The organism is Roseicyclus salinarum (assembly GCF_029624655.1).
Lineage (GTDB): Bacteria > Pseudomonadota > Alphaproteobacteria > Rhodobacterales > Rhodobacteraceae > Roseibacterium > Roseibacterium salinarum.
Genome location: NZ_JARRSA010000006.1, coordinates 112462 through 166948, shown reverse-complemented (window position 1 = coordinate 166948; position 54487 = coordinate 112462). Strand labels below are relative to the sequence as shown.

55 protein-coding genes, 1 tRNA gene and 1 riboswitch (2 of these 57 running past the window's edge) are annotated in these 54487 nt (G+C 68.6%); of the genes, 27 read left to right on the top strand and 29 right to left on the bottom strand.

Features of this window, described 5'->3' with window-relative positions; genetic code table 11:
* From pstA to P6F26_RS05935, 4 genes are all read right to left on the bottom strand, one after another.
* Positions 1–785, bottom strand: partial view of a phosphate ABC transporter permease PstA gene (pstA, locus tag P6F26_RS05950; protein WP_278027738.1) — the 5' portion only. It extends 565 nt beyond the left edge of the window; the window shows 785 of its 1350 coding nt (coding positions 1–785); it begins with the start codon at positions 783–785; the stop codon falls past the left edge of the window.
* Positions 782–2242, bottom strand: coding sequence for a phosphate ABC transporter permease subunit PstC (pstC, locus tag P6F26_RS05945; RefSeq protein ID WP_278027737.1), 1461 nt, complete (start codon positions 2240–2242; stop codon positions 782–784). The genes pstA and pstC overlap by 4 nt, the downstream gene beginning before the upstream one ends.
* Before the next feature lie 78 nt (positions 2243–2320).
* Positions 2321–3361 carry a substrate-binding domain-containing protein gene (locus tag P6F26_RS05940; RefSeq protein ID WP_278027736.1) on the bottom strand — a complete coding sequence of 347 codons (1041 nt, stop codon included), beginning with the start codon at positions 3359–3361 and terminating at the stop codon, positions 2321–2323.
* A gap of 298 nt (positions 3362–3659) precedes the next feature.
* The gene (locus P6F26_RS05935; protein ID WP_278027735.1) at positions 3660–3905 is read right to left on the bottom strand and encodes a TFIIB-type zinc ribbon-containing protein; all 246 of its coding nucleotides are present in this window, start codon (positions 3903–3905) and stop codon (positions 3660–3662) included.
* Between the two features lie 147 nt (positions 3906–4052).
* Here P6F26_RS05935 and P6F26_RS05930 point away from each other — a divergent pair, with 147 nt between their 5' ends.
* Entirely contained in the window at positions 4053–5672 is a 1620-nt protein-coding gene (locus P6F26_RS05930) for an ArnT family glycosyltransferase (protein WP_278027734.1), read from the top strand.
* Here the strand turns inward: P6F26_RS05930 and P6F26_RS05925 are convergent.
* From P6F26_RS05925 to P6F26_RS05900, 6 genes are all read right to left on the bottom strand, one after another.
* Positions 5669–6022 (bottom strand): DUF5665 domain-containing protein, encoded by a 354-nt coding sequence (locus tag P6F26_RS05925; protein ID WP_278027733.1) that lies wholly within the window; start codon positions 6020–6022, stop codon positions 5669–5671. The two genes, P6F26_RS05930 and P6F26_RS05925, sit on opposite strands and share 4 nt — an antisense overlap.
* Before the next feature lie 14 nt (positions 6023–6036).
* A complete protein-coding gene (locus P6F26_RS05920) occupies positions 6037–6363 on the bottom strand; it encodes an antibiotic biosynthesis monooxygenase family protein (RefSeq protein WP_278027732.1) in 327 nt (108 codons plus the stop codon).
* Between the two features lie 72 nt (positions 6364–6435).
* Positions 6436–6660, bottom strand: coding sequence for a hypothetical protein (locus tag P6F26_RS05915; protein ID WP_278027731.1), 225 nt, complete (start codon positions 6658–6660; stop codon positions 6436–6438).
* A 91-nt stretch (positions 6661–6751) separates the two neighbouring features.
* On the bottom strand, positions 6752–7210 hold the full coding sequence (locus P6F26_RS05910; protein WP_278027730.1) for a tRNA (cytidine(34)-2'-O)-methyltransferase: 459 nt from the start codon (positions 7208–7210) through the stop codon (positions 6752–6754).
* Positions 7211–7235: 25 nt separating this feature from the next.
* Positions 7236–8078, bottom strand: coding sequence for a DUF6206 family protein (locus tag P6F26_RS05905; RefSeq protein ID WP_278027729.1), 843 nt, complete (start codon positions 8076–8078; stop codon positions 7236–7238).
* On the bottom strand, positions 8075–8671 hold the full coding sequence (locus tag P6F26_RS05900) for a carboxymuconolactone decarboxylase family protein (protein ID WP_278027728.1): 597 nt from the start codon (positions 8669–8671) through the stop codon (positions 8075–8077). Before P6F26_RS05900 ends, P6F26_RS05905 begins: the two co-directional genes overlap by 4 nt.
* Before the next feature lie 121 nt (positions 8672–8792).
* On the opposite strand from P6F26_RS05900, the gene P6F26_RS05895 reads away from it, so the two are divergent.
* Both P6F26_RS05895 and P6F26_RS05890 read left to right on the top strand, forming a co-directional pair.
* Positions 8793–9566 carry a hypothetical protein gene (locus P6F26_RS05895; protein WP_278027727.1) on the top strand — a complete coding sequence of 258 codons (774 nt, stop codon included), beginning with the start codon at positions 8793–8795 and terminating at the stop codon, positions 9564–9566.
* A 33-nt stretch (positions 9567–9599) separates the two neighbouring features.
* Positions 9600–10082, top strand: coding sequence for a HugZ family pyridoxamine 5'-phosphate oxidase (locus tag P6F26_RS05890; RefSeq protein ID WP_278027726.1), 483 nt, complete (start codon positions 9600–9602; stop codon positions 10080–10082).
* A 3-nt stretch (positions 10083–10085) separates the two neighbouring features.
* Here P6F26_RS05890 and P6F26_RS05885 read toward each other — a convergent pair whose 3' ends face one another.
* The 4 genes from P6F26_RS05885 to P6F26_RS05870 form a co-directional block, all read right to left on the bottom strand.
* Complete coding sequence (locus tag P6F26_RS05885) at positions 10086–10562, bottom strand: DUF427 domain-containing protein (protein ID WP_278027725.1); 477 nt, start codon at positions 10560–10562, stop codon at positions 10086–10088.
* A gap of 104 nt (positions 10563–10666) precedes the next feature.
* Complete coding sequence (locus P6F26_RS05880) at positions 10667–12958, bottom strand: glycosyl hydrolase family 28-related protein (protein ID WP_278027724.1); 2292 nt, start codon at positions 12956–12958, stop codon at positions 10667–10669.
* 177 nt (positions 12959–13135) lie between these two features.
* Entirely contained in the window at positions 13136–13552 is a 417-nt protein-coding gene (locus P6F26_RS05875; protein ID WP_278027723.1) for a DUF4864 domain-containing protein, read from the bottom strand.
* Positions 13553–13659: 107 nt separating this feature from the next.
* Positions 13660–15306 (bottom strand): lysine--tRNA ligase, encoded by a 1647-nt coding sequence (locus P6F26_RS05870; RefSeq protein ID WP_278027722.1) that lies wholly within the window; start codon positions 15304–15306, stop codon positions 13660–13662.
* A gap of 117 nt (positions 15307–15423) precedes the next feature.
* Here P6F26_RS05870 and P6F26_RS05865 point away from each other — a divergent pair, with 117 nt between their 5' ends.
* On the top strand, positions 15424–15840 hold the full coding sequence (locus P6F26_RS05865) for a tellurite resistance TerB family protein (RefSeq protein ID WP_278027721.1): 417 nt from the start codon (positions 15424–15426) through the stop codon (positions 15838–15840).
* An 11-nt stretch (positions 15841–15851) separates the two neighbouring features.
* Here P6F26_RS05865 and dacB read toward each other — a convergent pair whose 3' ends face one another.
* Together dacB and P6F26_RS05855 are read right to left on the bottom strand one after the other, a co-directional pair.
* Positions 15852–17318 (bottom strand): D-alanyl-D-alanine carboxypeptidase/D-alanyl-D-alanine endopeptidase, encoded by a 1467-nt coding sequence (gene dacB, locus P6F26_RS05860; protein ID WP_278027720.1) that lies wholly within the window; start codon positions 17316–17318, stop codon positions 15852–15854.
* Positions 17319–17433: 115 nt separating this feature from the next.
* Positions 17434–18030, bottom strand: coding sequence for a nicotinate-nucleotide adenylyltransferase (locus P6F26_RS05855; RefSeq protein WP_278027755.1), 597 nt, complete (start codon positions 18028–18030; stop codon positions 17434–17436).
* Between the two features lie 165 nt (positions 18031–18195).
* Between P6F26_RS05855 and ettA the strand changes: the two genes are divergently transcribed.
* The 4 genes from ettA (at position 18196) to P6F26_RS05835 (ending at position 21573) form a co-directional block, all read left to right on the top strand.
* Complete coding sequence (gene ettA, locus P6F26_RS05850; RefSeq protein ID WP_278027719.1) at positions 18196–19851, top strand: energy-dependent translational throttle protein EttA; 1656 nt, start codon at positions 18196–18198, stop codon at positions 19849–19851.
* 318 nt (positions 19852–20169) lie between these two features.
* Positions 20170–20376 carry a cold-shock protein gene (locus tag P6F26_RS05845; RefSeq protein WP_278027718.1) on the top strand — a complete coding sequence of 69 codons (207 nt, stop codon included), beginning with the start codon at positions 20170–20172 and terminating at the stop codon, positions 20374–20376.
* Positions 20377–20515: 139 nt separating this feature from the next.
* The gene (trxC, locus tag P6F26_RS05840; protein ID WP_278027717.1) at positions 20516–20959 is read left to right on the top strand and encodes a thioredoxin TrxC; all 444 of its coding nucleotides are present in this window, start codon (positions 20516–20518) and stop codon (positions 20957–20959) included.
* A 377-nt stretch (positions 20960–21336) separates the two neighbouring features.
* Entirely contained in the window at positions 21337–21573 is a 237-nt protein-coding gene (locus P6F26_RS05835) for a hypothetical protein (RefSeq protein ID WP_278027716.1), read from the top strand.
* A gap of 200 nt (positions 21574–21773) precedes the next feature.
* Here the strand turns inward: P6F26_RS05835 and P6F26_RS05830 are convergent, their stop codons facing one another.
* The 4 genes from P6F26_RS05830 to gcvT all read right to left on the bottom strand — a co-directional run bounded on the left by P6F26_RS05830 (position 21774) and on the right by gcvT (position 26719).
* A complete protein-coding gene (locus P6F26_RS05830) occupies positions 21774–21932 on the bottom strand; it encodes a hypothetical protein (RefSeq protein ID WP_278027715.1) in 159 nt (52 codons plus the stop codon).
* Positions 21933–22253: 321 nt separating this feature from the next.
* Entirely contained in the window at positions 22254–25091 is a 2838-nt protein-coding gene (gene gcvP / locus P6F26_RS05825; RefSeq protein WP_278027714.1) for an aminomethyl-transferring glycine dehydrogenase, read from the bottom strand.
* A gap of 118 nt (positions 25092–25209) precedes the next feature.
* Entirely contained in the window at positions 25210–25572 is a 363-nt protein-coding gene (gcvH, locus tag P6F26_RS05820; protein ID WP_278027713.1) for a glycine cleavage system protein GcvH, read from the bottom strand.
* A gap of 25 nt (positions 25573–25597) precedes the next feature.
* Positions 25598–26719, bottom strand: a complete 1122-nt coding sequence (gene gcvT, locus P6F26_RS05815) for a glycine cleavage system aminomethyltransferase GcvT (RefSeq protein WP_278027712.1) — start codon at positions 26717–26719, stop codon at positions 25598–25600.
* Between the two features lie 68 nt (positions 26720–26787).
* Positions 26788–26869, bottom strand: a riboswitch (glycine riboswitch).
* Between the two features lie 164 nt (positions 26870–27033).
* Here gcvT and P6F26_RS05810 point away from each other — a divergent pair.
* A complete protein-coding gene (locus P6F26_RS05810; RefSeq protein ID WP_278027711.1) occupies positions 27034–27633 on the top strand; it encodes a gamma-glutamylcyclotransferase family protein in 600 nt (199 codons plus the stop codon).
* A 15-nt stretch (positions 27634–27648) separates the two neighbouring features.
* On the opposite strand, the gene gltX is transcribed toward P6F26_RS05810, so the two are convergent.
* Positions 27649–28971: a glutamate--tRNA ligase gene (gene gltX, locus P6F26_RS05805; protein WP_278027710.1), complete on the bottom strand. Its 1323-nt coding sequence runs from the start codon at positions 28969–28971 to the stop codon at positions 27649–27651.
* A 67-nt stretch (positions 28972–29038) separates the two neighbouring features.
* Between gltX and P6F26_RS05800 the strand changes: the two genes are divergently transcribed.
* Entirely contained in the window at positions 29039–29455 is a 417-nt protein-coding gene (locus P6F26_RS05800) for a metallopeptidase family protein (protein ID WP_278027709.1), read from the top strand.
* A 93-nt stretch (positions 29456–29548) separates the two neighbouring features.
* On the opposite strand, the gene wrbA is transcribed toward P6F26_RS05800, so the two are convergent.
* From wrbA to P6F26_RS05780, 4 genes are all read right to left on the bottom strand, one after another.
* Positions 29549–30139 (bottom strand): NAD(P)H:quinone oxidoreductase, encoded by a 591-nt coding sequence (gene wrbA / locus P6F26_RS05795; RefSeq protein ID WP_278027708.1) that lies wholly within the window; start codon positions 30137–30139, stop codon positions 29549–29551.
* 108 nt (positions 30140–30247) lie between these two features.
* Positions 30248–30799, bottom strand: coding sequence for a 2OG-Fe(II) oxygenase (locus tag P6F26_RS05790; protein WP_278027707.1), 552 nt, complete (start codon positions 30797–30799; stop codon positions 30248–30250).
* Positions 30800–30883: 84 nt separating this feature from the next.
* On the bottom strand, positions 30884–32413 hold the full coding sequence (locus P6F26_RS05785; protein WP_278027706.1) for a cryptochrome/photolyase family protein: 1530 nt from the start codon (positions 32411–32413) through the stop codon (positions 30884–30886).
* Entirely contained in the window at positions 32407–33072 is a 666-nt protein-coding gene (locus P6F26_RS05780) for an SDR family NAD(P)-dependent oxidoreductase (RefSeq protein ID WP_278027705.1), read from the bottom strand. Before P6F26_RS05780 ends, P6F26_RS05785 begins: the two co-directional genes overlap by 7 nt.
* Positions 33073–33149: 77 nt before the next feature.
* On the opposite strand from P6F26_RS05780, the gene P6F26_RS05775 reads away from it, so the two are divergent.
* The gene (locus P6F26_RS05775) at positions 33150–33944 is read left to right on the top strand and encodes a glutathione S-transferase family protein (RefSeq protein ID WP_278027704.1); all 795 of its coding nucleotides are present in this window, start codon (positions 33150–33152) and stop codon (positions 33942–33944) included.
* A gap of 254 nt (positions 33945–34198) precedes the next feature.
* The gene (locus P6F26_RS05770; RefSeq protein ID WP_278027703.1) at positions 34199–35767 is read left to right on the top strand and encodes a 2-isopropylmalate synthase; all 1569 of its coding nucleotides are present in this window, start codon (positions 34199–34201) and stop codon (positions 35765–35767) included.
* A 22-nt stretch (positions 35768–35789) separates the two neighbouring features.
* Here P6F26_RS05770 and P6F26_RS05765 read toward each other — a convergent pair whose 3' ends face one another.
* Positions 35790–36194, bottom strand: coding sequence for a hypothetical protein (locus P6F26_RS05765; protein WP_278027702.1), 405 nt, complete (start codon positions 36192–36194; stop codon positions 35790–35792).
* A gap of 83 nt (positions 36195–36277) precedes the next feature.
* Here P6F26_RS05765 and P6F26_RS05760 point away from each other — a divergent pair, with 83 nt between their 5' ends.
* The 7 genes from P6F26_RS05760 (at position 36278) to P6F26_RS05730 (ending at position 43673) form a co-directional block, all read left to right on the top strand.
* A complete protein-coding gene (locus P6F26_RS05760; protein WP_278027701.1) occupies positions 36278–36838 on the top strand; it encodes a TetR/AcrR family transcriptional regulator in 561 nt (186 codons plus the stop codon).
* A gap of 123 nt (positions 36839–36961) precedes the next feature.
* The gene (locus P6F26_RS05755; RefSeq protein WP_278027700.1) at positions 36962–37996 is read left to right on the top strand and encodes a rod shape-determining protein; all 1035 of its coding nucleotides are present in this window, start codon (positions 36962–36964) and stop codon (positions 37994–37996) included.
* 45 nt (positions 37997–38041) lie between these two features.
* Positions 38042–38992, top strand: a complete 951-nt coding sequence (mreC, locus tag P6F26_RS05750; protein ID WP_278027699.1) for a rod shape-determining protein MreC — start codon at positions 38042–38044, stop codon at positions 38990–38992.
* Positions 38989–39519 carry a rod shape-determining protein MreD gene (locus P6F26_RS05745; protein WP_278027698.1) on the top strand — a complete coding sequence of 177 codons (531 nt, stop codon included), beginning with the start codon at positions 38989–38991 and terminating at the stop codon, positions 39517–39519. Before mreC ends, P6F26_RS05745 begins: the two co-directional genes overlap by 4 nt.
* A 34-nt stretch (positions 39520–39553) precedes the next feature.
* Positions 39554–41521, top strand: a complete 1968-nt coding sequence (mrdA, locus tag P6F26_RS05740; protein WP_278027697.1) for a penicillin-binding protein 2 — start codon at positions 39554–39556, stop codon at positions 41519–41521.
* Positions 41518–42657: a rod shape-determining protein RodA gene (gene rodA, locus P6F26_RS05735; protein WP_278027696.1), complete on the top strand. Its 1140-nt coding sequence runs from the start codon at positions 41518–41520 to the stop codon at positions 42655–42657. The genes mrdA and rodA overlap by 4 nt, the downstream gene beginning before the upstream one ends.
* Before the next feature lie 68 nt (positions 42658–42725).
* On the top strand, positions 42726–43673 hold the full coding sequence (locus P6F26_RS05730; protein ID WP_278027695.1) for a 2-hydroxyacid dehydrogenase: 948 nt from the start codon (positions 42726–42728) through the stop codon (positions 43671–43673).
* A 6-nt stretch (positions 43674–43679) separates the two neighbouring features.
* On the opposite strand, the gene P6F26_RS05725 is transcribed toward P6F26_RS05730, so the two are convergent.
* Both P6F26_RS05725 and P6F26_RS05720 read right to left on the bottom strand, forming a co-directional pair.
* Positions 43680–44474, bottom strand: a complete 795-nt coding sequence (locus P6F26_RS05725) for an SseB family protein (protein WP_278027694.1) — start codon at positions 44472–44474, stop codon at positions 43680–43682.
* Positions 44471–45061, bottom strand: a complete 591-nt coding sequence (locus P6F26_RS05720; RefSeq protein WP_430736722.1) for a uracil-DNA glycosylase family protein — start codon at positions 45059–45061, stop codon at positions 44471–44473. Before P6F26_RS05720 ends, P6F26_RS05725 begins: the two co-directional genes overlap by 4 nt.
* Positions 45062–45158: 97 nt before the next feature.
* On the opposite strand from P6F26_RS05720, the gene P6F26_RS05715 reads away from it, so the two are divergent.
* The 8 genes from P6F26_RS05715 to P6F26_RS05680 all read left to right on the top strand — a co-directional run bounded on the left by P6F26_RS05715 (position 45159) and on the right by P6F26_RS05680 (position 51522).
* Positions 45159–45503, top strand: coding sequence for an ArsR/SmtB family transcription factor (locus P6F26_RS05715; protein ID WP_278027692.1), 345 nt, complete (start codon positions 45159–45161; stop codon positions 45501–45503).
* Positions 45496–46521, top strand: coding sequence for a permease (locus tag P6F26_RS05710; RefSeq protein WP_278027691.1), 1026 nt, complete (start codon positions 45496–45498; stop codon positions 46519–46521). Before P6F26_RS05715 ends, P6F26_RS05710 begins: the two co-directional genes overlap by 8 nt.
* Position 46522: 1 nt before the next feature.
* On the top strand, positions 46523–47431 hold the full coding sequence (locus tag P6F26_RS05705; RefSeq protein ID WP_278027690.1) for a cation diffusion facilitator family transporter: 909 nt from the start codon (positions 46523–46525) through the stop codon (positions 47429–47431).
* 230 nt (positions 47432–47661) lie between these two features.
* Positions 47662–48321: an ABC transporter ATP-binding protein gene (locus P6F26_RS05700; protein ID WP_278027689.1), complete on the top strand. Its 660-nt coding sequence runs from the start codon at positions 47662–47664 to the stop codon at positions 48319–48321.
* A complete protein-coding gene (locus P6F26_RS05695; RefSeq protein WP_278027688.1) occupies positions 48299–50086 on the top strand; it encodes a KpsE/RkpR family capsule polysaccharide export protein in 1788 nt (595 codons plus the stop codon). Before P6F26_RS05700 ends, P6F26_RS05695 begins: the two co-directional genes overlap by 23 nt.
* Positions 50087–50112: 26 nt before the next feature.
* Positions 50113–50961: a 3-deoxy-8-phosphooctulonate synthase gene (gene kdsA, locus P6F26_RS05690; protein ID WP_278027687.1), complete on the top strand. Its 849-nt coding sequence runs from the start codon at positions 50113–50115 to the stop codon at positions 50959–50961.
* Between the two features lie 138 nt (positions 50962–51099).
* Positions 51100–51174: transfer RNA gene (locus tag P6F26_RS05685), tRNA-Gln, on the top strand.
* Positions 51175–51330: 156 nt separating this feature from the next.
* Entirely contained in the window at positions 51331–51522 is a 192-nt protein-coding gene (locus tag P6F26_RS05680) for a hypothetical protein (protein WP_278027686.1), read from the top strand.
* A gap of 747 nt (positions 51523–52269) precedes the next feature.
* Here P6F26_RS05680 and P6F26_RS05675 read toward each other — a convergent pair.
* Positions 52270–54487 carry the 3' portion of a DNA methyltransferase gene (locus P6F26_RS05675; protein WP_278027685.1) on the bottom strand. 77 nt of this gene lie beyond the right edge of the window, so only the last 2218 of its 2295 coding nucleotides appear in the window; its start codon lies off the right edge, out of view; it ends in the stop codon at positions 52270–52272.

Genomic DNA, 54487 nt, shown 5'->3' with positions numbered 1-54487 from the left:
GTGAACCGGTTTCTCGGCGCGAATTCCTCGAGGTAGATCGAGGCCGCGACGCCGATCGGCAGCGCGAGGGCCAGCACCACGAGCATCATGTAGAGCGAGCCGATGATCGCGACGCCGAGGCCGGCCGCCTCGGGCCGCTGGCCCGAAGCGTCAGGCGCGGTGATGAACGACCAGTTGAAGCGGGTGACGATGTCGCCGCGCTCGGCCAGCGCCTGCGCCAGCAGCAGCTGCTCGGGGGTCACGTTGCTGTCGCGCTCGGCCGAGGCCATGGTGACGCGGCCCTTGAAGAAGCCGTCGATCCGTCCGCCGGCAAGGATCTCCACCTCGATGGTCTGCCCGACGAGGTCGGGGTTGGCGAGGACCTGCGCGCGAAGCCGCGCCGGGGCCTCCTCCGAGATCATGCCGGCGATGTCGCGCAGCGGCACGTCATGCTCGATGCCCTGCGCCTCGACATGATCGGCGAAGGCCTGCGCCAGCACCGGCAGGTAGCCGAACGTCGTCACGCGCGCCATTTCGGCGGGGTCGCGGTTGCCCTCGGGGTCCAGCCGGTCGGCCTCGAGCGCGACGGGAAACGAGATGAAGGTCTGCCGGAACGCGCTTGCCCCGTTCGACAGGATCGAGATCAGAAGCAGGATCAGCGCCAGCACGCCCACCGTCACGGCCGCCATGCCGTAGGCGCGGAAACGCGCCTCGGACTTGTTGCGGCGGCGCGTGCGCTCGTCCTGCGCCAGCAGCGATCCCGCCTTCTTCGGACGAGGCGCGTCCGGGACGGTGGCGTCGGTCATTCGTACTGCTCCCGGTACTTGCGGACGATGTAGAGGGCGAGGACGTTCAGCCCGAGCGTGATGACGAAAAGCGTGAGGCCGAGCGCGAAGGCCACCAGCGCCTCGGGGCTCTCGAAGTTCGTGTCGCCCGTAAGCTGGCCCACGATCTTCACCGTCACCGTCGTCATCGCCTCGAACGGGTTGAGGCTGAGCCGGGCGGCCGCGCCCGCTCCGAGCACGACGATCATGGTCTCGCCGATGGCGCGCGAGGCCGCCAGAAGGATCGCGCCGACGATGCCAGGAAGGGCGGCGGGCAGGATCACCTGCTTGATCGTCTCGGACTGCGTGGCGCCTAGCCCGTAGGAGCCGTCGCGCAGGGACTGCGGCACGGCGTTGATGATGTCATCGGACAGCGAGGAGACGAAGGGGATCAGCATGACCCCCATGACGATGCCGGCCGTCATCACGCTCGACGAGGAATTGCCGAGGCCCAGCGGCTCGGCGAAGTAGTCGCGCAGGAGCGGGCCGACCGTGATCAGCGCGAAGAGGCCGTAGACGATGGTGGGGATGCCCGCGAGGATCTCGATCATCGGCTTGGCGAAGGAGCGGACCCTGCTTGAGGCGTATTCCGCCATGTAGATCGCCGCAAAGAGGCCGACCGGCACCGAGACCAGAAGCGCGATCACCGAAATGTAGAGCGTGCCCCACAGAAGCGGGATAAGCCCAAGGTCGGACCCGCCCTCGAAGCTCGGGCGCCACTCGAGGCCGAAGAAGAACTGCTGCCAGGGGTAGAGCTCGAAGAAATTGAACGTCTCGAACAGCATCGACAGCACGATGCCCACCGTCGTCAGGATCGCGATGGTGGACGCCAGAAGCAGGATCGCGAGGATCGCGTATTCGACGGAGTTGCGCGCGCGGAATTCCTCGTGCGTGCGCGAGTAGGCATAGCCGAGGCCGATCGCAGACAGAAGCAGGACGACGCCCGTCATCGCCGCAGTGCCCGTCGCGGTCATCGCCCGGTATTCCTGGGCGGCGCGCAGGACGGGGGCGGACACCTCGGTGCCAAGCGCCACGCCCGCTTCGCCGAGGCGGCCACGGATGTCGGTGGCCTCGCTGCTGAGGTTGCGTGCCTCGTCCTGGGTCAGGGCACCGCGCTGGATGGCGGTGTCGATCCCTTCGGCAAGGCGCCGCACCTCGGTCATGACGAGGCCGCGCGTCCCGGTCTCGGAGATCGCGCTGTCGGGGATGAGGGAGGTCACGGACCGCTCGATCACGAGGGGCTGGATGATCAGCCAGACGGCCAGAACCAGAAGCGCGGGCACGGTCGCGAGGATGAAGGCGTTGGCCCCGTAATACCCCGGAAGCGAATGCAGCCGCCGCGCATCGCCGCCTGCGCTTGCGATCGCCTTGCGGCGGCCGAGCACGTAGCCGGCGGCGCCGAGCGCGAGAACGATGGAGACGATCCAGAGAAGCGGCATGGGGAAAGCCCGGTCTAGTGCGAAAGGCGGGGCCGCGTCGCGCGGCCCCGCCGGTGTTGGGGTGACCTCAGGCCGAGATCACATCTGATCCATCGTGACGCGCTCGGACACCACGCGCTGCGTTTCCGCAAGCTCGGGGTCGGCGACGAGGCCATAGGCCGCCAGCGGGCCGAAGGGGCCTGCGATGTCGTCGGACACGAAGAACTCGGCATATTCCTGAAGGCCGGGGATCACGTCGAGATGCGCCGCCTTGATGTAGAAGAACAGTGGGCGCGAGACGGGATATTCGCCCGAAGCGATGGTGTCCACCGTCGGCTCGATGCCGGACATCGTGGCGACCTGAAGGCGGTCGGTGTTGTTCTCGTAGAACGCAAGGCCGAACACGCCGATGCCCTCGGGGTTCGCGTTGATGCGCGCGAGCGTCTCGGTGTAGTCGCCGTCGATGTCGGTCGACACGCCGTCGGCGCGGATCTCGAGGCAGGCCTCCTCGGCGGCGTCCTCGTCCATGCCCATGTCGAGCATCGCCTGAAGCGAGCCGGTGTCCTCGCAGCCGACGAGGATCACGTTCTCCTCGAAGACCTCACGGGTGCCGTGGCGCGTGCCGGGGATGTAGGCGGCGATTTCCTGGTCGGCCAGGTCCGCGTTCACGTCCGACCACGAGGTGTTCGGGTTCGCGACCATCGCACCGTCGACGGGCAGGTTCGCGGCCAGCGCGAGGTACCAGTCCGACGGGGTGAAGGCGAAGGACGGGCCGTCGATGTCGGAGGCGAAGACGATGCCGTCATAGCCGAAGCGCACTTCGATGATGTCGGTCACGCCGTTCTCGGCGCAGGTCGCGATCTCGGACTCGCGGATCGAGCGCGACGCGTTGGCGATGTCGGTCGTGTTCTCGCCGACGCCTTCGCAGAACCGGCGCAGGCCGGTGGACGAGCCGCCCGATTCGACGACGGGGGTCGGGAAGTCGAAGTTCTCGCCGAACGCCTCGGCGACGATCGTGGCGTAGGGCAGCACGGTCGAGGAACCGGCGATCTGCACCGTGTCGCGCGACTGTGCGGAGGCGGCGACCGCCGAGACCGCCAGGATGGCGGCTGCAGCCGTGGAAAGCTTCAGATGGGACATGTCTACTCCATGGATTTTGTCCAGGGCGCGAGGCACCCTCGCCGCGCTGCCTACCGAGGCTCCGTGACGGTTCTTGAACAGTTTTGTAACAGTCTCATGACAGTCGCGCAGAAACCGTGAATGTGCCTGATTTCAAGGGATTTTAACGCACGAAAGACGTGGCGGAAGTTCCGGCGTCACAGTCTTGAAGGCGGCTTGAGTCGCGCTTTCGGCCCGCTTCGCCGCACGGGACGGCGCCCGCACTGGCGATCGGGCGACTCGCCGAGGCCCGCGTCACATCGAACGACGCGCGCCCGGCTCAGAAATCGAAGATGTCGTCCAGGAACGAGCCGCGCCGCTTCTTGCGCGGCGCGCGGTCGCCGTCGTCGTATCCGCGCGACGGGGCCATGGGCGGTGGCGCGGCGTGGGCGGGCGCGGACCGCTCGATGATCTTGTCCAGCTCGCCCCGATCCAGCCAGACGCCCCGGCATTGCGGGCAATAGTCGATCTCGACGCCCTGGCGGTCCGTCATGACGAGGGTCGTTCCATCCACGGGGCATTTCACGATCGTTACTCCACCTGTTGCGTGGCAAGATGGTAACCACGGCACGGAAGGGGCGGCAAGACATCGCGCGCGCCCTTGAACCGGAGCGCGGGGCGCGTAGACCGGCCTGCGAACCCCGAATGCCGGCAGCAAAGAGCACGCTTCGCCATGCCCGATCCCCGGACCTCGAGACTGCCCATCGGAGCGGGCGCCGCCGGCCTCTACGCGCTTGCGGTCGCGGCCTACACCCTGCCCTTCATTGCCGCGCGCGAGCTCTTCTACCGCGACGAAGTCCGCTACGGCGGCATCGTGAACGAGATGATGGCGCGCGGCGCATGGCTGACGCAGACCATCGCGGGCGAGCCCTACCTCGACAAGGGCCCGGTCTATTTCATGGGCCTGCGCGCGGGCGCCGAGCTGGCCGGCGGCCCGTCGCCCGCCGCCTTCCTCGCCGTCAACGCGGTGACGGTCCTTCTGTTCGCCATCGCGGCCCATGTCGCGCTTCGCTGGCTCGGCACGGCCGAGCGTGTGGCGGAACGGGCCGGCCTGATCCTCCTGTCGCTGCCGTTCGTGGCGTTCTACGCGCTGACGCTGCGCATGGATCCGCTGTTCGCGGGCGCGATCGTGCTGTCCTTTGCGGCCTATGCCCGCGCGCTCGAGGACGAGCGGCCGCTGCGCTGGTTCGTCGCCGGTGGCGCGCTTGCGGGGCTGGCCGTGCTGATCAAGGGGCCGTTCGGCATCGTCTTTCCCATCGGCGGCGCGGTCGCGGCGGCGCTCCTCACGGGGCGCGCGCGGCGGCTGCGGTCCGGCGGCTTCGCGCTGTCGCTGCTTGTGGCCGCGGCGCTTGTCGGGGTGTGGTTCCTGGCGCTTCTGGCCGAGTTCGGCTGGCCTGCCCTCGTCAACATCGCCGAGGTGCAGCTGGTCGAACGCGCGCTGAATTCCGTCGACGGGCGCAAGCCGTGGACGACCTACATCTACGCGCTGCCGCTGGTGCTGCTGCCGTGGCTGGTGCTCGCCCCGGCGCTTCGCGGTGCGGGCGCGGGGCGTGATCGGGGCGTCGTCCTCTGGGCGATCTACACGATCGTGGCGCTGGTGGTGATGCAGTCGGTCGCACAGAAGAGCGCCAAGTATCTCTTTCCCGTCCTGCCGCCCCTGACGCTCTGCCTCGCCATCGCGCTGGACCGGGCCGAGGCGCGCGCGCCCTGGGCGCCACGCGCGGCGATGGCCGTGGCGGCCATGGCCCTGGCCGGTCTTTTCGGCGCACTGCTGTGGGGGGCGTCGAACGACGCGCCATGGCTGGCCGACGCGCTGCAGCACGCCAGCGCCGGCAGCCTGCGGGGTTTCGCCATCTGGGGCCTTGCGGCGGCGGCGGTCCTCGCGCTTGCCGTGGCGGTCAAGGGCCGGTTGCGCGTCCTCGCCGTGATCGCGGCAACGGCCGTCATGTTCACCGGCCTCAAGGCCACGCTGAGCGATGATCTCGACCGCTGGCTCGACCCCGGCCCGGCGGTCGCGATGCTGGAGGCCGCGCTGCCCCCGGACGCGCCGGTCGTCGTCGTGGACATCTACCGCGGCACGTTCTCGTGGGCGCTCGACCGGCCGCACGCCTACGTCTTCGGGCAGGACGCCGCCGCCGAGGCCGTCGCCCGCGCCGCGAGGCCCGTCGGGATCCTCGTCGATGCGGAGGTCTCGGCCCGTGCGCCCGCGTGGCTCGACGGGGCCGAGCGGGTCGGCACGCACCCGGTCGAATCCCTCCTCGTTGAGGCCTACGTCCTGCCTGCTGCGCCCTAGTTCCCGTTGCCGAGCGCCGCCTCGATCTCGTCCGAGATGCGGACCGCCCAGTCGCCGATGATCGGCACGAACTCCACCTGACTCAGCGCCCAGACGATCACGGACAGCAGAAGCGTCGCGCCGACGACCGTGCCGAAGCCCGCCGCCATCCCGGTCGCGAACCGCAGGAGCAGGACGCGCGGCACCGATTGGTAGATGACGAACATGCGATGGCGGCGCAGGTGTGCCAGCTCCTCGCGGAGCGCGCGCACCTCGGCGTCGAGGCCGGCGGGACGGTCCGCGGCGGTCCCGTCCCGTCCCCGGACTTGCGCGGCGTCGCCATCAGGCTTGGCGTCGGTCTTTTTCTTCATGAGGGGCAACTGGCTCAGGGGCGGTCGTGCGTGGCGAAGACGTCGTACATCACGGGCTCGAAACTGCGGCAGAGCGCGTTGATCCGGCGGTTGCGCGCGCGCATCTCGTCGCTTCTGAGCATGGTCTTGAAATCCTCGCGGCTGGCCCACTGGCTGTAGTTTGCGACCCGCGTCTGCGCGTCGTTCACATGCAGCGCGGCCGAGATGAAACCCGGCTGCCGCGAGATGAATTCCGCGTAGGCCGCGCTCAGCTCGTCCATGAGGTCGGCGCAATTGCCGGGCGCTGTGTCGAAGGTCGTGATCACGGTCTGAAGGCTGGCGTCCTGCGATATTTGGGGCATGTTTCGGGTTCCTCCCGCATCGAGCCTAGCGCCGCGCGGGGGCCGCGGCCAGCCGGGCGTGAACCGGGCGGGTCAATCGACCGCCTCCGCGGGCGCGTCGGCCCCCGTCCCTGCCGCATCCTCGAACTGGCCTTCGGTGACATGGCTCGACACCGCCGCGCCCGTCCGCTGCGCGCCCCGGTCCGAGGTGAGGAAGGACGCGGCCAGCGACATCCCGATCAGCCCCGCGCTGACGGCGATCCAGTTGATCCTGACTGCGCCGCCCTCGGCGGCAGCGAATGCGAAGACAGGTTGCATCGAACGTCCCCCGGCCGATGATGACCTAGCCCAGTTTAGCGCGCCGCGGCGCAATGGCCAGACGCCGAAGCCTGCGCGGGCCGGTTCCGGGTCATTCCAGCCAGGGCCGCATCGCCTGATAGGCGACGGCCGTGACCGCGTTGGCGAGGTTGAGCGACCGGATGTGCGGGCTGCGCATCGGCAAGCGGAACGTGCGGCCGGCATGTTCGGCGAGGATGTCATCGGGCAGGCCGACAGTCTCGCGCCCGAAGACGAGGTAGGCGCCCAAAGGGTAGTCGGGGTCGTAGACCGTGCCGGCCGCGCCGTCGTCCTCGAACAGGAAGAGCCTGTCCGCGGTCGGCGCGCGGTCCGCGACGAACGCCTCCCAGCTGTCGTATTCGCTCAACCGGACGTGCTTCCAGTAGTCGAGACCGGCGCGCCGCACCGTCTTGTCCGAAAGCTCGAATCCGTAGGGCCTGATCAGGATCAGCTCCATGTCGAGCGCGACGCAGGTGCGGCCGATGGTGCCGGTGTTGCCGGGGATCTCGGGGGCCACCAGCACGATCTTCATGTCCGGGCCCGGCCCGGACGCCGCCTCAGACATTCGGGCGGAGACCGATGCCGAACCGCCGCGACGCGCGCTCGGCGCCGACGCGCGGCCGGGGCCGGGACAGCGCCGTCAGAAGCGCGGAGCGGTCCGAGGCCTGCAGCTTCTGCGCCGCGAAGCCCTCGGCCCACCCGAGGATCGCGGGAAGGTCCTGCGGCCGCAGCTTCAACGCTCCCTCGATCAGAAGCCCCAGATTGCCCGGAAGCGTATACCAAGGATCCTGGATCTCGCGCACGCGGCCGGGCAGAAGCGCGCCGATCCCGCGGATCAGCCCCGATTCCGAGAAGCGCATCAGAAGGCGGCCCATGTCCTCGCGGTCGTAGCCGATGAGGGGCGGAAAGGTGTCGAGGAAAACGGGTCCGGCCTCGGCGTCCAGCGCGAAGTTGTGCACCGTCGCGTGAAGTCCGACCCGCTCGGGCCGCTGCGCGACGCCCGACCAGAAGCCACAGATCGCGTTCGCCACGGCCTCCAGCATGGCCATCGCATCCTCCTGGGCCGCGCCGGGCAGAAGGTGGGACAGAAGCGCATGGTCGGGGACGGCGTCCTGCACGACGACGGGGCGCAGGACGCCGTTTTCGTGCAGCAGCAGAAGCCGCGTCTCGGGCAGGGTCAGCCCGGCCCGGGACAGGCAGTCGAGATAGGTTTCGTGCCGCCGCGCCAGCTGTTCGAGCAGTTCGGGGTCGCGCCCGGTGCGGAAAGGCTTGAGAACCTTTCCCGACAGCGGGCCCGAGGCCGGCCGGAACGGCGCGCAGAAATAGCCCATCCTGTCGGGCCGCCCCGCCAGCCGCTCGGCCAGCGCCGCGCGCACATGTCCGGTCAGCTCGCCGCTCATCGGTGCTTTCCCACGCTCCAGCCCGTGGCCTCGGCCAGGCGCGCCTCGCCCTTCTCGGTGGGCAGGTCCTCGAGCGCGGAGCCCATCGAATCGTTCCAGCGGTTGAGGTAGCCGAACAGCGCCACGACGCCCATGATCTCGACGATGGCCTCGGGCGGCCAATGCGCCTTCAGGCGCGCGCCCACCTCCTCGGTCACGGCGTTGGGCACGGCGGTCGCGGCCTGCGCGAAGGCGAGCGCGGCCTTCTCGGCGTCGGTGAAATGGGCGCTGCCCTCGAAATCGAAGACATCGGCCAGCCGTTCCTCGGACGCGCCGAACCGCTCGGAGGCGAGGATCATGTGCGCCTGGCAATACATGCAGCCCGACGCGAAGCTCGAGACGTAGCCGATGAGCCGCTTGAACTCGGGCGTGACGGACCCGTAGTCGGTCATCACGGCGATGTTGAGATCGGTGAAGGCGCGCGCGATCGGCGCGCGGTGGGCCATGGTCCGCACGGAATTCGGGATCACGCCCAGCGGCCCCTTGAAGAACCGGACGTGTTCGTAAAGCGCAGGCTCCATGTCCGCTTCGTCGAGCGGATCCACGAGGGCCATGTCATCTCCTCCCCAGGCAGAGCTATGGCAGGGAACAACGCTGCCCGAGGCGGGGTCCATGCGCAAGATATTGCCGATCGCATTAGGGTTTCCTTAACCACGCCACCGGCATTCTTTGGCGATGCGTTGCCCTGCCGCCACGATTCCCGACATCCGCACCCGATGCAGGCGCCGCCGAAGGGCCGCGCGGACCGCCGCCGCCTGCGCGGCCCTCCTGCTTGCCGGGACTGGCGCCACGGCCGGGCCATGGGCGCGGGAGGCGGGCGAGGGGTTCCTGTCCTTCGGCATAAGCGGGGAAGAGACGCGCACGGCTCTGATGCTCGGCGTCCTGGAACCCGAACGAACGCTCTCGGCCTATGGCGAACTCGGCCTCGGCTACCGCCTGACGGCGGGCGTGGACATCACCGGGGGCGAGGTCTCGCGGATGGTCGTGGTGTTTCTGCGCCGCACCCTGACCGCGCCCGACAGCGCGTGGCAGGTCGCGCTCGACACGGGGCTTGGCACCCGGGCCGTGGAGGGGCAGGAGCGGCGCAACCTCGCCCGGATCGGCGCGTCGCTCGGGCTGGGCTTCGGCCCGTGGGAGGCGCGGCCGGGGGGCACCTTCGGCCATCGCGGCGGCTGGATCGCGGTGGACGCGATGATGCTTGCCGACACAAGCGGACAGGACCCGATCTGGCAGTCGGAGGTCACGCTGGGGCTGAACCTGACCGAACGTGCGCGCGGCATCCTCGCCATGAAGGCCGAGGAATGGCCGGGCGCCGAGATGGTCGTCACCGCGCGGCCCTCGGTCGTCTTCGCCCTGCGCGAGGGGACGTCCGTGCAGGCCGGAATGCACGCGGGCGTCAGCGGAAGCGACACCGTGGGCCTGTCGCTGTCGCTCTGGCAGGAGTTCTAGGCGCAGGTGCGCGGGCCGTGCTAGCCTCCGGCGATGACCAAGACCCCCGCCGACCCGATCCGCCCCACCGACGACGAGGCGCGCGCGCTTGCCCGCCGGCTGATCGCCGAAGCGCGGCACGGCGCGCTTGGCGTGATCGACCCCGCGACGGGCGCGCCGATGGTCACGCGCATCGCCGTCGTGCCGGGGGCAGACGGCGTCCCGCTGACGCTGGTCTCCACGCTGTCGAGCCATACCGCTGCGCTGGACGCCGAGCCCGCCTGTTCGCTGCTGCTGGGCGAGCCGGGCGGCAAGGGCGACCCGCTCACGCATCCGCGCCTGACGCTTCAGTGCCGCGCCGAAGCGGCCGACAAGACGGCGTTGCGGGCGCATTACCTGCGCCACTATCCAAAGGCGGAGCTGTATTACGACTTCGGCGATTTCCGGCTTCTGCGCCTCGACCCCGTCACCGCGTTCCTGAACGGCGGGTTCGGCAAGGCATACCGGATGCAGGCGGGCGACCTCGCGCCCGACTGACCCCTACCAGTGCAGCGTTCCAGCCGCGCCCTTGATCCGGCCGGTCAGGTTCGGCGTCACCCAGCCGCCGTAGAAGTCGCCCGGCTGGGGGGCGACCTTCATGTCCCCGACCCACGCCTCGTCGACCGATCCCGCGTAGAACGACAGGTGGTCCTTCAACGCCGCATAGGCCGCCACCGGCGCGGGATAGCACCAGGCTGCGTTGCGCGAGCGACGCGTGTCGAGGACGATGTCGAAATAGGCCGCCCTGCCCTTCCACTCGCAGAACGTCTCGCGCGTCGAGGGCACGAGGGCGACGGGCAGCACGTCCTCCGGGGGGAGGTAGTAGGTCGGCGCGTGGTGCGTCTCGAGGACGCGGAAGGCGCGCGTGGTGTCGGCGATCGTGACGCCGCCGAACACGACGCGCAGGCGTTCGGTCACGCGCTCGAGCGCTGGCGGGCGGGGGTAGTCCTGCACGTTTTCAACCGGAAGGGCGGTCATGTCTGGCCTCGTCGTGTCGTCGGGTGACGAGCTAGCCTGCCGGCCGGCCGGGGGAAACCCCCGGCGGCGGTGCCAGGGGCCGGACCGGACGGGGACGGCCCGCGTCAGCTGTCGCAGCGCGCCGAAAGATGCACCGCGCCGCGCACCGGTTCGGACCATGTCAGCTGGACCGACCGGCCGCCCGAGCCCGCGCGCGCCGTGGCGTAGGGCATCGTGAAGACGGACGCGTTCGCCGCGTTGCGCACCGCGCCGTCGGGTATCACCGAAAGTGCGGCCTGCGCCTCGCAACCGAAGGGCAGCGCGTCGCTCAGATCCACCGACCAGACCTGCGAGGCCGTATTCTCGACCACGCGGCGGACGACGGGGTTCTCCGTCCGCTTCGTCACGCCGTGGAACGTGTTTCCGGCGAAAAGCACGTCGTTGGCCCGCGTCAGGTCGAGCGGCGCAACCGAGGCGTCCACCCCCTCCACAGCCTCGAGCGCGGGGCCGTTCGTCTCCTTGAAGAGGTTGTCGCAGATCGAGATGCCGTTGAGGTAGTGATCCGGGCCGTAGGGCTTGATGAGGATGAACTTCATGAAGGGCGTCGCGTTCGAGGCGAAGAAGATGTTGGCGTTCGCCGTCAGCCCGTGAAAGCTGAACTCGCCCTGCATCGCGGGCTCGGGGTCGTGCTCGTTGCCCCATTCGACGAAGCAGTTGTCGACATAGTTCCCGGTGAACGTCGTCTTGGCGTTGGTCCGCGTGAGGATCAGGCCGGCCGAGCGCAGGCCGTCCGTCTCGTCGTCGCCCTGGAAGAAATGGTTTCCGGTCAGTATGTTGCCCGCGCCGCCGAGGATGCCGAAGTGCAGGAACTTGACCGCGCGGTTGTCGCGCACCTTCACGTCGGACGCATTGGCGTTGAAGGCGATCGAGGCGCGGTCCTGCACGCGCAGCGTCTGCTCGTTCGACAGGAACTGGCAGCGGTCGATCTGCATTCCCTGGCAGCCCTCTCCGGGGGAGGTGATGCCGCGGTCCTTCGGCGCCGTGAAGAAGCAGTCGCGGACCTGGAACACCAGCCCGTCGACCGGCAGCATCAGGCCCGAACAGCGGCCGGCGCACAGGAACTCGATGTCGGACACGACGAAGCGCTGAAGGTTCAGGAAACCCGAGAAGTCGAGCAGGTACCTGAACCGCGTGAAGCCGTAATCCTGCTGCGCGGGCGCCCCCCAGAGCGGCGCGGACAGCGTCACGCGCCCCTGCGCCGCGTTCACCGCCGAGACGTAGACCTCGCGACCCACGCCCTGCGCCCCGGTGACGAGCGCGCCGACCGGGATCGAGGCGGCGTTGGCGACGTTCGACAACTCCAGCGGCGCCCCCGAGGACCAGCTTGCCGTGCGCGTGTGCACCTCGTCGGCCCAGCCCGCGCTTTCGTCCGCCGACAGCTGCCCGTTCCGGATCACGCGGCGGTTGGCGTAGGTGTTCTTGTTGCCGACGACGGCCTGCACGTCGATCGGCGCGTCCAGCATGACACGGCGGCCGCACAGGTCGAACGCCTCGAAGTCCCAGCTGTTGAACAGGATCTGGAGCCCCTTCCTCAGCCCCTCGACATCGTCGCCGAAGGCCTCGGAATAGCCGTCGAGGTCGTAGTTGCGCTGCAGCGCGAGGCGCGCGTGCGGCGGCATGACCAGCGACCCCTCGAAGCGCACGGGTGCGCTCATGGTGAGGTGGTCGCCGATCAGGTAGGTGCCCGCGGGCACGAGGACCTCGCGCCCTGCTGCGGCGGCGTCGGCGGCGATGAAGGCCGCACGGTCGTCCGTGACACCGTCGCCCACGGCGCCGAAATCCAGCACGTCGACCCAATCCATCATCTTTCGGTGGAAGACGTGGGTTACGTCCTCGATCCGGACGCTCTCGATGCGCACCTGGCCCGAATTCGGGCCGGTCAGGTCGATGCCGAGGTGGCCGTAGACCGGCACCTCGCCCCAGACCATGTCCACGCCGCCCCGCGCGCCCGAACCGAGGATGGCGGACACGGTGACGACCTCGCCGTAGCCCGCGGGCGTGACCGTGGGCCCGCTTGCCGTCACGCCGGCGACCTGCGCGCCGCCCGCGTCCCCGGCCCAGCCCGCGATGCGCGCCTCTGGCAGGCTGCCCGACAGGACCTTGAGGCGGGCCGAGACGCGCAGATACATCCCCGGACGCATCGGCGTCTGGCCCATGTGGCGGATCTGCGTGACGCTGTCGGTCTTCACCACCTCGAGGCAGGCGCCGAAATCTGCGTCGGCAGCCACCAGTGTCGCGTTCGCCGCCGTGGCCCAGGTGTCGCTGCCGGGCGTGCCGTCCTGCCGGGACCAGGCCGCAAGGCCTTCGGAGAATGCGGGCGGCATCAGCGCCAGACCGTCGGTGATCACCTGGTTCATGTCTTACCCCTTTGCGGCGCGGCCGAAGGGGCGGGAAAGGCGCGCCCCCTGGAAAAGGCCACCTCGATTTTTGCGAGCGATGTCGTTTGAGACGCCCGGCGCTGCCACGCCGGACCGAGGGCCCTTTCTAGGCCGGATGCCTTAACGCGGGGTTAAGGCCATGCGGGCGGACATGGGTCAGACCCCGATCTGCGGCGCGTCGAGGACCTGCACCCCGTTGATCCGCCAACCATCCGCGGTCTCTACCATCTGATAGCCGAGGTAATGCGCCGTGCCCGCGCCGTCGATCACCTCGACCCGCTGCACGAGGACGCCGCCGAACGAAAGCAGGTCGATGAACTCGACCGCGCCGGGCGTCCAGACCATGGGATAGCCGCTTTCGACCATCCGCCCGAAGGTCTCGGGGCTGCCGAAGAGACCCTGGATGTTGGGGCTGGCGTATTGCCACGCCGCGCCCACGTCGCGCGCACGGAAGGCGTCGAACTGGTTGGCGATCGTGGCCTCGATATCCGGGTTCGGCGCCAGGCGGTCCTGGGCGAGCGCGGCGGGCGCGGCGAGAATGAGGCTGAGGCAGGCGATGAGGACGCGCAGCATGGCATGGTCTCCTTGGACGCTCGGACTTCCAGCGATGGAAGATAGCGCCCCGCGCCGCGGTTTCACGCGACGGCGCGCAGAGGAAGCCATCCGGAGGGAGGAAGGTCCTAGGCCGAGACCTCGCCCTTCAGGCCGCGGTCGATCAGCGCGCGCGTCTCCTCGATGCCGTAAAGCGCGATGAACCCGCCGAAGCGCGGTCCCTGGCTTGCGCCCATCAGCACCTCGTAGAGCGCCGAGAACCACGCGCGGAGCGGCTCGAAGCCATGCGTCTTTCCGATGGCGAAGACGATGGACTGCAGGAATTCGTCGTCGTGCCAATCGACCTCGGGCAGGTCGGCCTCCTTGCCTTCCTGCGCGTTCTTCCGCGCAATCACGTCGAGCGCGCGCGCCGCGTCGCCAAGGCAGTCGCGAAGTTCCTCCATCGCCGCCCGCTCCTGGTCGGTGGGGGCGCGGAAGACCTTCGTGGGCTTCACGAAATCGTTGTAGTAGCGCACCGCGAAGCCGGCGGCCTGGTCGAGATCGGGATGCGTCTCGGGGCTGGCGTCGGGGGCGTAGCGGCGGATGAAGCCCCACAGAGCCTCGCGGTCCTCGGCATGGGCGACGGAGGCGAGGTTCAGGAGCATCGCGAAGCTGACGATCATCGTCGAAGGCGGCACCTGCCCGCGATGGATGTGGTAGACGGGGTTGGCGAGCTGCTGCTCGGTCGTCTGGTCCGGGTAGGCCTTCAGTTGCTGGTGGTATTCGTCCACCGCCTTCGGGATCACGTCGAAATGCAGCCGCTTGGCCGTCTTCGGCTTGAGATACATGAAGTAGGACAGGCTTTCGGTCGAGGCATAGGCGAGCCATTCGTCGATCGAGATGCCGTTGCCCGACGACTTCGAGATCTTCTGCCCGTTCTCGTCGAGGAAGAGCTCGTAGGTGAAATGCTCGGGCGCGCGCTCGCCCAGGATCTCGCAGATCGCGTCGTAGATCGGCGTGTTGGTCGAGTGGTCCTTGCCGTACATCTCGAAATCGACGCCGAGCGCGGCCCAGCGCGCGCCGAAATCGGGCTTCCACTGCAACTTGCACTGGCCGCCGGTGACGGGAACGGTCCATTCGCGGCCGGTCTCGTCGTCGAAGGTCACGGTGCCCTCCTTCGCGTCCACATGCTTGATCGGGACATAAAGGACGCGCCCCGTCTCGGGGTGCAGCGGCAGGAAGATCGAATAGGTCTGCTGGCGCTCTTCGCGCAGCGAATTCAGCATCACTTCCATCAGCGCGTCGTAGCGTTCCGCGGCACGCAGGAGAATGTCGTCGAACTGGCCGGACCTGTAGAAGTCGGTGGCCGAGTAGAACTCGTATTCGAAGCCGAACGTGTCGAGGAAGCGCCGCAGCATCGCGTTGTTGTGATGCCCGAAGCTCTCGTGCGTGCCGAAGGGGTCGGGCACCGAGGTCAGCGGCTTCTGCAGATGCTCGCGCAGCGCCTCCTGGTTCGGCACGTTGCCCGGCACCTTCCGCATCCCGTCCATGTCGTCGGAAAAGCAGATCAGGCGCGTCGGAATGTCCGAGATCACCTCGAAGGCGCGACGGATCATCGTCGTGCGCAGAACTTCGCCGAAGGTGCCGATATGCGGCAGGCCCGACGGGCCGTAGCCCGTCTCGAACAGGACATGACCCTTCGCGGGCGGCCCCGCCTCGTAACGTTTGAGCAGGCGGCGCGCCTCTTCGAAAGGCCAGGCCTTCGAGGTCATCGCGGCATCGCGCAGCTCGGTCATCGTCACGGTCTCCAGGCTTGTCGCGGGCCACCCTCGGCCCGGCGCGAACCCGCACCTATTGCTCCGGCCGCGCGGCGTCAATAAATACCGCCGCAGCCGAGAAGAAGGACCCGCGCGATGACCGACCTAGCCCTGAGCCCCGAAGACGCGCTGGTGGCCGTCATGGTCGCCGTGTCCGTCTCGGACGAGGCGATCCGCACCTCCGAGCTTCTCAAGATCGAGCAGATCGTGAACCACCTTCCCGTCTTCGGCGCCTACGATGCCGACCGAACGCAGGCCGTGGCCGAGACGGTGTTCACCCTTTTCGAGGAGGAGGACGGCCTTGACGCGCTGTTCGGTCTGATGCGCGCGACGCTTCCCGAACGCCTGTTCGAGACTGCATACGCCATCGCCTGCGACGTCGCCGCCGCGGACGGGGCGATCGAGCAGACCGAGCTGCGCTTCCTCGAGGAGTTGCGCGACGCGCTGGAGATCGACCGCCTGCACGCCGCCGCCATCGAACGCGGCGCGCGGGCGCGGCACATGACGCTCTAGGCCGCGCCTCCTCAGCCGAACATCGCCGCCCAGCGCTCGACGAGGCCCTGTTGCAGCCTGCGCGCGCGGCCGAGGTAGCTGCGCCCGCCCGGCGGCCGCTCCATCTGGTCGCGGGTCAGTGACGCGCGGCGCTCGAGGTCGGCGCAGAAGATCGAGAACGCCAGCACCCGGCCCGAAGGCGGCTCGACGTAGCCCGCAAGCGTCGAGACGAAGTTCAGCGTCCCGGTCTTGGCCACAACGTCCAGCGGATGGTTCGGCACCGGAACGCCGTTGCCGTCGAGCATGGGGATGTCCTTCATCAACCCGCGCAGCATCCCGTTCGGGCCGGCCGTCACGAGGGCGCGGGTCATGTCGTTGGGCCTGATCCGGCTGTCGGCGCCGAGGCCGGAATGGTCGATAAAGGTGACGTTCCGCGCCCCGAGGCGGTCGTGCATCCATGCGCTCATCTCTGCGCCGCTTTCCTGCAGCGTGGCGGGCCGCACCCCGCCCGCCTGCGTCGCCATCAGGCCCACGATCTCGGCGGTGAGGTTGGTGGACCAGCGCATCATGCTGCGCAGGATGTCCTCGAGCGCTTCGCTGACATGCTCCACCAGAACGCCCGCGCCCTCCGGCGCGGCGTCGGACATGACCGGAGCGCCCAGCGCGATGCCGCGCTCTCGCGCCACCATCTGGAACACCTCGGCGGCGTAGGCCGAGGGCCGCCGCACCGGCAGCCAGCGCCCGCCATTGTCGCCGAGCGCGCCGCGCGCCACCGTCCATTCGTCGCGCGCCGCGCCGCGCTCGAAGGTATAGACGGGATAATCGCGGTCCTCGATGGTCATGCGCGACACGGTCACCGAGGGGGACACGCCCGTGCCCCGCGCGTCCATCCGCACCCGGTAGTCACCCTCCGCGCGCTCCCACTCGAAGAACACGCGGTTGAAGTTGAGGTTCAGCGCCGAGACCGAGGGATTGTATCCCGCGTGGGGCAATTGCGAGGGATCGATCTGGTCGATGAAGGGCAGCGCGCCGGTGGCGACGCGGAACGCGCCCGTCACCTCCCTCAGGCCGATCTCGCCCAGCGCGCGCGCCATCGCGTCCAGCGCGTCGGTGTCGAGCACAGGATCGCCGCCGCCCACCAGCCACAGGTCGCCCTCGAGCCGTCCGTCCGCCAGCGTCCCGTCGGTGACGAGCGCGGTGCGGAACCGGAAGCCGGGGCCAAGCCGGTCAAGCCCGTAGGCCGTGGTCATCGCCTTGGCGACGCTGGCCGGCGGCATCGGCACGAGCGCATCGAGAACCTCGAGCATCTCGCCGGTCTGCGCGTCGGCGACCGCGCAGGCCACCCGGCCCGGCAGCCCGGCGACGGCCTCGGCCAGCGGCGGGACCGACCGGCGGAACAGGTCGTCCGAGCGCCGGAGCGGGATGATCGAGGTTTCGGGCGCGCTGGACCACGCCTTGCGCGCCGCCGTGGACAGCACGATCGCGGGTGCGCCTGACAAGAAGAATCGTCTGGAAACCATCTGCCTGCATTTCGGTCGCGTCCGCCTCACTATGCAGACGGGGCGGCGCGTCTCAACCCCTCAGGCGGGACCTTGCGCGGGACGGGAAGTCGCGTCACCAGCCGCCGCGCGCCCGGATCTCGGTCGAGGACACGTCCACCATCGGCATGTCGAGAAAGACCCATGCCGGGGCCTCGGCGCGCGCCACCAGCGGCGCGGCGGCGGCCGGCCAGCGCGCGTCGCGGAAGATCCGCGCGGCCTTGGCCGTGCGCGCCGACACGCGGCGTCCGGGACGGGCGAAGACCGCGATGGGAATGGCGCACATGATCCAGTCCCAACGCTGCCAGCGGTGGAACTGTGCAAGGTTGTCGGACCCCATGAGCCAGACGAACCGCACGCCGGGATAAAGCGCGCCGAGCCGCTCGATCGTCTCGGCGGTGTAGCGCGTCCCCAGCCTGTCCTCGACGTCGGTGACGGTGATGCGCGGGTCGCGCACCAGCGCGCGCGCGGCGTCCATGCGGCGCGCGATCGGCGCGGGACCGTTCGCCTTGAGGGGATTGCCCGGACTGACGAGCCACCACACCCGGTCGAGCCCGAGCCGCTTCAGCGCCTCGCGGCTGACATGGACATGACCCGCGTGCGGCGGGTCGAACGAGCCGCCGAACAGGCCGACGGTCTGTCCGGGAAGGGCGAGGGGCAGGTCGGAGCGCAGCAAGACGAGGGGGTTCCTTCGGATGGCGTGCGCCGGTGGCGTCGGCGCGTCTTGATGGGTCGGAGAGCCCCCGGAAGTCAACGCCGGGCCGAGACAGGCCGCGCCCGCGCATTGCCCCTGCCCCGGCGCGTCGTTATCTATCCCGCGAAACCTCGTGAGGGAACCATGGCCAGCTACCAGTACGTCTACCACATGGATGGCGTCTCAAAGACCTATCCGGGCGGCAAGAAATGCTTCGAGAACGTCCGCCTCAGCTTCCTGCCCGGCGTGAAGATCGGCGTCGTCGGCCCCAACGGCGCCGGCAAGTCGACGCTGCTGCGCATCATGGCCGGCTGGGACAAGGACTTCACGGGCGAGGCTTGGGCCGCGCAGGGCGCGCGCGTGGGCTACCTGCCGCAGGAACCCCAGCTCGACGAGGCGATCAACGTGCGCGCCAACGTCATGGAGGGCGTCGCGGCCAAGAAGGCCAAGCTCGACCGGTTCAACGAACTGGCGATGAACTACTCCGACGACACCGCCGAGGAGATGGCGCAGCTTCAGGACGAGATCGACAGCGAGAACCTGTGGGATCTCGACAGCCAGATCGACGTCGCGATGGAGGCGCTGCGCTGCCCCCCCGACGAGGCCATGCCCGAGCATCTCTCGGGCGGAGAGCGGCGCCGCGTCGCGCTGTGCAAGCTGCTGCTTGAAGCGCCCGACATGCTGCTTCTGGACGAGCCCACGAACCACCTCGACGCCGAAACCATCGCCTGGCTGCAGCAGCACCTGATCGACTACAAGGGCACCTGCCTGATCGTCACGCACGACCGCTACTTCCTCGACGACATCACCGGATGGATCCTCGAACTCGACCGCGGCCGGGGAATTCCCTACGAGGGCAACTATTCCTCGTGGCTGGAGCAGAAGGCCAAGCGGCTGGCGCAGGAGGCGCGCGAGGACAAGTCCCGCCAGAAGACACTGGAGCGCGAACTGGAATGGATCCGCGCCGGCGCCAAGGCGCGTCAGGCCAAGCAGAAGGCCCGGATCAACGCCTACGAGCAGATGGCCGGCCAGTCCGAGCGCGAGAAGGTCGGCAAGGCCCAGATCGTCATCCCCAACGGACCCCGCCTCGGCCAGAAGGTCATCGAGGTGGAGAACCTCAAGAAGGGCTACGGCGACCGCCTGCTGATCGAGAACCTGACCTTCTCGCTGCCGCCCGGCGGCATCGTGGGCGTGATCGGGCCCAACGGCGCGGGCAAGTCGACGCTGTTCAGGATGCTGACCGGACAGGAAAAGCCCGACGAGGGGACGCTCGACTACGGCGACACCGTCAAGCTGTCCTACGTCGATCAGTCGCGCGACGCGCTCGACGCCGACAAGACGGTGTGGGAGGAAATCTCGGGCGGGGCCGAGATCATCGAACTGGGCGACGCCTCGATGAACTCGCGCGCCTATTGCGGCGCGTTCAACTTCAAGGGCGGCGACCAGCAGAAGAAGGTGGGCCTGCTGTCGGGAGGCGAGCGCAACCGCGTGCACATGGCCAAGCTCCTGAAGTCGGGCGGCAACGTCCTGCTGCTCGACGAGCCGACGAACGACCTCGACGTCGAGACGCTGCGGGCGCTCGAGGACGCGCTCGAGGATTTCGCGGGCTGCGCCGTGATCATCAGCCACGACCGCTTCTTCCTCGACCGGCTCTGCACCCACATCCTCGCCTTCGAGGGCGAGGCGCATGTCGAATGGTTCGAAGGCAACTTCGAGGATTACGAGGAAGACAAGAAGCGCCGCCTCGGCCCCGACGCGCTGGAACCCAAGCGGGTGAAATACAAGAAATTCGCGAGATAGGTCTCCGCACGGGGCCGCGGGAACGCGGCTCCGTCCCAGACGTGCCGCGCCGGCCCCGCGTCGGCGCGCCATCGCACCCCAATCGGACGCCGCGACGAAGACCGTGGCGCGGCCTCTCCAGGCCGCCTCACGAAGATTGGGGCCGGACCCCGGCGAAGAATCCTTGCGATATCGACCGTTTTCCCCCATATAGCCCCTGCGACCGTTATCGCATCGACCAACTGTCTCCTCTACCAAGGCTTCAGTCTCGATTTGCTTACGACTGACGCCACACCGCCGCACTTCCGCGGGCGGGACTACGCTACAGGAGACATCACGATGGCCACTGGCACCGTGAAATGGTTCAACAGCACCAAAGGCTTCGGCTTCATTCAGCCCGAAAGCGGCGGCAAGGACGTGTTCGTCCACATCTCGGCCGTCGAGCGTTCGGGCCTGACCGGCCTCGCCGACAACCAGAAGGTCAGCTATGACCTCGAGTCCGGCCGTGACGGCCGCGAAAGCGCCGTGAACCTGCAGCCCCTCTGAGGGCGCTTCACCGACGCGACCGAAGGGGGCGTGCCCGCGAGGGCGGCGCCCCTTTTTTCTTGCGCGGCCCGCGAAGGGCTTGGCGGCATCGGCGCATGCACCCATATTGACATCGTCAATCAAGCGGAGCCCGACCGCCATGCCCGATCACCGCGTCACCTGCCTGTCCTGTGCAAGCGTGAACCGCGTGCCCTCCGACAGGCTCTCCGCCCATCCCAAATGCGGCACCTGCGGCGCGAAGCTGACCGAGGGCCGCGTCCACGACCTCGACAGCGAGACCCTGCGCCGCGCCGAGCGGAACGACACGCTTCCCCTCGTCGCCGATTTCTGGGCGCCGTGGTGCGGACCGTGCCGCATGATGGCGCCGGAATTCGAGAAGGCCGCCCGCGCGCTCGCCCCGCAGGCCCGCTTCGCCAAGCTCAACACGCAGGTCCACGGCGACGCCTCGCAGCGCTACGGCATCAGGGGAATTCCGCTTCTGATCCTGTTCCGCGATGGCCAGGAGGTCGCCCGACTCACCGGCGCGCGACCTGCCGCCGAGATCGAGGCCTTCGTCCGCAGCCACGCGCGAACGCCCGCCTGAGCGGGATCGCGCGGCCGCGAATCGACTGGGGCGCGGCGGGACCGCCATTGTCCCCGGGCCTTTCCGGCGCTTCGACACGAAGCTTCGACATGCGCGCGATGTTGCAGAACTGTCGCACGTTGCAGGAGCGTCGTTTCGAAAACCGCAGCGCGCCGCATGGGCCGGATGCAGCGCAAGTCACTCAATATGTGTGAAAACTGGCGTCGGCATCCACGACATATCGGCCAGGATCATCGAAATGCCCGCTCCGCCAGTTTCGGCGGCAATTCGCCACTGTTTCCATTCAGGACACAGAAAGCTTCCCACGCCCAAGTTTTACCGCATTCTTCATGCATCACCCCGCAAGAAGGGTCGGACCATACCGGAGGGAGGATTCGATGGCATTGGGACTGGTATTGCTGGCTGGCATGATCGCCATGCCCCTCGCGCTTGGCGCATGGGCCCTCGGGTTCGCGACCTTCGGCGAAGCCATCCTGATCTACATCGGCTCGGGATTCTCGGTGATCATCGCGGGTGTCCTGTCGGCGGCCCTCGCCCATGCCGTGTCGAGGCTTCAGCCACGCTCGCGCGCCCCGCTCAGGGTCCGGATCGACGTGACGCTGTCCGACCGCTGAGACCGACCGCCCACATCTCCTGACGCACATGCAGGCGACCGCGTCCGACCGTTCCCGTTCGGTCTTGCGGCCGGCGATACCTCACAACAACAAAGGCCCGCGCACCCTGCACGGGCCTCATCGGTTCACGACCCTGTCGTGAAAGGACATCCCCTGCAGCCAGCCGTGAACGGCGCCGCACGAGGACCCGCCCGAGGCTTCTACCTGACCGAGATCACCAGCAGGACCGGGATCGCCATTGCGCTCCAGATGCAGAAGAACATCGCCGCGCGGCCCATCCGGTTCCAGAGCGCGATGTCAGCGTCTTCCTCGGCCTCGTTGACGACGCTTCCGCTTTCGATCTGCTCCATCCGCGACATGTCTTCGGTCTCCGTGATGCTGTTCCGCGCACATCCACGCGTCTTGAGGAAGCATAGCGCCCCCGCCTGCAACGTAAAGTCGCAGATCCGGAAGATTGCGCAGAGTTGCGGATCTTCGCCTTCGCGGGCGCGCCGTCCTTGCGCCATCGCCCTTGCGCCGCCCCCTTCGGATGCGCACTGCGCCCCGGGCGCAGGCCGCAGGCCCCCGCCCGTAAACCGCTTCATCCTTGCCGAAAAACTCCCGCCGGAGGCAATCGGCGCCGAGAGGCGTCCCGCCTCGAGACGCCGCTCCATGCCCAGAAGGGCCGCGGCGGTCACGCCTCACTCGGCCGCGTCGAGATAGTCCTCCAACGGCGGGCAGGTGCACACGAGGTGGCGGTCGCCATAGGTGTTGTCGACGCGGTTGACAGGCGGCCAGTACTTGTCGACCCGGAAGGCCCCGAGAGGGAAACAGCCCTCCTCGCGGCTGTAGGCCCGCGTCCAGTCCCGCACGAGGTCTTCCATCGTGTGCGGCGCGAACCTCAGCGGGCTTTCCTCCACGGCGACCGCGCCGCTTTCGACCGCCGCGATCTCGTCGCGGATCGCCAGCATGGCGGCGATGAACCGATCGAGCTCGGACTTCGCCTCGCTCTCGGTCGGCTCGATCATCAGGGTGCCCGCGACCGGCCAGCTCATCGTCGGCGCGTGAAAGCCGTGGTCCATGAGCCGCTTCGCGATGTCGTCCACGGTCACGCCCGCCTCGGCGAAGGGGCGCGTGTCGAGGATGCATTCATGCGCCACGCGGCCGTTCCGGCCCGCGAAGAGCACGTCGTAGGCCCCCTTGAGCCGCGCCGCGACGTAGTTGGCGTTCAGGATCGCGACCCGCGTCGCCTGCGTCAGGCCCGCACCCCCCATCAGCCGCACGTAGGCGTAGGAGATCGGCAGGATCGAGGCCGAACCGTAGGGCGCCCCCGACACCGGCCCCTCGCGGCCGCCCGTCTCGGGATGCCCCGGCAGGTAGGGTGCGAGGTGCGCCTTCACGCCGATCGGCCCCATTCCCGGCCCGCCCCCGCCATGCGGGATGCAGAACGTCTTGTGGAGGTTCAGGTGGCTCACGTCCGCGCCGATCTCGCCAGGCTTCGACAGGCCGACCATCGCGTTGAGGTTCGCCCCGTCGAGATAGACCTGGCCGCCATGCGCGTGCGTGATCCGGCAGACCTCGCTCACCGTCTCCTCGAAGACGCCGTGCGTCGACGGATAGGTGATCATGCAGGCCGCGAGCCGCTCGCCCGCGGCCTCGGCCTTGGCGCGGAAATCGTCGAGGTCGATGTCGCCGTTCTCCGCCGCCTTCACCACGACGACCTCCATCCCCGCCATGTGCGCGGACGCCGGGTTGGTGCCATGCGCCGAGACCGGGATCAGGCAGACGCGCCGGTGCGCCTCGCCCCGCGCCGCATGGTAGGCCGCGATCGTCAGAAGCCCGGCGTATTCGCCCTGCGCGCCTGAATTGGGCTGCATCGACATCGCGTCGTAGCCCGTGATCTCGCACAGCCGCGCGTTCAGGTCCTCGATCATCGCGGCGTAGCCTTCGGCCTGGTCGGCGGGCGCGAAGGGATGCAGACCCGCGAATTCCGGCCACGTCACCGGCATCATCTCGACGGCCGCGTTCAGCTTCATCGTGCACGACCCCAGCGGGATCATCGCACGGTCGAGCGCAAGGTCGCGGTCCGACAGCCTGCGCATGTAGCGCATCATCTCGCTCTCGGCGCGGTTCATGTGGAAGATCGGATGCGTGAGATACGCGCTCGTCCGCATCAGCGCGTCGGGGATCGCGGGCAGCACCTGCGCTGGGGGCTTCAAGACGCCGAAGGCGCGGCACACGGCCTCGAGATGCGCCTCGGTGGTGGTCTCGTCCACCGAGATGCCGATGCGGTCGCTGCCTACGTCGCGAAGGTTGATGCCCCGCGCCACGGCGGCCGCCATGATCCGCGACTGCCGATCGCCCACATGCACGGTGATCGTGTCGAAAAAGACGCGGGCCTCGGGCGCGAACCCGCCCGCGTCGAGGGCCGCGGCGAGCCGCGCGGCCTTGCGGTGCACCCGTTCGGCGATCGCGCGCAGCCCGACGGGACCGTGAAACACCGCGTAGAAGCTCGCCATCACGGCCAGCAGCGCCTGCGCCGTGCACACGTTCGAGGTCGCCTTCTCGCGCCGGATGTGCTGCTCGCGCGTCTGCAGCGCGAGGCGATAGGCCTTTTGCCCGTGGCTGTCCACCGAGACGCCGACGATGCGGCCGGGCATCGCGCGCTTGTGCGCGTCGTGGCAGGCGATGAAGGCCGCGTGCGGACCGCCATACCCCAGCGGCACGCCGAACCTCTGCGCGGAGCCCACGGCGATATCGGCCCCCATCGCCCCCGGCTCCTTCACCAGCGTCAGCGCCAGGAGATCCGTCGCAACGATGCCGATGGCCTTGTGCGCCTGCAGCGCGGCGATGGCCTCGGACGGGTCGGACAGATGCCCGAAGGTGCCCGGATACTGGAAGATCGCGCCGAAGACCGCGGCCGGATCGAGATCCTCGGCCGCGCCCACGATCAGCTCGATGCCAAGCGGCTCGGCCCGCGTGCGCATCACCGCGATGTTCTGCGGATGGCAGTTCTCGTCGACGAAGAAGGCCCGCGCCTTGGACTTCGCCACGCGCTCGGCCATCACCATCGCCTCGGCGCAGGCCGTCGCCTCGTCAAGCAGCGACGCGTTCGCGATCTCCAGCCCGGTAAGATCGGCCACCATCGTCTGGAAGTTCAGAAGCGCCTCGAGCCGCCCCTGCGCGATCTCCGGCTGGTAGGGGGTGTAGGCGGTGTACCAGGCCGGGTTCTCCAGCACGTTGCGCTGGATCGCGGGCGGCGTATGGGTCCCGTAGTAGCCCTGCCCGATCATCTGGACCATCGGCTTGTTCCGCGCCGCGATGTCGCGCATGTGGGCCAGAAGCTCCGCCTCCGACATCGGCGCCCAGTCCAGCGCGTCGGCCTGCCGGATCGTCGACGGCACCGTCTCCTCGATCAGCTGATCGAGGCTTTCGGCGCCCACCGCCTGCAGCATCTCGGCCATCTCGGCCGGCGAAGGCCCGATATGGCGGCGGTTCGCGAAATCGGTCGGGTCGTAGTCGGTCGTCATCCAGGGCATGGTATCGCCTCTCGCAGCGGGTGCCGGAGCCTCCCGGCCCCGCCCCTTCATCTTTCCTGAAATACGCCGGGGGGTCCGGGGGGCTGGCCCCCCGGCAGACCGGCGCGCCCGGGGCGCGTCACTCCCCGATGTGGTCCTTGTACTCGTCCTCGGTCATCAGCGCGTCGAGGGCCGTCTCGTCCTCGACCCTGATCTTGAAGAACCAGGCGTCTCCCATCGGGTCCTCGTTGACGAGGCCGGGATTGGCGGCCAGCGCCTCGTTGACCTCGACGATCTCGCCCTCCAGCGGGGCGACGATGTCCGAGGCCGCCTTGACGCTCTCGATCACGACGACCTCGTCGCCCTTGGCGACCTGCGTCTCGATCTCGGGCAGTTCGACATAGACGACGTCGCCAAGCTGGGTGGCGGCGTATTCGGTGATGCCCACGACGATCAGGTCGCCCTCGGGCCGGAGCCATTCATGGTCTTCGGTGAACTTCATGTGTCGCACTCGCATTCTTCCGGTGTCAGCGTTTGTATCCTGGCGGCACGAAGGGCGTCGCCGCCTGTCGCGCGGGAAGCCGCCGTCCCCGCACCTCCCCGTGGAGGGTCACATCGGATGGCACCTCCGCGTCAAGAAGCGCGATCGCCACGGGCGCCCCGACCGAGGGACCGAACCCGCCCGACGTCACCTCGCCCACCTGCGCGCCGCCCTCGAGCGCGTCGAACAGCGGCGTGCCCGCGCGCATCGGCGCCCGCCCCTCGGGCAGAAGGCCCGCACGGCGGCGCGGCGCGCCTGTCTCGATCTGCCGCAGTATGACGTCCGCGCCGGGAAAGCCCCCCTCGCGCGCGCCGCCCCTGCGCCGCACCTTCTGGATCGCCCAGCCCAGTCCCGCCTCGACCGGCGTGATGTCGGGCCCGAGGTCCTGGCCGTAAAGCGGAAGGCCCGCCTCGAGCCGGAGCGAATCGCGCGCCCCGAGGCCGATCGGCGCGACGCGCCCGTCCGACAGAAGCGCCCGCGCGAAGGCCTCGACCATGCCCGCCGGCACCGAGATCTCGAAGCCGTCCTCGCCGGTATAGCCCGACCGTGAGACGCGAAGCACTGCGCCCTCCCACGTCAGGCGGCGCACGTCCATGAAGCGCATCGCCGCGACCTCGGGCAGCAGGCCGGCCAGAGCGGCCTCGGCCATCGGCCCCTGCAGCGCCAGAAGCGCGAGCCCCTCCAGGACCTCGACCCCCGGCGCATGCGCGCGCAGATGCGCGATGTCGGCCTCGGCGCAGGCCGCGTTCACGACAAGGTGCAGCCCGTCGTCGTGCCGCGCGATCATCAGGTCGTCCAGAAGCCCGCCCGCCGCGTTGGTGAAATACGCATAGCGCTGGCGGCCCTCCTTCAGGCCGACGACGTCCATCGGCACCAGCGCCTCCAGCGCCTCGTCCGCGCCGTGGGGCAGCATCACCTGCCCCATGTGCGAGACATCGAACAGGCCCGCCTTCTCGCGGCACCAGAGGTGCTCGGCCATGACGCCGGCGGCATAGCGCACCGGCATCTCCCAGCCCGCGAAGGGCACGAAGGTGGCGCCGTGTTCCTCGTGCAACGCACGAAGCGGCAGCGTCTTGAGGTCGTCAGTCGCGTGAGAGGTCCCGGCCATGCATCCCCGTTCCCCGGGACCCCGTCAGGGGTTGGCCCGGCATCGTCTGGGCGCTGTCCGCGCCGTTCGATGCCCCCTCTGTCCTTTCGCCTGAGATCGTTATCCCTTCGGCGGATGCGTCGGCGCGCACCTCTCTCCAGAGTCCATTACCCGCAGCGGTCCGTTGTGCCTGAGAGTTTACCGGGGCGGTTGCTCCTTCGGCCCTGGCCCTGCCGGACCAGCGTCTCCCACGTGCGGGCAGGCGTACAATAGCAAAGCCGCCTGCCCCCGCAAGAGGCCTTGAACACCCCCCGCGCATTCTTCATGGGAGGGGCATGACCGGCGATCCCTTCTTCTTCGGCTATGGCAGCCTCGTGAACCGCGACACCCACGACTTTCCCCGCGTGGCCCGCGCCGCCGTGCGCGGCTGGGGCCGGACGTGGAAGCGGACGCGGCTGAGGAAGGTCGCGTTCCTGACGGCCTTCGAGGCGCCGGGAACCCGGATCGAGGGGCTGATCGCCGCCGTCCCCGGCGCGGACTGGAGCGCGCTCGACGCACGCGAATACGCCTATGACCGCCATCCGGTCCTCGAGATCGACCACGACCACGAGCGGAGCCACGACGGACCGGCGACCGCCGCGCGGCCGCTCGACATCCAGATCTACCGCACCAGGCCCGAGCACGACACCGACGCCACCGAGGCGCATCCGATCCTTCTGAGCTATCTCGACACGGTCGTGCAGGGCTACCTGCGCGAGTTCGGCGAGGACGGCGCGCGGCGGTTCTTCGACACGACGCAGGGCTGGGAGGCGCCGGTCTTCGACGACCGGGCCGAGCCCGTCTATCCCCGCGCCACCCCCACCAGCGGCGCGGAGCGCAACTTCGTCGATGTCGAGCTGCGGCTGCGGGACGTGCGCCGAATCACCAGCCTCTGACGCGGCCGCAAGTCCTCAGAGCGAGGGTTTCCTTTGCAGGAGGCGCATCACGTCGGCCATCTCGGGCCCCCGCTCGAGACCCGTCACCGCCTTGCGCAGCGGCATGAACAGCGCCTTGCCCTTGCGCCCGGTCGCGTCCTTCACGGCGGAGGTCCATGTGCCCCAGGTCCCGGCGTCGTAGGGCGGCTCGGGCAGGAGCGCGAAGGCCTCGGCCACGAAGTCGCGGTCGTCGGGATCGACCGCCGGCTTGCCACCGTCGCGGAACAGCTCCCACCAGCCCGCAAGCTCGGCGCGCGTCATGATGTTCGCGCGCGCCACGTCCCAGAAGTCGGGTGCAAGCGCGGGCGGCACCCCAAGCGCCGCAATCTCTTCGGCCACAGCCTCGTAGGGCGTCTCGTGCAGGACGCGGGCGGTCAGCGGATAGAGGTCGTTCACGTCGAACTTCGTCGGCGCCGAGCCGAAGTGCCCGAGGTCGAATGTCTCGGCCAGCTCGTCCAGCGACCCCGCCAGCTCCACCGGCTGGGACGAGCCGATCCGCGCCATGAAGCTCAGCAGCGCCATCGGCTCCACGCCCGCCGCGCGCAGGTCGCGCAGCGACAGCGTGCCGAGGCGCTTCGACAGCGCCTCGCCCTGCGGCCCCGTCAGGAGCGAGTGGTGCGCGAAGGAGGGCGGCGTGCCGCCCAGCGCCTCGATGATCTGGATCTGCGTCGCGGTGTTGGTCACGTGATCCGAGCCGCGCACGACATGGGTGATCCCCATCTCCGTGTCGTCCACGACCGAGGCCAGCGTATAGAGCACCTGCCCGTCCGCGCGGATCAGCACCGGGTCCGATACCGACGCCGCGTCGATCGAGATCTGCCCGAGGATGCCGTCGTCCCACGCGATGCGCTCGTGGTCGAGCTTGAAGCGCCAGACACCCGGACCGCGCTCGGCCAGAAGGCGCGCGCGCTCCTCGTCCGACAGGGCCAGCGCGGCGCGGTCATAGACCGGCGGAAGCCCCATGTTGAGCTGCTTCTTGCGCTTCAGGTCCAGTTCGGTGGGCGTCTCGAAGGCTTCGTAGAAACGGCCCTTCGCCCGCAGCGTGTCGGCGGCGGCGGCATAGCGCTCGAGGCGCAGCGACTGCCGCTCCAGCCGGTCCCATGTCAGGCCGAGCCATTCCAGGTCCTCCTGGATCGCATCGGCGAATTCGGGCTTCGACCTCTCGGGATCGGTGTCGTCGAGGCGAAGGATGAAGGTCCCGCCGGCCTTACGCGCGATCAGGTGGTTGAACAGCGCCGTGCGCAGGTTGCCGACATGCAGGTAGCCCGTGGGCGAGGGCGCGAAGCGTGTGACGGTCATGGAAAAGGCTCCCGGGCTGTGCGTCGCGTCCTCTTTCACAGACGCCCGCCAAAGTCCATAAGAAGGCATGGAACGACGCAGTGATTGCACGGACTGGACGGCGCCGGGCCTCGGCGAGATCGAGGCCCTCGCCGACGGCGCACTGGCCATGCTGCCGCCACCATACCAGGCGGCGGCGCGGCAGGTCGTGATCCGCGTGGAGGACTTCGCCCCCCGGCGCATCCTGCTCGACATGGGGGTGGAGGATCCGTTCGAGCTCACGGGGCTCTATGACGGGATCCCGCTGACCGAGAAGTCCGTCATGGACCAGCCGGGCCAGCCCGACACGATCTGGCTGTTCCGCAGGCCGATGCTGGACGAATGGGCCGATCGGGGAAACGTCAGCCTCGGCGAGTTGGTGACGCATGTCCTCGTCCACGAGCTTGCGCACCATTTCGGCTGGAGCGACGACGACATCGCGCAGATAGACCCCTGGTGGGAATGAGGGCGCCGCGGGCCTGACGGCGCGCGGCGGACGCGCAAGCGCGCCGCGCCGGGGAACATCACCCCCGGCGCGGGATCGCCCGGCCCGGACGCCTTAAGCGAGCTTCGCGGTCAGCTCGACCTGGCGCTTCGCCTGGTGGCGGATCGCGGCCTCGATCTTCTCGTTGACATCGCCGGCCTGCGTGGAGACGCCGTAGGGGTTGCCGCCCGCCTCGAACAGGACCGGGTCGGTGTAACCCGGCGCGACGATGACCGCGCCCCAGTGCATCATGGTGGTATAGAGCGACACAAGCGTCGTCTCCTGTCCGCCATGAACGTTCTGCGCCGACGTCATGGCGCTGACGGTCTTGTTGGCCAGCTTGCCCTCGAACCACAGGCCGCCGAGCGTGTCGATGAAGGCGCGGAGCTGGCTCGACACGACGCCGTAGCGCGTCGGAGCCGAGAACAGGTAGCCGTCGGCCCATTCCATGTCGGCATGCGTCACCTCGGGGATGTCGGCGGTCTTGTCGGCCTGCGCCTTCCACGCATCCTGGCCTTCGACGACCTCCCTAGGCGCGGTCTCGGGCACGCGCAGAAGGCGCACCTCGGCACCGGCTTCGCGCGCGGCTTCGGCCGCGATTTCGGCCATGCGATGGTTCGTGCCGTAGGTCGAATAGTAGATGACTGCGAGTTTGACGTCGGACATTTGCAAGCTCCTGCTGCGTTCGTCTGTGTTCGTGACAGGAGGTGGCGCTTGTTGCGTTGCGTCTCAATTCCGCAACGCCGCATGGGCGCTGTGCGCGCGCTCACAGGATCAGCGGAAGGGCGCCCCGTGACACCAGACGGTGAGGGAATGACGCTCGCCGCGCGTCACCGGCGTGACGCGGTGCAGGACGAAGGAGGGGAACAGCGTCGCCGCGCCCTGCGCCCTGTCGGCCGTGACGATGCCCGCCCCCGGCATCAGGTCGAGTTCGCCCCCGTCGTAGGCGGCGGGTTCCGAAAGCTGCACCACGATGGTCAGCTTGCGCCGCTCGGCCAGCCGCCCCTCGCCGACGTCGGAATGCCAGTCGAAATGCCCCTCGCGCTCGGCGCCGTAGCGGGCGACCTGCGGGCTTTCGGCGAAATCGGTCACGTCGAAGTCGAAGACGTCGCGGTTGGCCGCCCGCACGAGGTCGATCATCCGCTCCATCACCCAGTCCGTGCCCGGCACCTCGTCGAGCCAGATCAGGTCGGCGCGGCGCAGGTTGTGGTCGCGGCCCTGCCGGACGAGGCCCGCATCGCGCGGCGCGGTTTCGGACAGGGCGTCGAGCAGGCGGGCGCAGTCGGCGCTGGAGAAGGCGTCGCTCACGGAATGAACGGCGATCATCGGCAGGTCTCCGGGAGACGCCCGGCGGGGTGCCAGGGCGCATTTCGTGCAGATGGCGAGACAGGCGCGCCGGGTCAAGTCGCCTCAGACGCGCGCGCCGCCGTCGAGCTTCCCGAGAAAGGCGTCCGCGCTCTCGAGCGTGGCCTGCCGCTTGTCGTCGGACATGCGCGCCCAGGTCCGGTACATCTGCGCCATGCGCGGGTTCTTCCCGAAGCGGTCACGATGCCGGTGCAGGAACGCCCAGTAGAGGTAGTTGTACGGACACGCCTTTTCCCCAGACTTCTCCCCAACGTCATAGCTGCATTTATTGCAGTAATCCGACATCTTGCGGATGTAGTTGCCTCCCGAGACATAGGGTTTCGACCCCACCACGCCGCCGTCGGCGAACTGGCTCATGCCGATCACGTTGGGCGCCTCGACCCATTCGTAGGCATCGGCGTAGACCGCGAGATACCATTCGTGGACGGCGTGCGGATCGATGCCCGCAAGCAGGGCGAAATTGCCCGTCACCATCAGCCGCTGGATGTGGTGGGCGTAGGCCTCGTCGCGCGTCTGCGCCACCGCCTTCGCCACGCAGCGCATGTCGGTGTCGGCGGTCCAGTAGAAGTCGGGCAGCGGCCGGTCGTGGCCCAGCTCGTTGCGCCGCGTGTAGCCGGGGCCCTCGTGGAAGTAGATGCCACGCATGAATTCGCGCCAGCCGATGATCTGGCGGATGAAGCCCTCGACCGCGTTCAGGGGCGCGTGGCCGTCCCGCCACGCGTCCTCGGCCGCCTCGCAGACCTCGCGCCAGTCCAGAAGGCCCGCGTTCAGGTACATCGACACGACGGCATGGTAGAGGAAGCGGTTGCCGTCGAGCATCGCGTCCTGAAAATCGCCGAAGCGGGGCAGCGCGTAGCGAATGAAATGCGCGAGCGCGCGCCGCGCCTCCCCCTGGTCGGTGGCGAAATGGAACGGCCGCAGGGTGCCGAAATTCCCGCCGAAGCGCGTCTCCACGAGGTCCAGGACCTCCTCCACCGTCGCGTCGGGAGTGAACTGCATCGGCCCGCCATAGGCCACCTCGTCGGGCGCGGGCTTGCGGTTGTCATGGTCGTAGTTCCACTTGCCCCCGGCGGGCTTGTCGCCCTCCATCAACAGGCCGGTGCGCCGCCGCATCTCGCGGTAGAACCACTCCATCCGAAGTTCCTTGCGGCCCTCGGCCCAACCCTCGAACTCCTCGTGGGAGCACAGGAAGCGGTCGTCGGGAAGCACATGCACCGGCACCGGGCAGTCCTGAAGCGCCGAGATCAGGCGAAACTCGCCGGGTTCCGTCGCCAGCACTTCCGACGCGCCGGTCGCATCGGCGGCGCGCAGAAGCTCGCCGGGGATCGAGCCCGCGTTTTCGGGATCGTCGAGGCGAGTGTAGCGCACCCGCCAGCCCGCCGCCTCGAGCCGCGCCGCAAACTTGCGCATCGCCGCGAAGACGAAGGCGATCTTCTTGGGATGGTGCGGCACATAGGACGCCTCGTCCGCCACCTCGGCCATGACCACGATGTCGCTGTCGCGGTCTGCCTCGCGCAGGGCCGTGATCCCGTCGCTCAACTGGTCGCCCAGAACCAGAACGAGGCGGCTCACCACGCGATCTCCTTGCCGGCGTAGTCGAAGAAGCCGCCCGATTGCTCATGCACCAGCCCTTCCATCACGTCGCAAAGGCTTGCCGCCGCCTCCCCGGGCGAGGACTTGCCGTGGCGCGGGTCGTAACCCTCGGTGAAGGGCGTGGCGACGGTGCCGGGATGAAGCGCCGCGACGATGGCCTCGCGGTGCGAGCGCTTCAGCTCGATCGCGGCGCCATGGACGATCTGGTTCAGCGCGGCCTTGGAGGCGCGGTAGGAATACCAGCCGCCGATGCGGTTGTCGCCGATCGAGGCCACGCGGGCCGTCAGCACGCCCGTGACCGAGCGGCCGGATTTGGGCAGGAGGCGCGGCAGGTGCGACAGGATCTGCGCGACGCCGATCGTGTTGACGGCGAAGACACGGGCCATCGCCTCGGGGTCGATCGCGGAAAGCTGCTTTTCCGGTGCGCCACCCTCGGGCGCGAGGATGCCGACCGAGACGAAGACCGTCTGGAACGGACCCTCGAGCGCGCCCATGACCCGCTCGACCGAGGCCGGGTCCGTCACGTCGAGACCGTCCCGGGATCGCGACAGCGTCGTCACGTTCCCGCCCCGCGCCGTCATCTCCGCGACCATCGCGCGGCCGATGCCGCCCGAGGCGCCTATCACCAATGCATCTATCATGACGGCCGAGCTAAGGCGCGCCGGCCTCTGGTCAATCCGCCGGCGCCGTCGCATCCTCGTAGCGAAGGAGAGCCGACATGCCCAAGCCGATCATCTACCACATTCCCGTCTGCCCGTTCTCGCAGCGGGTCGAGATCCTTCTGGAGCTGAAGGGTTTGCGCGACGCGGTCGAATTCCGTGTCGTCGACATCACGAAGCCCCGCGATCCGCACATCCTCGAACTGTCGCGCGGGACGACGGCGCTTCCGATCATGGACCTCGGCGGCGGGCGCGTCCTGAAGGAAAGCCTCGTGATCCTGCGCTACGTCGAGGAAGCCTTCGCCGAGCCCCGGATCGCCCGCGCCGACCCCTACGAGCGCGGCGTCGAGCGGCTGATGATCGACCGGGCGGGCGACTTCACGATGGCGGGCTACCTGATGGTGATGAACCGCGACCGCGCGAGGACGGCCGAGAAGCGGGACACGCTCCTTTCGCATTATCGCTGGCTGGACGATTTCCTGCGCCACTACAATCCCGACGGGACTTTCCTGTTCGAGGACTTCGGCCTCGCCGACCTCGTCTACACGCCGATGTTCATGCGGTTCTGGTTCCTCGAATACTACGAGGGCTTCGACCTGCCACCGGACGCGGCCTTCGACAGGGTCCGGCGCTGGCGCGACGCGTGCATGGCGCATCCCGCCGCGCAGCAGGTCAGTCACGACGAGATCGTGAAGCTTTACTACGACTACGCGGTCGGCCTCGGGAACGGCGCGCTGGCCGAGGGCCGCGCGCGGTCGAGCTTCGTGTTCGAACCGGACTGGCGCGGGCGCCCGATGCCGCCGAAGGACAAGTACGACAGGATCGCATCGGACGAGGAACTGGGCCTGCTCTGAGGCGCGTCCGCCCCCGCCGGACTGGGCGACGGGTCAGCCGGCCTGACCTTCATTTGGGCTTTTCAACCGTGCGGGGATTCGTATTCTGCGGTGCATGACCTCGCAGGCACATATCACCGCATTCGCCGTTCCGCGCGCACGGGTCGCCCTGCTTGGCCTTCTGCTCCTTAGCCGCCTCTGAGCGTGCCATCCGGCGCGACCGCTCAGAGGAGGGCCAGCGCCGAAGACACGCAACACGCTAAGGAACCAGCACCATGACCACCGCATCCGCGAACCGCGTCCTCATCTTCGACACGACGCTGCGCGACGGCGAGCAATCGCCCGGCGCCACCATGAGCCACGACGAGAAGATGGAAATCGCCACGCTTCTCGACGAAATGGGCGTGGACATCATCGAGGCGGGCTTTCCCATCGCCTCCGAAGGCGATTTCGCCGCCGTGTCCGAGATCGCCAAGCTGGCGGGGAACGCCACGATCTGCGGCCTCGCCCGCGCAAACTTCAAGGACATCGACCGCTGCTGGGAGGCCGTGAAGCACGCGCGCTCCCCGCGCATCCACACCTTCATCGGCACCTCGCCGCAGCACCGCGCCATCCCCAACCTGACCATGGACGAGATGGCCGACCGCATCCACGAGACGGTCACGCACGCCCGCAACCTCTGCGACAACGTGCAATGGTCGCCGATGGACGCGACCCGGACCGAGTGGGACTACCTCAAGCGCGTCGTGGAGATCGCGATCCGCGCGGGCGCCACGACGATCAACATCCCCGACACCGTGGGCTACACAGCGCCCGCGGAAAGCGCGGAGCTGATCCGGCGGCTGATCGCGGAATGCGAGGGCGGCGAGGACGTGGTCTTCGCCACGCATTGCCACAACGACCTTGGCATGGCGACGGCCAATGCGCTCGCGGCCGTCGCGGGCGGCGCGCGGCAGATCGAGTGCACGATCAACGGGCTCGGCGAGCGGGCGGGCAACACCGCGCTCGAGGAGGTCGTGATGGCCATGCGCGTGCGGCACGACATCATGCCGTTCGATACCGGCATCGACACGACGAAGATCATGCACATCTCGCGGCGCGTCTCGACCGTCTCGGGCTTCGGCGTGCAGCCCAATAAGGCCATCGTCGGCAAGAACGCCTTCGCCCACGAAAGCGGAATCCACCAAGACGGGATGCTGAAATCGGCCGACACCTTCGAGATCATGCGTCCCGAGGACGTGGGGCTCGCCGGGACGTCGCTGCCCCTCGGCAAGCATTCGGGGCGCGCGGCGCTCCGGGCGAAGCTGAAGGACCTCGGCTTCGACATGATCGACAACCAGCTGAACGACCTGTTCGTGCGGTTCAAGGCGCTGGCCGACCGCAAGAAGGAGGTCTTCGACGACGACCTGATCGCGCTGGTGACGGACGCCGCCGCCGCCGATCAGGACGACCACCTCGAGCTGAAGTTCCTGCGCGTCATCTGCGGAACCGAGGCGCCGCAGTCGGCCGACATAACCCTGCGCGTTGGCGAGAAGGATCTTCAGGCGACCGCGCAGGGCGACGGCCCGGTCGATGCCGCCTTCAACGCGGTAAACGCGCTCTATCCCAACGGGGCGGTCCTGCAGCTTTACCAGGTGAGCGCCGTGACCGAAGGCATGGACGCCCAGGCGACGGTCAGCGTCCGCATCGAGGAGGCGGGCCGCATCTCGACCGGGCAGTCGGCGGACACCGACACGGTCGTGGCCAGCGTCAAGGCCTACGTCAACGCCCTCAACCGGCTGATCGTGCGGCGCGAGAAGCTGGGCTCGGACACGCGGGAAGTCTCCTACAAGGATGTGGGCTGACAAGGGCGGGCTTTTCCGGGCCTCACGCCGCCCGCCGCTCCTCGAGCCAGAGCAGGCGGGCGAGCATCGGCAGAAGCATGACGCTCGCCAGAAGCACGGTGCCGATGGCCCAGGGCAAGGGGCGCATGCCCGCCTTCCGAGCCCTGGGCAGGATGAGGACGAAGGCCATGGCGGTGGCGAAGAGAAGGTCGAACCACACCTGGTTGCCCGCCCAGGTGGTGACGTGGTTGGCCCAGAACTGGGCCGGTCCCTCCACGACGAGCGTCACCGCCGTGACGAGCACGAGGAAGACCGCGGCGAGGGCCGGAACCCGCCAGAGCCCACGCCGGCCTTCTGCCCTGTCCGGTCCCGCCCCGGCGACGGCACCGAGAACCGTGACAACAGTCGCGACATAGAGAACGATCGGAAGGATCTGGAGCAGCGTCATCGGGGGTCCTCCCATTGGCGCATGGAGTAATGTAGCGGTCGCTACACTAACGAATTCATGTAGCGGTCGCTACGAAAAATCCGATGGCACGTCCCAAACCCGACCTGACCGCACTACTCGACGCCATGGCCGACCATGTCCTGACGCACGGGCTCAACACGGCGAGCCTGCGCCCCTTGGCGCGCACCGCGGGCACCTCGGACCGGATGCTGGTCTATCACTTCGGGTCGAAGGAGGGCCTCGTCGCGGCGCTTCTGCAGCATCTCGCCTCACGCATGGCGAACGGCCTGACCGCCGCGTTGCCGCCGGGCCGGGCGGAGAGTGTCGCGGGGGCGGTCGCGGAGATCGTCGCCCTGATGCGGACCGAAGCGTTCCGCCCCTATGCCCGTGTCTGGCTCGATATCGTCTCGGCCTCGGGACAGGGCGGAACGGCCCATCGCGCGGCCGGGCACGCGGTGATCGACGGCTTCCTTTCGTGGATCGCCGGGCGACTGCCCGAACGGGACGGTGGCGGGGCGGAGGACGCGCGCCTTGCGCTCACCCTGATCGAGGGCACGCTCGTCATGGACGCCGTCGGACAATCGGATACGGCCGACCGCGCCGTGGCACGCATGGCGGAGCAGGAGCGCGCGGCGCGCCCCTGACGGCGGCGCTTCGCCGAAGACGCGGCCGCTGCCCCTTTACGCGGGCGAACCGCCGCGCCTATAAGCGGACCGGTTCGCGCCCGAGTCCCGGGCGCGCACGCATTTTCGGACGACGAGACGCAAATGGCCTTCGGCAACCTCTTTTCCTCGGACATGGCGATCGACCTCGGCACGGCGAACACGCTCGTCTACGTCAAGGGGCGCGGCATCATCCTCAACGAGCCCTCGGTCGTCGCCTACCAGGTCAAGGACGGCGTCAAGAAGGCGCTTGCCTTCGGCGAGGACGCGAAGCTGATGCTCGGCCGGACGCCCGGCTCGATCCAGGCGATCCGTCCCATGCGCGACGGCGTCATCGCCGACTTCGACGTCGCCGAGGAGATGATCAAGCACTTCATCCGCAAGGTCCACAAGCGCACGACCTTCACCAAGCCCAAGATCATCGTCTGCGTCCCGCACGGCGCGACCCCGGTCGAGAAACGCGCGATCCGCCAGTCCGTCCTGTCGGCGGGTGCCCGCAAGGCGGGCCTGATCGCCGAGCCGATCGCGGCCGCCATCGGCGCGGGAATGCCGATCACCGATCCCACGGGCTCGATGGTCGTCGACATCGGCGGCGGGACCACCGAGGTCGCCGTCCTGAGCCTCGCCGACATCGTCTACGCCCGTTCGGTCCGGGTCGGCGGCGACCGGATGGACGAGGCGATCATCTCCTACCTGCGGCGCCAGCATAACCTGCTGATCGGGGAATCGACCGCCGAGCGGATCAAGACGTCCATCGGCACGGCACGGATGCCCGACGACGGGCGCGGCGCGTCGATGCGCATCCGCGGGCGCGACCTTCTGAACGGCGTTCCAAAGGAGACCGAGATTTCTCAGGCGCAGGTCGCCGAGGCGCTGGCCGAGCCGGTGCAGACGATCTGCGAGGCCGTGATGGGCGCGCTCGAGGCGACACCGCCCGACCTTGCGGCGGACATCGTCGACCGGGGCGTCATGCTGACCGGCGGCGGCGCGCTTCTGGGGGAACTGGACCTCGCCTTGCGCGAGCAGACCGGCCTTGCCATCTCGGTCGCGGACGAAAGCCTGAACTGCGTGGCGCTCGGGACCGGCAAGGCGCTGGAGTACGAGAACCTCCTGCGCCACGCGATCGACTACGACAGCTGAGCCTTCGCAACGGGGCGCGCGGATCGTGCCCGAGCAAGGAGCGCCATGGCACGGGACAGTTACGACAGCGTCTATGCCCGCCCGGTCCGGCGTCTGCTGGCCACGGTCGTCGTCTTGTGCCTCGTCGCGCTGGTGGTGGTCTGGCGCATCGACAACCCGCGCGTAGAACGGATGCGCGCGGCCATCGTCGACCGGGTCGTGCCCAACGTCGAGTGGGCGATGGCGCCCGTCACCGGCATCGCCCGCATCTTCGAGGACTTCCAGAGCTACGCGCGCCTCTTCGAGCAGAACCAGGAGCTGCGCCGCGAATTGCAGCAGATGCGCGCATGGCGCGAGGCCGCCCTGCAGCTCGAACAGGAAAACGCGCGCCTCCTCGACCTGAACCGGGTGCAGCTCAACCCCGAGCTCACCTTCGTCACTGGCCTCGTGCTTGCGGATTCGGGCTCGCCGTTCCGGCGCTCGGTCCTGATCAACGTGGGCGCGCGGGACGGCATCCTCGATGGCTGGGCGACGATGGACGGTCTTGGCGTCGTGGGCCGCGTGTCGGGGGTCGGCGACCGCACCAGCCGGGTGCTTCTGCTGACCGACGTCAACAGCCGCATCCCGGTGACGATCCAGCCATCGGGGCAGCAGGCGCTCCTGATGGGCGACAACTCGCAGACGCCGGTCCTCGAGTTTCTCGACGCGCCCGAGGACGTCAGCGCGGGCGACCGCATCGTGACATCGGGTGACGGCGGGCTGTTTCCGCCGGGGCTCCTCGTGGGGCAGGTGATCGAGACGACGGACGGGCTGTTGCGCGCGCGCCTCGCCGCGGACCTCGTCCGGCTCCGGTTCCTGCGGGTGATGCGGAGCCATCCGGGCAGCTCCCTCGACGATCCCGGCAGCCTGATCGGGCCGCCATGGCCGCTGCCCGAGGCAGGGGCCGAGACGGAGGACGCCGGGCCGGCGCCCGATCTGGAGGAAGCGCGCCTCGGACAGGAGGCGGCCAGCCAATGAGCCCGGCCACCTCGTCCCGGCACGTCTGGACCTACCGCATCGTGTTCCTCGCGCTTTGCGCCGTATTGATCACGATGCGGCTCCTGCCGCTCGGCCTTGGGGAAACCGGGCTTCCGGGGCCGGACCTGCTGCTTGCGCTGACCTTCGCATGGCTGCTGCGCCAGCCCGCCGTCGTGCCGCTGGTGTCCATCGTCGCGGTGTTCCTTCTGGCGGACTTCCTGTTCCAGCGCCCGCCCGGCCTGTGGACCGCGCTGGCCGTCCTCGCCTCGGAAAGCCTCCGGCGGCGGCGGCTGCAGATGACCGAGTTTCCCTTCCTCGTGGAATGGGGCGCCATCGCGGGTGCGGTTGCGGGCATGGTTCTGGCCGAGCGCGTGATCCTCTGGGTCCTGTTCATCGATCCGCCCTCGCTGGGGCTCAGCCTGACGCACGGAATTGTCACCGTCGCGATCTACCCTGTGGTCGTCGCGGTCTCGAAATTCGTCTTCGGACTGCGTAAGCTCGGCCCGGCGGAGCTGGAACCGCTGTGAGCCCCCATCCCTCCTCTCGCCGAGGCGACACCCGTTGAAACGCAACCAGAGAGACATCGAGGAAAGCACCCGAATCGTCGGCCGGCGCGCGGTCGTCATGGGTGGCGTCTTCGTCGCGACCGCGGGCGTCCTTGCCGCGCGGATGCGCTATCTCCAGATCGACCGCGCCGCCGATTTCCGCCTGCTGGCCGAAGAGAACCGTATCAACATCCGCCTCCTGCCGCCCGCGCGCGGCCTGATCTTCGACCGCAACGGCGTGCTTCTGGCAGGCAACGAGCAGAACTACCGGATCACGCTGGTGCGCGAGGATGCCGGCGACGTCGATGCCGTCCTCGAGGAGCTGGGGCGGATCGTGAACCTCGATCTCGTCGCGCTGGAGCGCGCGCGCGAGGAAATCAGCCGCCGCCCGCCCTTCGTGCCGGTGACGCTGGCCGACCGGCTGAGCTGGCAGGAGCTGTCCTCCGTCGCCGTGAACGCGCCGGCCCTTCCCGGCGTGAACCCCGAGGTCGGCCTCAGCCGCGTCTACCCGTTCGGCCCGGACTTCGCCCATGTCGTGGGATATGTCGGCCCCGTGTCGGACTACTACATCGAGCAGACGGGCGACAGCGACCCCGTTCTGCAGATCCCCGACTTCCAGGTCGGACGCTACAACGTCGAGGCGCGGATGGAGGCGGACCTCCGCGGGCGCGCCGGCACCAAGCAGATCGAGGTGAACGCCGCAGGCCGCGAGATGCGCGAGCTGGAACGCGACCCCGCCATGGCGGGCGCAGACGTGCAGCTGACGATCGACGCGGGCCTCCAGAACTACGTCGACGCGCGGCTTGCCGGCGAAAGCGCGGGCGCGGTCGTGATGGAGTGCCAGACCGGCGAGATCCTCGCCCTGGCCTCGGCGCCGACCTTCGACCCCAACCACTTCGTGCGCGGCATCAGCCAGGTGCAGTGGCGCGCGCTGAACGAGGACCGCTACCGGCCGCTGGCCAACAAGGCGACGCAGGGCCTTTATCCGCCGGGATCGACCTACAAGATGATCGTGGCTCTTGCGGGCCTGGAGGCCGGCGTGATCGAGCCCGGCGAACTGGTCAATTGCCCCGGCCATGTCGAGCTCGGCAACCGGCGTTTCCATTGCTGGCGGCGCGCGGGGCACGGCCGGGTCGACCTCGTCGAGGCCATTTCGCAAAGCTGCGACGTCTATTTCTACGAGCTTGCCCAGCGCGTCGGGATCGAGGCGATCTCGGAGATGGCGGTGCGGCTCGGGTGCGGGACGCGGCACGACCTGCCGCTGTCGGGCATCGCCGAAGGGCTTGCGCCCACGATGCAGTGGAAGCGGCAGAACCGGGGCGCGGAGTGGGTGGTGGGCGACACGCTGAACGCCTCCATCGGGCAGGGCTTCGTCCTGGCCTCGCCGCTCCAGCTTGCCGTCATGACCGCGCGGCTGGCCAGTGGCCGGGCGGTCGCGCCGCGCCTCGTGCGGTCCATCGACGGCGTGCGGCAGGGCGGCGGCGACGCCCCCGACCTCGGCATCGCGCCTGAGCACATCGCCCTCGTGCATCGCGGAATGGAGCAGGTGAACAACGACCGGCGCGGCACGGCCTATTCCAGCCGGGTGGCCGACGCGGCCTTCGGCGTCGCGGGCAAGACCGGCACCAGCCAGGTGCGCAACATCACCGCCGCCGAGCGCGCCGCCGGCGTGATCTCGAACGAGGACCTGCCGTGGGAGCGGCGCGACCACGCGCTCTATGTCGGCTACGCGCCCTACGACGCGCCGCGCTACGCGGTCTCGGTCGTGGTCGAACATGGCGGCGGCGGATCCGCGGTCGCCGCCCCGATCGCGCGCGACATCCTGCTGCGCGCCCAGGTCGGCGACGTGCCCCCGCCAGAGCTCTACCCGGTGAGCCAGCGCCGCGACATCGAGGAGATGCACCGCCGGATGCCGCTTCTGGCCGAGCCGCCGCGCCCCTCGGGCCGCGCGGCCGCGCGCGATGACGGGCGCGACCGCACATGAGCTTTCTGGAGTATTACGCGAAGTCCTCGCCCACGGGCTGGCGCAAGATCCTGCACCTGAACTGGGCGCTGGTGCTGCTGCTGACCTCGGTGGCCTGCGTCGGCTTCCTGATGCTCTATTCCGTGGCGGGCGGGTCCATCCGCCCGTGGGTCGAGCCGCAGGTGCAGCGCTTCGCCGTCGGCCTGGTGCTGATGGTGATCGTCGCGATGGTGCCGATCTGGTTCTGGCGCAACATGTCGGGCATCGCCTTCGGCATGTCGATCATGCTGCTGCTCTACGTCGAGTTCTTCGGCACGGTCGGCATGGGCGCGCAGCGGTGGATCGACCTCGGCTTCATGCGGCTTCAGCCCTCGGAGCTGACCAAGATCACGCTCGTGATGATGCTGGCGGCCTATTACGACTGGCTCGACCTCGGCAAGGTCTCGCGGCCCGTCTACGTCCTGATCCCGCTCGCGGTCATCGCGGTGCCGACCTTCCTCACGCTGCGCCAGCCGGACCTCGGCACCGCGCTTCTGCTGCTGATGGGGGGCGGCGCAGTGATGTTCCTCGCCGGCGTGCACTGGGCCTATTTCGCGGGTGTGATCGCCGCCGGAGCGGGCGCGGTCAGCGCGGTCTTCGCCTCGCGCGGGACAGGCTGGCAGCTTCTGCAGGATTACCAGTACAGGCGCATCGACACCTTCCTCGACCCCTCGCAGGACCCCCTCGGCGCGGGCTACCACATCACCCAGAGCCAGATCGCGCTTGGATCCGGCGGCTGGACCGGGCGCGGCTTCATGGAAGGAACCCAGTCGCGGTTGAACTTCCTGCCCGAGAAGCACACCGACTTCATCTTCACGACGCTGGCCGAGGAATTCGGCTTCGTCGGGGCGGCCTCGCTTCTGGTGCTCTACACGCTGATCCTCGCCTTCTGCATCCATACCGCGATGGCCGCGCGGGACCGTTTCGCCTCGCTTCTGGTGATGGGCGTCGCGGTGGCCTTCTTCCTCTACTTTGCGGTGAACATGGCGATGGTCATGGGCCTTGCGCCCGTGGTCGGCGTGCCACTGCCACTGGTCAGCTACGGCGGTTCGGCCATGCTGGTCCTGATGGTCGCCTTCGGCCTCGTGCAGTCGGCGCATGTCCACCGGCCGCGCTAGGCGCCGGCTGGACGCCGCCTGCCCGTGCTGCTAGCCGGAAGGCACGCCAGCCAGCCGAAGGACCCGCCATGACCCGCGACGCGCCCGTCATCCTTTTCGCCGCAAAATCCGAGCGGTGGACGCAATACGAGACCCCCCTGCGCGAGGCGCTGTCCGAGGTCGGGCTGGACGACGCGACCCTCACCACCGAAGCTCCGGCGGAGGAGGTCGACTACGTCGTCTATGCGCCCAACAGCGGGCTGTCGGACTTCACGCCCTTCACGCGGCTGAAGGCGGTGCTGAACCTCTGGGCGGGGGTCGAGGACGTCACCGGCAACACCACGCTCAAGGTGCCGCTCGCGCGGATGGTCGACCACGGGCTGACCGAGGGGATGGTGGAATGGGTCACGGGCCACGTCCTGCGCCACCACCTCGGGATCGACACCCATATCCACGGGCAGGACGGGGTCTGGCGCAACGGCAGCGCCCCGCCCCTCGCGCGGGATCGCACCGTGGCGATGCTGGGGCTCGGCGTGCTCGGGACGGCCTGCGCCCGGACGCTGGCCGGCCTCAACTTCCGCGTCCTCGGCTGGTCGCGCACGCGCAAGGAGATCGACGGCGTGGAGACGGCGCACGGGGACGAGGGGCTGGACGCCGTGCTGTCCCGCGCCGAGATCGTCGTGCTCCTGCTTCCCGACACGCCCGCGACCGGGAACGTTCTGAACGCGAGGACGCTCGCGCTTCTGCCGCGGGGGGCCGTCGTGATCAATCCGGGCCGCGGGCCACTGATCGACGACGACGCGCTTCTGGCGGCGCTCGGGACGGGTCAGGTCGCGCACGCCACGCTCGACGTCTTCCGCACCGAGCCGCTGCCGCCTGGCCATCCCTACTGGGCGCATCCGAACGTGACGGTGACGCCGCATATCGCGTCCGAGACGCGGCCGAAATCGGCGGCGCGCGTCATCGCCGAGAACATCCGCCGCGGCGAGGCGGGCGAGCCGTTCCTGCACCTGGTGGACCGCGACGCGGGCTACTGACGCGCCTCAGCGCAGGCGCGGCGGGCGGTCGGGGTCGCTGCCCGGCGCGCGGCGCTCGCCGGGCGCGCCGGGTTCGGGCAGGTCGAACCTGAGGCCCGCGCGCACGAGGCGCATGACGACGGGATCCGTGCCGCGGAAGAAGCCCACGTCGAGCGTGCCCGCCTCCAGCCCGGAAAAGCTCAGCGCCTCGCCGACCAGCCGCGCAAGCGACGGCTCCGCCCCCGGCATGGCCTCGACGAAGGCCAGAAGATGCCCGCGCCGGCCGCCCGAGTAGGTGACGCCTACGAGGAAGGCCTTCGCGGCAAGACCGACCGCCGAGGCGAGGCGCGCGTCGAGCGCGGTCAACAGACGCTCGGGCAATCCTTTGGGCGGCGCTATTTCCTCGGGCGCCTCCTCGACCTCGTCGGGGCGGCGTTCGAGCATTCCGGCAAGCCAGCCGATCGCCTCGGCGTCGAGCAGCATTTCCGAGCCGGCGCCGAGATTGACGGCCATCCCCAGCCCCTGCCCCGCCAGCATCCCGGCCAGCGCGCGCCCCGAGAGAGAGGCATAGGGCGCCGCCCCGCCGGCGAAGGCCGAAAGGCGTTCCTCGCGGTCGAAGACGCAGACGAACGCGCCCCCCTCGACCGGAAAGACGCGGGGGCGGACGCGCTCGCCTTCCGCCTCCGCCTCCAGAAGCAGGAACAGTTCGCTTCCGGCCAGCCGGTCATACCATTGCAGACGCGCGACGCCGTCCTCGTCGCCAGCTGCCAGCATCGCGGCGTGGGCCGCGTCGAGCGGGGTTTGCGCGTCGGTCGTCGTCATCGGCCAAGGGCCTCCTTCACACGGGTCCTGAGCACGGGGAGAAGCTCCGCCTCGAACCAGGGGTTGCGCTTCAGCCATGCGGTATTGCGCCACGACGGATGAGGCAACGGGAAGACGGCGGGCGCATGGTCGCGCCATGCCGCGACACGGGCGGTGACAGGCATCCGCCCGCCAAGATGCCAGCCCTGCGCATAGGCGCCGATCAGCAGCGTCAGCTCGACCTGCCCCAGGTGCTCCATCGCGCGGGCGCGCCACGTCTCGGCGCAGACCTTTGGCGGGGGCAGGTCGCTTCCGTTTGCGTCGTAGCCCGGAAAGCAGAAGGCCATCGGCACGATGGCCACGCGCGAACGATCGTAGAACGTGTCCTCGTCGACGCCCATCCACTGCCTCAGCCGCTTGCCCGACTGGTCCCAGAACGGCGTGTTGGCCTGGTGCACCCGCAGTCCCGGCGCCTGGCTCGCGATCAGGATGCGCGCGCCGGGACGGAACCAGACGACGGGATTGGGACTGTGCCGCGTCGCCGTGGCGGCGAAACGGTCGGCACACAGACGGCAGCCGGAGATCTCGGAGCGAAGCGCGCTTTGCATCATGGGAGGCAAGCTAGGTGCGGCGGCCGCGGGTGTCAGCCCCGGCCCGGCAGATTCGCGATGGACATCCATTTTATATTTCTATAATCATAGAATCATGAAAACGTCAGCTCTGCCCCTTCCCGAACTCACTTGGGCCGCCACCGCCTTCGCCGCCCTCGGATCGGAGGCCCGCCTCGCGATCCTGCGGCGTCTCGTGCGCGCCGGGCCCGAGGGCCTTCCCATCGGCGCGCTCGGCGGGGATGTCGGCGTGACCGGCAGCGTCCTGACGCATCACCTCAAGCAGCTCGCCTCGGCCGGTCTGGTGATCCAGCGGCGCGAGGGGCGGCGCATCCTGACCTCCATCGCCATCGGCGAAGTCGAGGGATTGTCGAAATTCCTGATTTCCGAATGCTGCGCCGACCGTGGCGGGCATCTTGTTGCGGACGGACACCATGACTGACCTCTCCACGACCCTGCGCCCCTTCGGCTCGGCCTGGGCGCGCATCGACAAGGTCGCGCTGACCGGCGCGCTGATCGTGCTGACGCTCGCCCTGTTCGATGCGCCGGAGGTCGTCCCGACCATCGGGGAGACGCTGGAAAGCTTCGCGGGCACCCTGCCCTACATCCTGTTCGCCGTCGCGGCGATCGCGGTCATGAAGGCCAGCGGTTCCGAGCGGCTGCTCGACGGAGCGTTCACCGGACGGGAGACGCGGATGATCGTCGTCGGCGCGCTGGTCGGCGGCCTCTCGCCGTTCTGTTCGTGCCAGGTGATCCCCTTCGTCGCGGCGCTTCTGGCCGCGGGCGCGCCCCTCTCGGCGGTCATGGCCTTCTGGCTCGCATCGCCGCTCATGGACCCTGCCATGTTCGCGATCACCGCGGGCGGCCTCGGCCTGGACTTCGCGCTCGCCAAGGCGGTCGCCGCGGTCGGGTTGGGCCTTGCGGGCGGACTGACGGTCAAGCTGATGGCGGCCACGCCGGTTTTCGCGGACCCGCTCAGAAGCCAACCCGCAGTCGGCGGCTGCTGCAAGGCGCGGAAGCTGACGCTGAACTGGCGCTTCTGGCAGGAGGGCGAACGGTTGCGCATCTTCCGCGACAGCGGCTGGGCCAACCTCGTCTTCCTCGGCAAGTGGCTGATGCTCGCCTATCTCCTGCAGGCGCTGCTGATCCGATACGTCCCCGCCGAGCTCATCGCGGGCGTCATCGGCGGGGACGGCTTCGGGCCGATCGCGCTGGCGGCGCTGGTGGGCGCGCCCGCCTACCTCAACGGCTACGCCGCCGTGCCGCTTCTGGAGGGACTGCTTGCGCAGGGCATGAACCCCGGCGCGGCCATGGCCTTCGTCATAGCGGGCGGCGTCAGCTGCATCCCGGCGGCCGTTGCGGTCTGGGCGCTGGTGAAACCGCGCGTCTTCGCGGCCTATATCGGCTTCGCCTTCGCCGGGGCCCTCGCAGCGGGCACGATCTGGTCCTACATGGCATGACATGGCCCATGGACATCATCATGTGGACGCATCCGCCGGCGACAGGCGCGTCGGCCTCGCCATCGCGGTCAACCTCGGACTGACAGCGGCGCAGGTTATCGGCGGCATCTTCGCGGGGTCGCTCGCGCTGATCGCCGACGCGCTGCACAACTTCTCGGACGCCATCGCCCTGATCATCGCCTTCGGCGCGCGCCGCATCGCGCGCAGGCCCGCGGATGCCGGCATGACCTTCGGCTACGCGCGCGCCGAGGTCGTCGCGGCGCTGGTGAACTACACCACGCTCGCGGTCCTCGGGCTGTACCTCGTCTACGAGGCGGTGCTGCGCGTCCTCGACCCGAGCCCCGTCGAGGGCTGGCTGATCGTGATCATCGCGGGCGTGGCGCTTGTCGTGGACCTCGCCACCGCCGCGCTGACCTACGCGATGTCCAGGACGAGCGTGAACATCCGCGCCGCCTTCCTCCACAACCTCGCCGACGCGATGGGGTCGCTGGCGGTGATCGTGGCCGGTTCGCTGATCCTGCTGTTCGGCTGGACCTTCGTCGATCCGCTCGTGACGCTGCTGATCGCGGGCTACATCCTGTTGCAGGTGGGCCTCGAGACGCCGAAGGTCATCCGCATCCTCATGCTGGCAAGCCCCCAGGACGCGGACACCGAGGCGGTGCGGCGGGACCTTGCCGCGCTCGACGGGGTGGCGGACGTGCACAATCTGCGCCTCTGGCTGGTCGCCGAGGACCAGGTCGCGCTCGACGCCCATCTCGCGATCGAACCAGACCGCTGGGGCGACGCGGACAAGGTGAAGGCCGACGCGAAGCGCAGCCTCGCGCAACGGCACGGCATCCGCTCCACGACGCTGGAGATCGAATGCGCCCGCCACGTCTGCCATGCGCCCGACGCCTACGGCTACGACTGACGCGCGGCCGGGCGCCTCGGGCCGGCCGGCTTCCGCCCGTCGGCACGCCCCGGCCGGCGCCCCGCCGCCCGCTTGCGTCAAATGAGCGAAAAAAAGCGTATCGCTCGGAGGCCAGAAACCATAAAACGGTCCCAAAGCACATCTAGTGTGGCCCGCGTCAGCCCGGCGCGAGATCGGGCGTCCGGCAGGTCAGGCACCAAGGGCCGTGCAACGAAGGGCAGACAGCGGGAATGCTGGAATTCGCCGATGTATCGAAGTCGTTCTGGACCGGAGAGCGCCGCAAGGTCATCCTCGACCGGGCGTCCTTCAAGGTCGATCTGGGCTATTCGCTGGGCATCCTCGCGCCGAACGGAACGGGCAAGACCACGCTCATAAAGATGATGGCGGGATTGGAGAAACCCGACGAGGGGCATATCTACCGGAACTGCCGGATCTCGTTCCCGCTGGGGTTCATGGGCGGAGTGATCGGCAAGCTCACCGGCACCGAGAACGCGCGCTACATCGCCCGTCTCTACGGGCTCGATCCCGACTACGTGGAGGCCTTCAGCCGCTGGGTCTGCGGCATCGAGGAATATTTCGACATGCCGCTCGGGACCTACTCGGCCGGCATGAGGGCGCGGTTCAACTTCTCGCTCCTGCTGGCGCTGGAATTCGACATCTACCTCATCGACGAGGGGATGCCCGCATCGACGGATGCCGAGTTCAACCGCCGCGCAGGCGGCATCCTGGCCGACCGGCTGAGGGATGCCACCGTCGTCATCGTCTCGCACCAGATGCAGACGCTGGAGAAATTCGCCCGGCGCGCGGCCGTTCTGCGCGACGGACAACTTTACGAATTCGATACGCTCGAAGAGGCAAGGCAGCTCTATGACTACGAAACCCAGGGCTAGGAAATTCCGCATCCGCCGTCCGGGCGCCACGCCCCCCGCCGCCGTCGCGCCGGCCGCGCGGCCGCGCGCGGACGTGACCGGCACGCCCCAGCCCTCGGCCCCGCGCACGGAACCCACCGAAGACGGCTTCGGGCTCGGGCCGTTTCCGGGCTCGGCCGCGCATGACAGGATGGGAGAGGAAAGGGCCGCCGACGGCGCGTCCGCGCAGGACGCCCACCACGACGCCCATCACGACGCAGAGCCCCCGCGCGCTGTGCCCGCCGCCGCGCCCACGGCCGATCAGGACATCGCCGCGGTCAGGTCCGAAGGCCTGACCGGACGGCAGCTGCGCATGGCCCGCCGCATCGCCCAGAAGCACGGGCTTTCGCCGGACTCCGATTTCGACGCCGTGCGGCTTTTGCGCAAGCGGGGCATCGACCCCTTCGCGCGCGGCGGCAAGCTGGAACTGGTGGTCCACGAAGGCCAGAGGCAGGACCCCGCACGGCCCGCCACCGACACCGCCGTCGCCGCGGTCCCGGACCGCGACGCGGGCAACCAACTGCCGGCCGCCCCGCGCCCGAGCCAGCCTGCCGTGCCGCACCCCGCGCCGTCCCAGCCCGCCATCGCCGATGATCGTGCGGCCCAGATCCAGCAGGTCCAGCGCGACATCGCGCGCCGCCGCCGCAAGAAGCTGGTCCTTCTGGGGACGCGCCTTGCGTTCTTCGTGCTGCTTCCGACGCTTCTGGTGGCCTACTACTACTTCCGGGTGGCGACGCCGATGTATGCCACCAACACCGAGTTCGTGATCCAGAAGGCCGAAAGCGGCGCAGGCGCAGGCGGGGGGCTCGGCGGACTGCTGGGCAGCGGCGGCTTCGCCACCGTGCAGGAAAGCATCACCGTGCAGGCCTTCCTCGAAAGCCGCGAGGCGATGCTGCGGCTCGACGAGGAGCTCGGGTTTCGCGGGCATTTCTCGGGCGACGATATCGACCCCCTGACCCGGCTCGCGCCCGATGCCACGGTCGAGGCGATGTACGACACCTACCGCCGCCACCTCCAGATCGGCTACGACCCCACCGAGGGCCTGATCCGGATGGAGGTCGCCGCCGCCGACCCACAGGTCAGCCAGGCCTTCTCGGAGGCGCTGATCCGCTACGCCGAGGAGCGCGTGGACCAGATGAGCCAGCGTCTTCGCGGCGACCAGATGGCCGGCGCGCGGGAAAGCTTCGAAGAGGCCGAGAGCCGCGTTCTGGAGGCGCAGAACCGCGTCCTGAACCTGCAGGAGCAGCGCGGCGTGCTGTCGACCGAGGCCGAGGTCTCGACCGTGTTCGGCCAGATCCAGAACTTCGAGACGCAGCTTCAGGAAGAGCGCCTTCGCCTCGACGAGCTGCTGGCGGTGTCGCGGCCCAACGAGACCCGCGTCGCCGTCGCCGAACGCAACATCGCCCGCCTCGAGAACCTGATCGAGGAGCTGCGCGCCGGCCTAACCGAGGCGGGAAGCGGCGAAGTCTCGATGGCGCGCATCCAGTCGGAGCTGATCATCGCGCAGGCCGACCTCGAGACGCGGCAGATGATGCTGTCGCAGGCGCTCCAGCAGATGGAGATGGCCCGGATGGAGGCCAACCGCCAGACGCTCTACCTGTCGATCGGCGTCTTCCCGATCGCGCCCGACGCCGCCGCCTACCCGAGGGCGTTCGAGAACACGCTGCTCGCGCTTCTGGTCTTCTCGGGGATTTACCTTCTGATCTCGATGACGGTATCGATCCTGCGCGAACAGGTCAGTTCCTGACGCGGACCCCGGCGAAAGGACGTCCCATGCGAGAGGTGGAAATCGGCACCGGCCTGCCCGGCGCGGTCACGGTCGGAAACGACAGGCCGCTGACCGTGATCGCCGGCCCCTGCCAGCTCGAGGGCCTCGACCATGCGCTGATGATCGCGGACCGCATGGCCGAAGCCTGCGCAAAGGCGGGCGCCGCCTACGTCTTCAAGGCCAGCTACGACAAGGCCAACCGAACCAGCCTGTCGGGCCGGCGCGGCCTCGGCATGGAGGCGGGCCTCGGAATCCTGTCGGAGGTGCGCGCCCGCGTCGGCTGCCCCGTACTGACGGACGTTCACGCGCCCGAGCATTGCGCGCCCGCGGCGCAGGCCTGCGACATCCTTCAGATCCCGGCCTTCCTGTGCCGTCAGACCGACCTTCTGATCGCCGCCGGCGAAACGGGCGCGGCGGTCAACGTCAAGAAGGGCCAGTTCCTGGCGCCGTGGGACATGGCCAACGTCGCGGCAAAGGTCGCTTCGACCGGGAACGAGCGCATCCTGCTGACCGAGCGCGGCGTCTCCTTCGGCTACAACACGCTCGTGACGGACATGCGCGCGCTTCCCGAGATGATGAAGACGGGCTACCCGGTCGTGATGGACGCGACGCACGCCGTCCAGCAGCCGGGCGGCCAGGGCGGCTCGTCCGGCGGGCAGCGCGAATTCGCCCCCGTGATGGCACGGGCCGCCGTCTCGCTCGGGATCGCGGCCATGTTCATCGAGACGCACGAGGCGCCCGACACCGCCCCTTCCGACGGCCCGAACATGATCCCGCTCGACCAGATGCCGCAGTTGATCCGCGGCCTGATGGACTTCGACGCGCTCGCCAAGGCGAACCCGATCCGCCTTTAGGCGACCGCGCACACCGGAGCCGGCGGCTTGCGGGACGCGGCAGACAGGGTTACGCGCAGATCGCGGAGCGACAGCGCACAAAAGTCGCCGCCGGGTCTTGATCCCCCGCGGCCGATTGAGTAGCTAGCTCGACACAGTTGGGGTGTAGCCAAGCGGTAAGGCAGCGGTTTTTGGTACCGTGTACCGTAGGTTCGAATCCTACCACCCCAGCCATGCCTTCCGCGCAAAGCATTGATTATTCGTGAGAATACGGCGAGTCGCCTTGGGCCAACCCACATTCCCACCCACATCAGGCCTCCGATGCGACCTTCTGCCCTTGCTTCCCTGGCTCGAAACTTCGGGCCGGTCACAAGGCAGATGGAGACACCCATGCCCGACCACATCGAACGCGCGACTTCCAAAACCCGCACTGCCGCCGTCGCCATTCAGGCCCTCGCCCCGATCATGGCTGCACAGTCCGACCATCCCAACGAGGCCGACGCGGTGCGGCAGCTTGCGGTGCAGATCGAGGACACGCTGAGGGGCGCAACGGAAGCCGCACCACGGCCAGCAGCAGCCTAGGCAGCGACCAGACCGGCAGCCGGGGCGGGAAAGCCTGCCCCGGCCCTTCAAGGTGCCCCACGCGCACCACAGCGAAGGGGGGCGGTCTGTCGCGGGGGTGGGGCAAAAATCCGGCGACCCGGTTCATACTCCACCTAAGCCCGCGCGGCTTTGTGGAGATTTTTTTGGGAGGTTCAATTGTCAGATGACAGATTTGAAGGAAGCGAAACACCTCAAGCCCTCGGATAGAAGCTCTACCGGCAGGTGCAAAGGATGCGGTCGCAAGACGCGTTGACCAATAAGCAGCGGAAGAAGTTAGAGTCGACAAATGCGACGCTCAAGTCGATGGATCGACAGGCGGCGGGACAGAAGCACGGACTGACGCCCTCAGTGGCGGGGGTCTCTGCGCGGATCCATTGAACAGCCGCAACACCATAGCGCCGAGCCCGCTGATCTATCTGTCGCTCAATCATCACGACCCATCGCACAGCCGGAGGAAGCGCCGGAAGTCCAAGTGAAATGGGAGCCCCTGATCGTCAAGGTTGCCAGGTTCCTGCGCCACCGTCGAGCGCGCGCTGCCGCGTTCTCCGAAGCTCATACAGGATAGATTTGTTTCAACGGCTTCGGCGCTGCGGTCACCTTCGTAATGCTACTCGAGGTGTTGCCAAACGAGACACACGTCGCAGTCCGAATGCCGGCGGCCGTGGTCGTTGCGCTAGTCTGGCCTGCGACGTGGTTTGACTCACCGGAACTTCAAAGGCTGCTATATCAGCAAGAGTGAGGGCATGTCCCATCGACCATTCGCGCCCACAATCGCAATAGAAAACAGGGCTTGGCATGCAAACGATTGTCGAAGGAATGCTTCCTGCACGTTTTCTCGTGCAGCACGCCATTTACATGCAAACTTGCGCCCACATCGAGCTGACGTGCTGGCACATCGTGCAGATCGCCCACGGGAAGCAGCGGTTCACACAAACGGAATGGGAGCAGGTGCTTGGTATCAAAAAAGACAACTGGAAGATAATCGACGGCTTGCGAAAGGCGGCAAGATGGGCCCCTGCACCACTTGGGCTTCCCATCCCCAAGATGCGGCTCCAGCACCCGGCGGTTGAAAGTCTGACGCAGCGAGTTCGTGGTGATCAGGCCGAAGCGACGGAGACCCTTTTGCCCGTCATCGGCACGTGCCATCAGCGCGGCTTTCTCCCACCAGAACATTACCAGATCAGCGCTTTGCGGCATCTTCGGATAGGCCCGCCACAGGGCTTCGACATAGCCGTCGCCGAGGGCTTCCCGCATCCGCTTGTTGCCAATGAACGGCGGGTTGCCGACGATGAAGGTTGCCTCGGGCCATTTCGCCGGCCGCGCGTTGGTATAGTCGTAGATCTGTACGCGGGCAGAGGGGTCTGGCACCTCCTCTCCCGTCGCGGGATGGCGCTTCGTCGTCACCCCGTCCCAGCGCGCAACCGGGGTGCCCTCGGCGTCCACGCGAGGCGTCCGGTCCGACCAAGTGAGGATCGCGTCCCGATGTTCGATGTTCTTGAAGTCGCGAAGGATCGGCTCGGATGGCGCGGCGTTCCCGTGGGTGCGGTAGTGCCATTGCAGGTAGCCGATCCAGAGCACGAGCTCGGCCACGTTCGCCGCCCAGGGGTTCAGCTCGATCCCGAGGAACTGATGCGGGTCTACCGTGTGCCCGGCGAGGCCGAGCGTCGCCTGCGTCTCGCCCAGCTCTTCCATGGTGGCAATCACCTCGCCCTCGAGGCGCTTCATGAGCTCGAGCGCGACATAGAGGAAGTTCCCGCTGCCGCAGGCCGGGTCGAGGACCGTCACTTCGCATAGCTTCCGGTGGAAACTTCGGACCTCTTGCAGGGCCTCCTTGTCCTTGCCCTGGCTCCGGAGGAGATCTGCGGCCGCCTGCACGTCCCTCCAGTCGGCTCGGAGAGGCTCGATGATCGTTGGCATAACCAGGCGCTCGACGTAAGTGCGCGGCGTGTAGTGTGCCCCCAGCTTGTGCCGGCTCTTCCTGTCAAGCGCGCGCTCGAGGAGCGTGCCGAAGATTGCCGGCTCCACATGCTTCCAGTCCGCTTCCGCGGCCTCGATCAGCAAGGAAAGCTGAACTTCCGACAGGGGCAACGCGGTCGGGTCCTTGAAGAGGCCACCGTTGAACTTCAGAAGCCGCGTCATGAGGACCGTGGATGGCCCGCCGGTGTTCATGGTCTCCCAGAGCGTCTGGAGGACAGGCGCCGCCATTTCGGGCCGTCCCCGCAGCTCCCGCAGCTTGTCGCGGAAGGAGTTCTTCGGAAGAAGCTCGACATCCTCCGCGAACATAGTGAACAAGCATCGCATCAGGAAGCGGGCGACGGTCTCACCGTCGTGCCCCTGTCCCTCGAAGCTCTTGCCGAGCTCGGCGAGGTGCGCGGCAATCTCCCGCGTGACGCGGGCGGCTGTCTTCGATGGATCGAGCGACATGGGGTCGGTCCAGATCGAACGAAGCCGGTCGCGGACCGCATCGTCCCGGAGGTCCTCGAGCGTGATCCTGTAGCGGCTGCCATCGGGGAACTGCGTGTAGCCCTGTCCATGCCGCGAGAAGTCGGCGTAGATCTCGATGAAATGACCGACGTCGACGATCAACAGGAACGGCGGCCAGCCGTCCTCCTTCGAGATCGCACGTGCATACCCGTCCGCCTGGTTGCGCGCGCGAAGCATCGTGTCCTCGAACCCACGCGTGCCGCGGCGGCCGTGTCCGAGCTTGGCCTGCGGAGCGTCGTCTACCGAAAGGAGGCTGAGCTGTTCGGCCTCGGCCTTGGGGCCGGCGCCCTGCTTCGCCTCCATGACGAAGCACCCTCGGCGATAGAGGTCGATCCTGCGCTGCCTGCGCGACCCGGTGTGGGTCTCGGTGACCGGGCGTTCGAACCGGTAGTCGTTCGTCTGGCCGTCGCTCTGGGCAGGTTTCGGTCGTTCGACGCCGAGGACGTCACAAAGCTCCGCT

Coding starts and splice junctions, on each gene's coding strand:
- pstC (WP_278027737.1), bottom strand. CDS start 2,242: ATGCCGCTTCTCTGGATCGTCTCCATCGTTCTCGCGCTCGGCGCCGCC.
- P6F26_RS05940 (WP_278027736.1), bottom strand. CDS start 3,361: ATGTCCCATCTGAAGCTTTCCACGGCTGCAGCCGCCATCCTGGCGGTC.
- P6F26_RS05930 (WP_278027734.1), top strand. CDS start 4,053: ATGCCCGATCCCCGGACCTCGAGACTGCCCATCGGAGCGGGCGCCGCC.
- P6F26_RS05925 (WP_278027733.1), bottom strand. CDS start 6,022: ATGAAGAAAAAGACCGACGCCAAGCCTGATGGCGACGCCGCGCAAGTC.
- P6F26_RS05920 (WP_278027732.1), bottom strand. CDS start 6,363: ATGCCCCAAATATCGCAGGACGCCAGCCTTCAGACCGTGATCACGACC.
- P6F26_RS05915 (WP_278027731.1), bottom strand. CDS start 6,660: ATGCAACCTGTCTTCGCATTCGCTGCCGCCGAGGGCGGCGCAGTCAGG.
- P6F26_RS05910 (WP_278027730.1), bottom strand. CDS start 7,210: ATGAAGATCGTGCTGGTGGCCCCCGAGATCCCCGGCAACACCGGCACC.
- P6F26_RS05905 (WP_278027729.1), bottom strand. CDS start 8,078: ATGAGCGGCGAGCTGACCGGACATGTGCGCGCGGCGCTGGCCGAGCGG.
- P6F26_RS05900 (WP_278027728.1), bottom strand. CDS start 8,671: ATGGCCCTCGTGGATCCGCTCGACGAAGCGGACATGGAGCCTGCGCTT.
- P6F26_RS05895 (WP_278027727.1), top strand. CDS start 8,793: ATGCGTTGCCCTGCCGCCACGATTCCCGACATCCGCACCCGATGCAGG.
- P6F26_RS05890 (WP_278027726.1), top strand. CDS start 9,600: ATGACCAAGACCCCCGCCGACCCGATCCGCCCCACCGACGACGAGGCG.
- P6F26_RS05885 (WP_278027725.1), bottom strand. CDS start 10,562: ATGACCGCCCTTCCGGTTGAAAACGTGCAGGACTACCCCCGCCCGCCA.
- P6F26_RS05880 (WP_278027724.1), bottom strand. CDS start 12,958: ATGAACCAGGTGATCACCGACGGTCTGGCGCTGATGCCGCCCGCATTC.
- P6F26_RS05875 (WP_278027723.1), bottom strand. CDS start 13,552: ATGCTGCGCGTCCTCATCGCCTGCCTCAGCCTCATTCTCGCCGCGCCC.
- P6F26_RS05870 (WP_278027722.1), bottom strand. CDS start 15,306: ATGACCGAGCTGCGCGATGCCGCGATGACCTCGAAGGCCTGGCCTTTC.
- P6F26_RS05865 (WP_278027721.1), top strand. CDS start 15,424: ATGACCGACCTAGCCCTGAGCCCCGAAGACGCGCTGGTGGCCGTCATG.
- ettA (WP_278027719.1), top strand. CDS start 18,196: ATGGCCAGCTACCAGTACGTCTACCACATGGATGGCGTCTCAAAGACC.
- P6F26_RS05845 (WP_278027718.1), top strand. CDS start 20,170: ATGGCCACTGGCACCGTGAAATGGTTCAACAGCACCAAAGGCTTCGGC.
- trxC (WP_278027717.1), top strand. CDS start 20,516: ATGCCCGATCACCGCGTCACCTGCCTGTCCTGTGCAAGCGTGAACCGC.
- P6F26_RS05835 (WP_278027716.1), top strand. CDS start 21,337: ATGGCATTGGGACTGGTATTGCTGGCTGGCATGATCGCCATGCCCCTC.
- P6F26_RS05830 (WP_278027715.1), bottom strand. CDS start 21,932: ATGTCGCGGATGGAGCAGATCGAAAGCGGAAGCGTCGTCAACGAGGCC.
- gcvP (WP_278027714.1), bottom strand. CDS start 25,091: ATGCCCTGGATGACGACCGACTACGACCCGACCGATTTCGCGAACCGC.
- gcvH (WP_278027713.1), bottom strand. CDS start 25,572: ATGAAGTTCACCGAAGACCATGAATGGCTCCGGCCCGAGGGCGACCTG.
- gcvT (WP_278027712.1), bottom strand. CDS start 26,719: ATGGCCGGGACCTCTCACGCGACTGACGACCTCAAGACGCTGCCGCTT.
- P6F26_RS05810 (WP_278027711.1), top strand. CDS start 27,034: ATGACCGGCGATCCCTTCTTCTTCGGCTATGGCAGCCTCGTGAACCGC.
- gltX (WP_278027710.1), bottom strand. CDS start 28,971: ATGACCGTCACACGCTTCGCGCCCTCGCCCACGGGCTACCTGCATGTC.
- P6F26_RS05800 (WP_278027709.1), top strand. CDS start 29,039: ATGGAACGACGCAGTGATTGCACGGACTGGACGGCGCCGGGCCTCGGC.
- wrbA (WP_278027708.1), bottom strand. CDS start 30,139: ATGTCCGACGTCAAACTCGCAGTCATCTACTATTCGACCTACGGCACG.
- P6F26_RS05790 (WP_278027707.1), bottom strand. CDS start 30,799: ATGATCGCCGTTCATTCCGTGAGCGACGCCTTCTCCAGCGCCGACTGC.
- P6F26_RS05780 (WP_278027705.1), bottom strand. CDS start 33,072: ATGATAGATGCATTGGTGATAGGCGCCTCGGGCGGCATCGGCCGCGCG.
- P6F26_RS05775 (WP_278027704.1), top strand. CDS start 33,150: ATGCCCAAGCCGATCATCTACCACATTCCCGTCTGCCCGTTCTCGCAG.
- P6F26_RS05770 (WP_278027703.1), top strand. CDS start 34,199: ATGACCACCGCATCCGCGAACCGCGTCCTCATCTTCGACACGACGCTG.
- P6F26_RS05765 (WP_278027702.1), bottom strand. CDS start 36,194: ATGACGCTGCTCCAGATCCTTCCGATCGTTCTCTATGTCGCGACTGTT.
- P6F26_RS05760 (WP_278027701.1), top strand. CDS start 36,278: ATGGCACGTCCCAAACCCGACCTGACCGCACTACTCGACGCCATGGCC.
- P6F26_RS05755 (WP_278027700.1), top strand. CDS start 36,962: ATGGCCTTCGGCAACCTCTTTTCCTCGGACATGGCGATCGACCTCGGC.
- mreC (WP_278027699.1), top strand. CDS start 38,042: ATGGCACGGGACAGTTACGACAGCGTCTATGCCCGCCCGGTCCGGCGT.
- P6F26_RS05745 (WP_278027698.1), top strand. CDS start 38,989: ATGAGCCCGGCCACCTCGTCCCGGCACGTCTGGACCTACCGCATCGTG.
- rodA (WP_278027696.1), top strand. CDS start 41,518: ATGAGCTTTCTGGAGTATTACGCGAAGTCCTCGCCCACGGGCTGGCGC.
- P6F26_RS05730 (WP_278027695.1), top strand. CDS start 42,726: ATGACCCGCGACGCGCCCGTCATCCTTTTCGCCGCAAAATCCGAGCGG.
- P6F26_RS05725 (WP_278027694.1), bottom strand. CDS start 44,474: ATGACGACGACCGACGCGCAAACCCCGCTCGACGCGGCCCACGCCGCG.
- P6F26_RS05720 (WP_430736722.1), bottom strand. CDS start 45,061: ATGCAAAGCGCGCTTCGCTCCGAGATCTCCGGCTGCCGTCTGTGTGCC.
- P6F26_RS05715 (WP_278027692.1), top strand. CDS start 45,159: ATGAAAACGTCAGCTCTGCCCCTTCCCGAACTCACTTGGGCCGCCACC.
- P6F26_RS05710 (WP_278027691.1), top strand. CDS start 45,496: ATGACTGACCTCTCCACGACCCTGCGCCCCTTCGGCTCGGCCTGGGCG.
- P6F26_RS05705 (WP_278027690.1), top strand. CDS start 46,523: ATGGCCCATGGACATCATCATGTGGACGCATCCGCCGGCGACAGGCGC.
- P6F26_RS05700 (WP_278027689.1), top strand. CDS start 47,662: ATGCTGGAATTCGCCGATGTATCGAAGTCGTTCTGGACCGGAGAGCGC.
- P6F26_RS05695 (WP_278027688.1), top strand. CDS start 48,299: ATGACTACGAAACCCAGGGCTAGGAAATTCCGCATCCGCCGTCCGGGC.
- kdsA (WP_278027687.1), top strand. CDS start 50,113: ATGCGAGAGGTGGAAATCGGCACCGGCCTGCCCGGCGCGGTCACGGTC.
- P6F26_RS05680 (WP_278027686.1), top strand. CDS start 51,331: ATGCCCGACCACATCGAACGCGCGACTTCCAAAACCCGCACTGCCGCC.